General features: G+C 63.0%; 49 protein-coding genes (1 of these 49 running past the window's edge). 32 read left to right on the forward strand and 17 right to left on the reverse strand.

What is annotated here, in order from left to right; genetic code table 11:
• On the reverse strand, nucleotides 1–943 hold a 943-nt coding region (locus VII69_04330; protein ID HEY5094329.1), incomplete at its 3' end, for a hypothetical protein.
• 204 nt (nucleotides 944–1147) lie between these two features.
• Between VII69_04330 and VII69_04335 the strand changes: the two genes are divergently transcribed.
• From VII69_04335 to carB, 8 genes are read left to right on the forward strand one after another with little or no spacing between them, the layout of a single operon-like run.
• Nucleotides 1148–2119: a threo-3-hydroxy-L-aspartate ammonia-lyase gene (locus VII69_04335; GenBank protein HEY5094330.1), complete on the forward strand. Its 972-nt coding sequence runs from the start codon at nucleotides 1148–1150 to the stop codon at nucleotides 2117–2119.
• 42 nt (nucleotides 2120–2161) lie between these two features.
• Entirely contained in the window at nucleotides 2162–4783 is a 2622-nt protein-coding gene (locus VII69_04340) for a valine--tRNA ligase (GenBank protein HEY5094331.1), read from the forward strand.
• Nucleotides 4784–4793: 10 nt separating this feature from the next.
• On the forward strand, nucleotides 4794–5348 hold the full coding sequence (locus tag VII69_04345) for a GNAT family N-acetyltransferase (GenBank protein HEY5094332.1): 555 nt from the start codon (nucleotides 4794–4796) through the stop codon (nucleotides 5346–5348).
• A gap of 48 nt (nucleotides 5349–5396) precedes the next feature.
• Nucleotides 5397–5951 (forward strand): bifunctional pyr operon transcriptional regulator/uracil phosphoribosyltransferase PyrR, encoded by a 555-nt coding sequence (gene pyrR / locus VII69_04350; protein ID HEY5094333.1) that lies wholly within the window; start codon nucleotides 5397–5399, stop codon nucleotides 5949–5951.
• Entirely contained in the window at nucleotides 5948–6862 is a 915-nt protein-coding gene (locus tag VII69_04355; GenBank protein HEY5094334.1) for an aspartate carbamoyltransferase catalytic subunit, read from the forward strand. The genes pyrR and VII69_04355 overlap by 4 nt, the downstream gene beginning before the upstream one ends.
• Nucleotides 6841–8136, forward strand: coding sequence for a dihydroorotase (locus VII69_04360; GenBank protein HEY5094335.1), 1296 nt, complete (start codon nucleotides 6841–6843; stop codon nucleotides 8134–8136). Before VII69_04355 ends, VII69_04360 begins: the two co-directional genes overlap by 22 nt.
• Nucleotides 8133–9221, forward strand: a complete 1089-nt coding sequence (gene carA, locus VII69_04365) for a glutamine-hydrolyzing carbamoyl-phosphate synthase small subunit (protein ID HEY5094336.1) — start codon at nucleotides 8133–8135, stop codon at nucleotides 9219–9221. Before VII69_04360 ends, carA begins: the two co-directional genes overlap by 4 nt.
• Complete coding sequence (gene carB / locus VII69_04370) at nucleotides 9214–12420, forward strand: carbamoyl-phosphate synthase large subunit (GenBank protein HEY5094337.1); 3207 nt, start codon at nucleotides 9214–9216, stop codon at nucleotides 12418–12420. The genes carA and carB overlap by 8 nt, the downstream gene beginning before the upstream one ends.
• Before the next feature lie 425 nt (nucleotides 12421–12845).
• Here carB and VII69_04375 read toward each other — a convergent pair whose 3' ends face one another.
• The gene (locus VII69_04375) at nucleotides 12846–14258 is read right to left on the reverse strand and encodes an MATE family efflux transporter (protein ID HEY5094338.1); all 1413 of its coding nucleotides are present in this window, start codon (nucleotides 14256–14258) and stop codon (nucleotides 12846–12848) included.
• A gap of 102 nt (nucleotides 14259–14360) precedes the next feature.
• On the opposite strand from VII69_04375, the gene VII69_04380 reads away from it, so the two are divergent.
• From VII69_04380 to VII69_04400, 5 genes are all read left to right on the forward strand, one after another.
• Nucleotides 14361–15755, forward strand: coding sequence for a penicillin-binding protein 2 (locus VII69_04380; protein HEY5094339.1), 1395 nt, complete (start codon nucleotides 14361–14363; stop codon nucleotides 15753–15755).
• A 66-nt stretch (nucleotides 15756–15821) separates the two neighbouring features.
• Nucleotides 15822–17912: a Stk1 family PASTA domain-containing Ser/Thr kinase gene (pknB, locus tag VII69_04385; GenBank protein HEY5094340.1), complete on the forward strand. Its 2091-nt coding sequence runs from the start codon at nucleotides 15822–15824 to the stop codon at nucleotides 17910–17912.
• 3 nt (nucleotides 17913–17915) lie between these two features.
• Nucleotides 17916–18419 (forward strand): crossover junction endodeoxyribonuclease RuvC, encoded by a 504-nt coding sequence (gene ruvC, locus VII69_04390; GenBank protein ID HEY5094341.1) that lies wholly within the window; start codon nucleotides 17916–17918, stop codon nucleotides 18417–18419.
• Nucleotides 18416–19048, forward strand: coding sequence for a Holliday junction branch migration protein RuvA (ruvA, locus tag VII69_04395; protein ID HEY5094342.1), 633 nt, complete (start codon nucleotides 18416–18418; stop codon nucleotides 19046–19048). Before ruvC ends, ruvA begins: the two co-directional genes overlap by 4 nt.
• Entirely contained in the window at nucleotides 19045–20025 is a 981-nt protein-coding gene (locus VII69_04400) for an NAD-dependent epimerase/dehydratase family protein (protein HEY5094343.1), read from the forward strand. Before ruvA ends, VII69_04400 begins: the two co-directional genes overlap by 4 nt.
• A 17-nt stretch (nucleotides 20026–20042) precedes the next feature.
• On the opposite strand, the gene VII69_04405 is transcribed toward VII69_04400, so the two are convergent.
• Entirely contained in the window at nucleotides 20043–20177 is a 135-nt protein-coding gene (locus tag VII69_04405) for a hypothetical protein (GenBank protein HEY5094344.1), read from the reverse strand.
• A 171-nt stretch (nucleotides 20178–20348) separates the two neighbouring features.
• Here VII69_04405 and VII69_04410 point away from each other — a divergent pair, with 171 nt between their 5' ends.
• The 4 genes from VII69_04410 (at nucleotide 20349) to queA (ending at nucleotide 24031) form a co-directional block, all read left to right on the forward strand.
• The gene (locus VII69_04410; protein ID HEY5094345.1) at nucleotides 20349–20723 is read left to right on the forward strand and encodes a hypothetical protein; all 375 of its coding nucleotides are present in this window, start codon (nucleotides 20349–20351) and stop codon (nucleotides 20721–20723) included.
• Nucleotides 20692–21756: a Holliday junction branch migration DNA helicase RuvB gene (gene ruvB / locus VII69_04415; GenBank protein HEY5094346.1), complete on the forward strand. Its 1065-nt coding sequence runs from the start codon at nucleotides 20692–20694 to the stop codon at nucleotides 21754–21756. Before VII69_04410 ends, ruvB begins: the two co-directional genes overlap by 32 nt.
• A 68-nt stretch (nucleotides 21757–21824) precedes the next feature.
• The gene (locus VII69_04420; protein ID HEY5094347.1) at nucleotides 21825–22976 is read left to right on the forward strand and encodes a SpoIID/LytB domain-containing protein; all 1152 of its coding nucleotides are present in this window, start codon (nucleotides 21825–21827) and stop codon (nucleotides 22974–22976) included.
• Complete coding sequence (queA, locus tag VII69_04425) at nucleotides 22973–24031, forward strand: tRNA preQ1(34) S-adenosylmethionine ribosyltransferase-isomerase QueA (protein HEY5094348.1); 1059 nt, start codon at nucleotides 22973–22975, stop codon at nucleotides 24029–24031. Before VII69_04420 ends, queA begins: the two co-directional genes overlap by 4 nt.
• 87 nt (nucleotides 24032–24118) lie before the next feature.
• Here the strand turns inward: queA and VII69_04430 are convergent, their stop codons facing one another.
• Nucleotides 24119–25834, reverse strand: a complete 1716-nt coding sequence (locus tag VII69_04430) for an NFACT family protein (GenBank protein ID HEY5094349.1) — start codon at nucleotides 25832–25834, stop codon at nucleotides 24119–24121.
• Between the two features lie 50 nt (nucleotides 25835–25884).
• On the opposite strand from VII69_04430, the gene gmk reads away from it, so the two are divergent.
• The 8 genes from gmk to VII69_04470 are packed head-to-tail and all read left to right on the forward strand — an operon-like array spanning nucleotide 25885 to nucleotide 33624.
• Nucleotides 25885–26469 (forward strand): guanylate kinase, encoded by a 585-nt coding sequence (gene gmk, locus VII69_04435; protein HEY5094350.1) that lies wholly within the window; start codon nucleotides 25885–25887, stop codon nucleotides 26467–26469.
• A 1-nt stretch (nucleotide 26470) separates the two neighbouring features.
• Nucleotides 26471–28303 carry a glutamine--fructose-6-phosphate transaminase (isomerizing) gene (gene glmS / locus VII69_04440; GenBank protein HEY5094351.1) on the forward strand — a complete coding sequence of 611 codons (1833 nt, stop codon included), beginning with the start codon at nucleotides 26471–26473 and terminating at the stop codon, nucleotides 28301–28303.
• 10 nt (nucleotides 28304–28313) lie between these two features.
• On the forward strand, nucleotides 28314–29096 hold the full coding sequence (gene rph, locus VII69_04445) for a ribonuclease PH (protein ID HEY5094352.1): 783 nt from the start codon (nucleotides 28314–28316) through the stop codon (nucleotides 29094–29096).
• On the forward strand, nucleotides 29093–29428 hold the full coding sequence (locus tag VII69_04450) for a hypothetical protein (GenBank protein HEY5094353.1): 336 nt from the start codon (nucleotides 29093–29095) through the stop codon (nucleotides 29426–29428). Before rph ends, VII69_04450 begins: the two co-directional genes overlap by 4 nt.
• Complete coding sequence (locus VII69_04455; protein ID HEY5094354.1) at nucleotides 29425–30207, forward strand: ABC transporter permease; 783 nt, start codon at nucleotides 29425–29427, stop codon at nucleotides 30205–30207. Before VII69_04450 ends, VII69_04455 begins: the two co-directional genes overlap by 4 nt.
• Before the next feature lie 9 nt (nucleotides 30208–30216).
• Nucleotides 30217–31023, forward strand: coding sequence for an ATP-binding cassette domain-containing protein (locus tag VII69_04460; protein HEY5094355.1), 807 nt, complete (start codon nucleotides 30217–30219; stop codon nucleotides 31021–31023).
• Nucleotides 31024–31040: 17 nt separating this feature from the next.
• Nucleotides 31041–32546, forward strand: a complete 1506-nt coding sequence (locus VII69_04465) for an MlaD family protein (protein ID HEY5094356.1) — start codon at nucleotides 31041–31043, stop codon at nucleotides 32544–32546.
• A 7-nt stretch (nucleotides 32547–32553) separates the two neighbouring features.
• Nucleotides 32554–33624 carry a PLP-dependent transferase gene (locus tag VII69_04470; protein ID HEY5094357.1) on the forward strand — a complete coding sequence of 357 codons (1071 nt, stop codon included), beginning with the start codon at nucleotides 32554–32556 and terminating at the stop codon, nucleotides 33622–33624.
• A 72-nt stretch (nucleotides 33625–33696) separates the two neighbouring features.
• Here VII69_04470 and VII69_04475 read toward each other — a convergent pair whose 3' ends face one another.
• Nucleotides 33697–35868 carry a DUF5916 domain-containing protein gene (locus VII69_04475; protein ID HEY5094358.1) on the reverse strand — a complete coding sequence of 724 codons (2172 nt, stop codon included), beginning with the start codon at nucleotides 35866–35868 and terminating at the stop codon, nucleotides 33697–33699.
• An 83-nt stretch (nucleotides 35869–35951) separates the two neighbouring features.
• Between VII69_04475 and VII69_04480 the strand changes: the two genes are divergently transcribed.
• Nucleotides 35952–36911, forward strand: coding sequence for an aldo/keto reductase family protein (locus tag VII69_04480; protein HEY5094359.1), 960 nt, complete (start codon nucleotides 35952–35954; stop codon nucleotides 36909–36911).
• A 98-nt stretch (nucleotides 36912–37009) separates the two neighbouring features.
• Here the strand turns inward: VII69_04480 and VII69_04485 are convergent, their stop codons facing one another.
• Together VII69_04485 and VII69_04490 are read right to left on the reverse strand one after the other, a co-directional pair.
• Nucleotides 37010–39415 (reverse strand): TonB-dependent receptor, encoded by a 2406-nt coding sequence (locus VII69_04485; GenBank protein ID HEY5094360.1) that lies wholly within the window; start codon nucleotides 39413–39415, stop codon nucleotides 37010–37012.
• A gap of 112 nt (nucleotides 39416–39527) precedes the next feature.
• Nucleotides 39528–40223: a hypothetical protein gene (locus tag VII69_04490; GenBank protein HEY5094361.1), complete on the reverse strand. Its 696-nt coding sequence runs from the start codon at nucleotides 40221–40223 to the stop codon at nucleotides 39528–39530.
• Nucleotides 40224–40345: 122 nt separating this feature from the next.
• Here VII69_04490 and VII69_04495 point away from each other — a divergent pair, with 122 nt between their 5' ends.
• The gene (locus VII69_04495) at nucleotides 40346–40732 is read left to right on the forward strand and encodes a BlaI/MecI/CopY family transcriptional regulator (GenBank protein HEY5094362.1); all 387 of its coding nucleotides are present in this window, start codon (nucleotides 40346–40348) and stop codon (nucleotides 40730–40732) included.
• Entirely contained in the window at nucleotides 40732–43479 is a 2748-nt protein-coding gene (locus VII69_04500; protein HEY5094363.1) for a M56 family metallopeptidase, read from the forward strand. The genes VII69_04495 and VII69_04500 overlap by 1 nt, the downstream gene beginning before the upstream one ends.
• A gap of 142 nt (nucleotides 43480–43621) precedes the next feature.
• Here VII69_04500 and VII69_04505 read toward each other — a convergent pair whose 3' ends face one another.
• Complete coding sequence (locus VII69_04505) at nucleotides 43622–44302, reverse strand: hypothetical protein (GenBank protein HEY5094364.1); 681 nt, start codon at nucleotides 44300–44302, stop codon at nucleotides 43622–43624.
• Nucleotides 44299–46821, reverse strand: coding sequence for a M1 family aminopeptidase (locus VII69_04510; GenBank protein HEY5094365.1), 2523 nt, complete (start codon nucleotides 46819–46821; stop codon nucleotides 44299–44301). Before VII69_04510 ends, VII69_04505 begins: the two co-directional genes overlap by 4 nt.
• Before the next feature lie 84 nt (nucleotides 46822–46905).
• Between VII69_04510 and VII69_04515 the strand changes: the two genes are divergently transcribed.
• Nucleotides 46906–47343 (forward strand): hypothetical protein, encoded by a 438-nt coding sequence (locus VII69_04515; GenBank protein HEY5094366.1) that lies wholly within the window; start codon nucleotides 46906–46908, stop codon nucleotides 47341–47343.
• Nucleotides 47344–47353: 10 nt separating this feature from the next.
• On the opposite strand, the gene VII69_04520 is transcribed toward VII69_04515, so the two are convergent.
• Complete coding sequence (locus VII69_04520; GenBank protein HEY5094367.1) at nucleotides 47354–47806, reverse strand: tRNA-binding protein; 453 nt, start codon at nucleotides 47804–47806, stop codon at nucleotides 47354–47356.
• Nucleotides 47807–47857: 51 nt separating this feature from the next.
• Between VII69_04520 and VII69_04525 the strand changes: the two genes are divergently transcribed.
• Nucleotides 47858–48292, forward strand: coding sequence for a hypothetical protein (locus VII69_04525; GenBank protein ID HEY5094368.1), 435 nt, complete (start codon nucleotides 47858–47860; stop codon nucleotides 48290–48292).
• An 8-nt stretch (nucleotides 48293–48300) separates the two neighbouring features.
• Here the strand turns inward: VII69_04525 and VII69_04530 are convergent, their stop codons facing one another.
• Together VII69_04530 and xerA are read right to left on the reverse strand one after the other, a co-directional pair.
• Nucleotides 48301–49161, reverse strand: a complete 861-nt coding sequence (locus VII69_04530) for an alpha/beta fold hydrolase (protein ID HEY5094369.1) — start codon at nucleotides 49159–49161, stop codon at nucleotides 48301–48303.
• 9 nt (nucleotides 49162–49170) lie between these two features.
• A complete protein-coding gene (xerA, locus tag VII69_04535) occupies nucleotides 49171–50082 on the reverse strand; it encodes a site-specific tyrosine recombinase/integron integrase (protein HEY5094370.1) in 912 nt (303 codons plus the stop codon).
• 667 nt (nucleotides 50083–50749) lie between these two features.
• Here xerA and VII69_04540 point away from each other — a divergent pair.
• Nucleotides 50750–51196, forward strand: a complete 447-nt coding sequence (locus tag VII69_04540) for a hypothetical protein (GenBank protein HEY5094371.1) — start codon at nucleotides 50750–50752, stop codon at nucleotides 51194–51196.
• Here the strand turns inward: VII69_04540 and VII69_04545 are convergent.
• On the reverse strand, nucleotides 51193–51666 hold the full coding sequence (locus tag VII69_04545; GenBank protein ID HEY5094372.1) for a CoA-binding protein: 474 nt from the start codon (nucleotides 51664–51666) through the stop codon (nucleotides 51193–51195). The genes VII69_04540 and VII69_04545 overlap by 4 nt on opposite strands.
• A complete protein-coding gene (locus VII69_04550; protein ID HEY5094373.1) occupies nucleotides 51663–52973 on the reverse strand; it encodes an O-acetylhomoserine aminocarboxypropyltransferase/cysteine synthase family protein in 1311 nt (436 codons plus the stop codon). The genes VII69_04545 and VII69_04550 overlap by 4 nt, the downstream gene beginning before the upstream one ends.
• On the opposite strand from VII69_04550, the gene VII69_04555 reads away from it, so the two are divergent.
• Nucleotides 52967–54052 (forward strand): DUF2332 domain-containing protein, encoded by a 1086-nt coding sequence (locus VII69_04555; GenBank protein HEY5094374.1) that lies wholly within the window; start codon nucleotides 52967–52969, stop codon nucleotides 54050–54052. The genes VII69_04550 and VII69_04555 overlap by 7 nt on opposite strands.
• A gap of 9 nt (nucleotides 54053–54061) precedes the next feature.
• On the opposite strand, the gene VII69_04560 is transcribed toward VII69_04555, so the two are convergent.
• The 3 genes from VII69_04560 to VII69_04570 form a co-directional block, all read right to left on the reverse strand.
• Nucleotides 54062–56188 (reverse strand): ATPase, T2SS/T4P/T4SS family, encoded by a 2127-nt coding sequence (locus tag VII69_04560; GenBank protein ID HEY5094375.1) that lies wholly within the window; start codon nucleotides 56186–56188, stop codon nucleotides 54062–54064.
• 141 nt (nucleotides 56189–56329) lie between these two features.
• Nucleotides 56330–57265 carry a malate dehydrogenase gene (gene mdh, locus VII69_04565; GenBank protein ID HEY5094376.1) on the reverse strand — a complete coding sequence of 312 codons (936 nt, stop codon included), beginning with the start codon at nucleotides 57263–57265 and terminating at the stop codon, nucleotides 56330–56332.
• A gap of 161 nt (nucleotides 57266–57426) precedes the next feature.
• Nucleotides 57427–57671 carry the final stretch of an anti-sigma factor gene (locus tag VII69_04570; protein ID HEY5094377.1) on the reverse strand. The gene runs 595 nt beyond the window's last position, so the window shows 245 of its 840 coding nt (coding positions 596–840); its start codon lies off the right edge, out of view; its stop codon occupies nucleotides 57427–57429.

Genomic DNA, 57671 nt, shown 5'->3' on the forward strand with positions numbered 1-57671 from the left:
GGTTGGCATCTGCCGACACGTCGCCGATGGTGCGCATCGAGCAACCTGTGTCATGCTGCCATGCAGGTTTCGGGAAGACTTGGCTGCAGCCGCTGCCGGCGCCCGACCAAACCGTCTCCGTCCATCCGCGCGTGCCGCCGCCTCTTTGCAGAGTGGTGCCGCCAACAGCTGTCACGTATTGCGAACCGGCAGGGAACTGCGGGCCGTAGCCGCCGTCGCCGGTGCTCGCCGTGATCATATGCCCCGGATGGTGGTAGGCGTAGTTGTTTCCGCCTTGGCCGCCGGACTCGCCGCCGCCGTAGCTATTGCTGATCGCGTTTGCGCCCAGCCGAGCAGCTTCATCGACCGCCAGCGCGAGCGAGTGGAACGAATTATCGTCGCCTTCGACGAGCAGGATGTGGCAGTTCGGACATATCGCAGACACCATGTCCACGTCGAGCGAGATCTCTTGCGCCCATCCCGAGTTCGGCCCAGGATAGTGGCCGCGCACTCCGCGTTGATTCACTTTGCGGAAGCAGTGGTTTGCAGTGGAGCATACGCTCAATCCGAAGTTTGAACGGTAGATCGCAAGATCAGACTCTGCGGTGGGATCGTCAAACGCGTCGACGATGCCGACGGTCTGGTTGGCGCCCTTCGTCGCAGAAGGTAGATTGTAGGCGGATTGGAGATCCGTGGGGCCGTAGCCGCCGACGTCGGGCGTGATGTGGCCGCCGATGTCGGTTCGTACGTATGAGAAACAGCGCGCGTAGCCTTCTTGGACTGCGCCGCAGACTTGGCGGATGTTCGGGTCCATGCTGCGCGCGACGAGCTGGCCGAAGCTGCCGCCGAGTGGGGTGGTGCCTCCCGACATTTGCGGAATAGCGCTTGAAGCTCCATGACTGCCGCATGCCGCTAACAGCAAGGGCAACGCCAAAAGCGCGACCGGGCGAAGAAAACGGTGCATCCGTGGCCTCCTACATTAAAGTTGAACAAAGCAGAATTAGCGGACGAGAGTCCGGTAGCGGTGCTTGGCATTCAATTGTCACTTTTTACGGGGTAGGCCTGTCGCTGAGTGGTCCTAATTATATTGGGACCATCCGCCTCATTTGCTGCTGAAAAGTTCACAGCGAGTGGAGGGCGTCTAGCCTTCTTGAGGTAAGCCGCGACGATGCACGTGCAGTCCGTGGATGCATCCGATATCCGCTCCGCCGCAGATCGATTGAAGGGCGTGGCGCATCGCACGCCGGTCTTGACGAGCACTGCTCTAGACCACGTTGCCGGCGCCAGCGTCTTTGTCAAGTGCGAGAATTTCCAACGGGTAGGCGCGTTCAAGTTCCGTGGCGCCTACAACGCGCTCTCCAAACTCGACCAAGATGAACGGCGCCGCGGCGTCGTAGCATTTTCATCCGGAAATCACGCACAGGGCGTCGCGTTGGCGGCGCATCTGCTCAAGATCGACGCGACGATCGTCATGCCGGCCGACGCCTCGCGCATGAAGCTAGAAGCGACGGCGGGTTACGGCGCTAAGGTCGTGACCTACGACCAACGCACCGAAGACCGGGAAGCGATCGCCCGGAGATTGGTCGACGAAAGCGGTGCGACGCTGATACCGCCATATGACCACCCCGATATCATCGCGGGCCAGGGTACGGCGGGGCTCGAGCTTTGCGAGGACGTCGTTGATCTTGACGTCATCCTCGTGCCGCTTGGGGGCGGCGGATTACTGGCAGGCACTGCCACCGCGGTGAAAGACATGCAACCCAAGTGTGAAGTCTACGGCGTCGAGCCGGAAGCTGCAAACGATTGGTATCTGTCATGGGAACTCGGTGAGCGCGTCGCGATCGCTGCACCGGACACCATCGCCGAAGGCGTGCGCACGACCGAACCCGGCAAAGTGCCGTGGCCGATCGTGCGTGCTCGTGCCGCCGGCGTGCTGCTTGTGAGCGATGATGAGATCTGCGCCGCCATGCGCTTCGCGGCGCAGCGTTTGAAGATCGTCGTCGAACCGGCGGGCGCCACCGTGCTTGCGGCGGCGATGTCACGGCGCATTCCGTCGAAGCCTAAGAGAATCGGCGTCATCGTGAGCGGCGGCAACGTGGACCCCGAGACATTCGCCGCGCTGTGCGCGCGGGGCGCCTAGCGGAGGGCAGGGCCGCGGCCTACGCGACCGAACAAAGAGCGCATGACGCAAACATCGGGCGCGATGCTCGACAAATACGATCCGGCGGCGATCGAATCGTCATGGTACGAGCGGTGGGAAGCCGCCGGCTTGTTCCATGTCGAGCCCGATCCTTCCAAACCTCCATTCGTCATCGCGATGCCGCCCCCGAACATCACCGGCCGCGCGCACATGGGGCACGCTTCCACCTACACGCCGATGGACGTCCTCACGCGTTTTCACAAAATGCTCGGCGACAATGCGGTCTGGCTTCCCGGTCAAGACCACGCCGCCATCGCCACCCAAAACGTGTTGGAGAAGAAGCTCGCAGGCGAAGGACGCACGCGCTTCGACCTCGGACGTGACAAATTCGTCGAACTTTTCTGGGAGTGGCGAAAAGAGTACGGCGGCATTTTGTACCAGCAGTTCCGTGCGCTCGGATTCGGGCCCGATTGGGAACGCGATCGATTCACGATGGACGACGGCTTGAGCAAGGCGGTCATCCACGTCTTCGTCGCATTGTATGAAGAAGGTCTCGTCTATCGCGGCACGCGGCTGATCAACTGGTGTCCGCGATGCACGTCCACACTGTCCGACTCCGAAGTAGAGCGCGAAGACCGGCCCGGCGTGCTGTATCACGTGCGCTACCGCGATGCCGCGGGAGGCGAGGGCCTCGTCATCGCGACCACGAGACCCGAAACCATCTTCGCCGACGTGGCCGTGGCCGTGCACCCAGATGACGCGCGCTACAAACATCTCGTCGGCACGACAGTGCAACGGCCGCTCTTGCCAGCGCCCATTCCGGTCATCGCCGACGCTGCAGTCGAGCGCGAGTTCGGCACGGGCGCCCTCAAGATCACGCCGGCTCACGATCAAACCGATTTCGAGATCGGAGAGCGGCATTCGCTGCCGTCCCCGACGGTCATCGGCTTCGACGGCGATATGACGGGCGATGTCGAGCCCGAATTCGCCGGCATGGAACGTTTTGCGGCGCGAACGCTCGCGGTGAAGCGTCTGCGCGAGCGGGGAGCGCTCGTGGACGAACAGCCGCACGTGGTCAATGTGGGGCTTTGCTATCGCTGCGATACCGTCGTCGAGCCGCTCCTTTCTTTGCAGTGGTTCGTGAAGATGAAGCCGCTCGCAGCGCCCGCGCTCGAGTCGTCTCGGTCCGGTCGGCTTGGGTTCACGCCCGAGCGTTACCGGCGCATCTATGAAGAGTGGTTGGAGAAGATCCGTGACTGGAACATCTCACGCCAACTCTGGATCGGTCACCGCCTGCCTGTTTGGTATTGCGCGGACGACCATCCCACGGTGGCGAAAACACCGCCGCCGCAGTGCGCCGTTTGCGGAAAACAGGAGCTCCGCCAGGACGAAGACACGCTCGACACGTGGTTCTCAAGCGCGTTGTGGCCGTTCTCCATCCTCGGTTGGCCCGATGAGACGCCGGAGTTGAACGCGTGGTATCCCACGCAGGTGCTCGTCACGGCGCGCGAGATTCTATTCCTTTGGGTGGCACGAATGGTGATGATGGGACGCCACTTTGTAGGCCCCGAGCCGTTCCGAGACGTGTTCGTCACCCCGCTCATCATGGACGAGCAGGGCCGCAAGATGAGCAAGTCTTTGGGAAACTCGCTCGATCCGATCGAGCTCGTCCGCGACTACGGCGCCGACGCGACGCGCTTCGGCACGTTCTCTCAGATGCACGCCGGCCAAGACGTTCGCTACGCGGTCGCGCGTTGCGACGATGCGAAAAGATTTTGCAATAAGCTCTGGCAAGCGGTCCGGTTCGCGCTGCAGACATTTCCGGAGCTCGGCGAGCAGCACTCCCAGCCGGCGCTGCCGCCGGACAGCGAGCTCACGCTCGCCGATCGCGCGCTCCTGCACGGATTGGCCGAAACCACGGATCGCGTCACAGCGGCGTTGGAGTCGTACGACTTTTCCGAGGCGGCCGAGACGCTATACTCGTTTGTCTGGCATCAGGTGTGCGACGTCTATGTCGAAATCGCAAAGGACCGGGCACCCTCGCGCGTGCCGGTTTTGGCCACGCTGTTGACCACCGTGCTCAAGTTGTTGCATCCGTTGGTCCCGTTCGTCACCGAAGAATTGTGGCAACGATTGCCGCACGAAGGCGACTTCATCGGGCAAAGCCGGTGGCCAAGTCTTTCGCCCGCACGGCGCGACGCGCGCGCTGCAGCGGATATGGTTCGCCTCTTGGGTTTTGTGGAGACCGTTCGCGCGCTGCGCGCGGTTCCGAAACTTCCCTATCGCGAGCTGCGCGACGTGCACGTCAACGGCGCCGATGCGGAATTGTCCGCACTGCTCACAAGCGAACGAGGTACGCTCGAGCGGCTCGGCCGAGTCGCCGGAGTTCACTTCGACGGCCGTCCGCCGCACGCGCTTTCACGGCGGTTCGGCGCGGTGGAAGTTCTGCTGCCGGTCGACTCGGCGTTCATAGACCGCGAGAACGCGGCGCTGCGTTCCGTCATCGAAAAATCCGAAGCCGAGATCGCGACCATCGAGCGCAAACTCGGGTCGTCCGGATTCGTGGCGAAAGCGCCACCCGAGGTAGTGACAAAAGAACGCGAGCGCCTCGCGGAGCTGCACGCCGGCATCGCCGCATCGCGCGAGCGCCTCGCCGGCCTGTAGTGGTGCATCGATGATCGTCGCGCAGACACCCCGGCTCACGTTGCGCCCGTTTGCGCTCGCCGACGCGGCGCAGCTCGCCTGGATCTACTCGGATCCCGACGTGATGCGCTACATCCCGCCTGGTGCGCCGTGGGACCAAGCCAAGGTCGAGCGCTTTGTGGCGATATGCCAGGAGCGCTACGAGACGCCGGGCTTCGGCATGTGGGCGGTGGTTTTGCGCGACATCCCGGAGAAGATCGTGGGCCACTGCGGATTGCAGCACCTGGCCAAGACGGAGAACGTGGAGATCGCGTGGATTTTCGGAAAAGAGTATTGGAACCGGGGACTGGCGACCGAAGCGGCGCGCGCGGTCGTCGGTTACGGCTTTGGTGAACTCGGACTTCCACGCATCGTCGCCGTCGCAGAGCCGCCCAACGGCGCGAGCTTTCGGATCATGCAGAAATTGGCGATGACGTTGCAAGGTCCCGTGCGCTACTACGACCGCGACTTGACGATGTATGCGCTCGAAGCGCGAGATTATGCCGCAGCGCGGAAGGCCGCAACCGGTCCCGAAGCGAACAAATAAGCCCGGCTCCTCCAAGATTCATCTCGGTCGAAAGGGCTGGACTCCACCGTGAAGACGACCACCGCGTCCGCGCTCCGTGAGAAGCTCGTCGTATTCTCGTCTGCCGCCGTCCAGCGCACCATCGAACGGCTCGCACACCAGATTCTCGAACCGAACGGCGCGAGCGAGAACCTCATGCTCATCGGCATCCGCCGGGGCGGCGAGAACCTTAGCCGGCGCATTTCCGCCGAGATCAAGAAACGCACCGGGGTGGCCGTCCCCGTCGGCTTTCTCAACATCAACCTCTATCGCGACGACGACGCACGACGCGACCTTCCGGATAGCGACATCGCGGCAGACGTCACCGGCCTGGAGCTGGTCCTCGTGGATGACGTGCTCTTCACGGGCCGCACCGTGCGCGCCGCGCTGGACGCCTTGACCGATCGCGGCCGGCCATCGGCCGTCCGCCTGTGCGTGATGGTAGACCGGGGCATCCGCGACCTGCCCATCCAGGCCGACTACGTCGGACGGTTCGTGCCCACATCGCGCGCCGAACGCATCGTGGTCGATCTGCGGCCAGAACCGAGCGACAGCGACCGGGTCATCATCTGCGAGCGCGCATGACCAAAGCGCGCCACCTCCTCGATCTCGACGACGCGACCCGCGCCGATATCGAGAAGTTAGTGGCGCGTGCGCTCGAACACAAGCGAGGCGTCGAAGGCGCCGCCCGCCTGCTCCAAGGCCGGATGATTCTCGGGATGTTCTTCGAAGCCAGTACGCGGACCGCGCTGTCGTTCGCTGCCGCCGGCATGCGGCTCGGCGCGCATTGGCTCGATTTCAATGCGTCGTCGTCGTCCCTCGCCAAAGGCGAAAGCGTCGAAGACACGATGCGCACGGTGCGCGCGATCGGCGTCGATGCGATCGTGGTCCGGCACGCCGAGAGCGGCTTTCCCCACGAAATGGCTCGCCACTTCGACGGCAGCGTGATCAACGCCGGCGATGGCCGCCACGCGCATCCCACGCAAGGCATCCTCGACGCCGTGACGTTGATAGAAGAATTCGAGACGCTCGATGGCCGCCATCTGGTCGTCGCCGGAGACGTCGCCCATAGCCGCGTCGCGCGTTCTTCAGCGCGCGCGGCCTGGCTGCTCGGCGCGAAGGTCACACTCTGCGGCCCGCCGTTGCTCTTGCCGGCTATGGCGCCCGGGTGGGGATTCGCATCGCTCGCCACCGATCTCGATTCTGTTCTTCCGTCCGCCGATGCTGTGATGCTGCTGCGAATCCAAAAGGAGCGCAGCGACGGCACGGAGCTGCCGCCGTTCGCCGACTTGGCGGCCTGCTTCGGGCTGGACGAACGCCGGATGGCTACGCTCGCACCGCACGCGATCGTGATGCATCCGGGACCGGTGAACCGAGGCATCGAGATCGCGTCGCGACTGGTCACGCACGAGCGGAGCCGCATCGAGCGGCAAGTCAGCAACGGCGTGTTCGCCCGCATGGCTGTGCTCGAGTCGTGTCTGGCTGGGACCTCATGACTTCGCACGAGAATCGCGACTTCGTGGGCGCGCGCGTCGTCGATCCCACGCAGGGCTTGGATGCGATCCGCACGATCGTCGTGCGCAATGGCGTCATCGCGGCTCTGCGCGATGACGCGCCGATCTCTTCCGATCAAACCGTCGAACGCGTCGACTGTGCGGGCATGATCTTAAGCCCGGGATTTATCGATCCGCACGTGCATCTGCGCGAACCGGGTGACCAGCACAAGGAAACGCTCGCGTCTGGTCTGGCGGCTGCGGCTGCCGGCGGTTTCACCGCAGTCGCTGCCATGCCCAACACGAAGCCGCCGTGCGACAACGCGGACGCCGTCCGGCGGCTGCGCGCCGCTGCTGCGCTCGCGGGACTTGTGCGCTGTTATCCGGTCGGGTCCGTGACGTTAGGACTTGAAGGCCGCGCTATCGCGGGCTTGCGGGAAATGGCCGCGGCCGGCGCGGTCGCTTTTTCCGACGACGGGTCGGCCACCGCGTCGCTCAAGGCGCTGTATCACGCGGCGCGGCTCGTCGCGGACTTGCCGCAACCGTTCTTGTCGCATTGCGATGATCCGTCATTCGCGGGCTCGCTGATGCACGAGGGCGCGGTGGCCGACCTGCTCGGCGTCGCTGGGAATCCGTCGCTCGCCGAAGCCGCGATCGCCGCGCGGGATCTTCTCGTGGGGCAAGCGACGGGCAAATCGTGGCACCTCTGCCATGTGAGCGCCCGGGAGACCGTGGATGTCCTTCGCTGGGCGCGCTCGCGCGGAATAGTGGCAACGGGAGAGGCCACTCCCCATCATCTCCAATGCGACGAAAGCCTGCTGCGCGGATTCAATTCCCGGATGCGCGTCCATCCGCCGCTGCGGACCAAGCAGGATGTCGAGGCATTGCGCGACGCCGTCCGAGACGGAACGATCTCGATTTTCGCGTCCGATCATGCGCCACATACAGAAGAAGAGAAACAGCAGCCGTTCGCCCATGCCGCCGTCGGCTTCAGCGGTCTCGAGACGGCGGTCGCCGCGACGTTTGACGCGCTGCGCGACGTTCCGCTGAACACGATGATCGCAAATTTCTCGACCAATGTCGCCGCGCTGTTAGGTGTTGCAGGCGGCACGCTCAAAGTGGGTTCGCCTGCCGATATCACCGGACTGTACCTCGATCGACCGTGGAAGGTCGATCCACATGCGTTTCGATCGAAGGGCCGCGTGACGCCGTTTGAAGGGCGGACGTTCGCCGTCAGGCCGGCGCTCACGGTCGTCGCCGGCGTCGTGATCACTTGAGCCGCCCGGCGCTTCTTGTGCTCGCGGATGGCGCGGCGTATCGCGGAGATGGATTGGGCCCGGACGGCATGGCTGAGGGTGAGGCGGTGTTCTTCACCGGGATGACCGGCTACGAAGAAGCGCTCACCGATCCGTCGTACAATGGCCAGTTGCTGGTATTTTGTTATCCGCTGATCGGCAACTACGGCGTCGATCCGGCGGTTCGCCAACACCGTCGAATCGTCGCGGGCGGAGTAATCTGCAAACGGATGACGCGGCATCCAAGCCATTGGCGAAGCACCGGCTCGGTTCCGGATTGGCTGGATGACGCAGGCGTTCGCGGCATCGAGGGCATCGACACACGCGCGTTGGTGACGAGGCTCCGCGAGGAAGGAACGATGCGTTCGGTGCTCGCGGTCGGTGACGCGGCGGTCGCCGGGGCGCCGGCTGCTCTCGCGACGTACTTACGCAAACCGCTGGCGACCCCAGACCTTGTCGACGCGGTCTCCGCCAAAGGCGAACCCACGCGCGGAAGCGGCCCCGTTCGAGTGGCGCTGCTCGACTGCGGCGTCAAAGACAATATCGCCAACTATTTGGCGGCCGAAGGAGCGGTCGTGCTCGAAGTGCCGTACGACACCACGTTCGACGAGATCCTCGCACTTCGTGTCGACGGGCTTCTGGTGAGCAACGGCCCGGGCGATCCGTCGGAACTCGGTGTCGTCGTGGAGACGTTGCGGCGCGCGGTCGCGCACCGGACCATGCCCACGTTCGGCATATGTCTCGGTCACCAACTGTTGGCGCTCGCGCTTGGCGGCAAGACGTTCAAGATGAAGTACGGTCATCGCGGCGGGAATCAGCCGGTGCAGGATGTCCGCACCGGCAACGTCATCATCACCGCGCAAAACCACGGCTACGCGGTGGATGCGGCGTCGCTGCCGTCCGACGTCGAGCAGACCATGATCAATCTGAACGACGGCACGAACGAGGGATTGCGGCATAGGACGTTGCCGGTCGAATCGGTGCAATTCCACCCCGAGGCGTCCCCCGGGCCGGGCGATGCGCGCGGCGTCTTCAAAAGGTTTGTGGATGTGATGCGCCGTGGCTGAGACGCCTCGTTCGGTCTTGGTGGTGGGTTCCGGGCCGATCATCATCGGCCAAGCCGCGGAATTCGACTACGCGGGCGTGCAAGCGTGCCGGGCGCTGCGCGAAGAAGGCTGCCGGGTCGTGCTCGTCAACTCGAATCCGGCCACGATCATGACCGACCCGGAGATGGCAGATGCGGTGTACCTCGAACCGCTCACGCCCATCTACGTCGAGTCGATCATCGCGCGCGAGATGCCCGATGCGATGCTCGCCACGTTGGGCGGACAGACGGGCCTGAATCTCGCGGTCGCCTTGGCCGAGCGGGGCGTGCTCGAACGATACAATGTCCGCCTCCTCGGCACGCCGTTGCGGACGATTCGCATCGCCGAAGATCGCGATCTGTTCAAGAAGGCGATGATTGCGATCGGCGAGCCGGTGCCGGCGTCGGTCATCGTCACCGAGATAGCGCAAGGCATCGCGTTCGCGGAGGAGGCCGGCTACCCGCTCATCATCCGCCCCGCGTACACGCTCGGCGGAACGGGAGGCGGCATCGCCTACGATCGCACAGAGCTGATTGAGATACTCAAATCCGGCCTCAAGGCGAGCATCATCCATCAGGTGCTGCTCGAGACCTCGCTGTTGGGTTGGAAAGAAGTCGAATACGAAGTCCTGCGCGACGGAGCCGACAACTGCATCGTCGTCTGCAATATGGAAAACCTCGACCCTGTGGGCGTTCACACCGGCGATTCCATCGTCATCGCGCCGTCGCAGACGCTTTCGGACCGCGACTATCAGCGACTGCGAACCGCCGCGATCAACATCATCCGGCATCTCAACGTCGAGGGCGGCTGCAACATCCAGTTCGCGCTGGATCCGCACAGCGATGCCTACCAGATCATCGAGGTCAACCCGCGGGTCTCGCGTTCGTCCGCGCTCGCGAGCAAAGCGACGGGTTATCCAATCGCGAAGATCGCGGCGAAGATCGCTTTAGGAAAGCGTCTCACGGAGATACCCAATCCGGTGACCGGTGTGACGACGGCGGCGTTCGAGCCCACGCTCGACTACTGCGTCGTCAAGATCCCGCGCTGGCCGTTCGACAAGTTTCCGCTGGGCGACGCGCGCCTTTCAAGCCAGATGAAGTCCACCGGCGAAGTCATGGCAATCGGCCGGACGTTTTCGCAGGCGGTGATGAAAGCCGTCCGCGGGTGCGACATCGGCCGCGACGCGCTGACGGGCTGGAAGTTCGGCCAGTGGAGCGACGACGAGCTCGACGACGTGCTGCGCGCACCCACGCACGAGCGGCTTTTCGTCATCGCCGAAGCTTTGCGGCGCGGGCGCACCGTCGAGTCGATCGCGGAGCTCACCGCCATCGACCCGTTTTGGCTGTGGGAGTTACAGGAGCTGGTCGAGACCGAAGAGCGGTTGCGCGGCGAGACTGCAAGCGAAGCCGTCGTCGGCGCCAAGCTGCAAGGATTCGCCGATACCACGATCGCGCGGCTCTCCGGCCTTCTGCTCGTTGATGTGAAGGCTGCCGGCGCGGCTGCCTCGAGCAACGCGTATAAGATGGTCGACACCGGCGCGGCGGAATTTCCCGCACGATCGCCCTACTACTATGCGACGGCTGGTGAAGAAGACGAGATGAGACGTCCGGCAGGCCGAAGCGTCGTCGTCGTCGGCAGCGGGCCGATCCGGATCGGTCAAGGCATAGAGTTCGACTACTCGTGCGTCCACGCGGCGTGGGCGCTCAATGAGGCGGGCGTCGCGTCGATCGTCCTCAACAACAATCCGGAGACGGTCAGCACCGATTTCGACATTTCGGATGTGCTGATCTTCGAACCGCCGTGCGTCGACGAGGTCGAGGCTGCCGTTCGCGCGACCGGAGCCGAAGGCGTCTTGCTCGGCTTCGGCGGACAGACGCCGATCAATCTTGCGCGAGAATTGACCGCGCGCGGCATCCGCGTTCTCGGCTCGGATCAAACGGCGCTAGACTTGGCCGAGGACCGGCAGAAATTCGACGACGTATTGCACCGTCTTGGTGTGGCTCGGCCGGAGGGGCGGGCTGCGCTCTCTTTCCGCAAGGCGCGTGAGATCGCTCGAGAGCTCGGGTTCCCCGTTCTCGTCCGTCCTTCATACGTGCTCGGCGGTCGCGGGATGGAGATCGTCTTCAATGAGGCGCAACTTGCGGCATACGCCGAAAGCGCGCCGCCTATCGAGCCGCACGCGCCCTTGCTGGTGGACAAGTACATTTCCGGCATCGAGGTCGAAGTCGATGCCGTCTACGACGGCGAGTCGATCGTCATCCCGGGCATTTTCGAACACGTCGAGCGCGCCGGCATCCATTCAGGCGATTCGATGGCTGTGTATCCGACGCAGACCATCGGGTTTGAGATGGAGGCTCGCATTGCGCGGGTCACGGAAGCGCTCTGCGCGGAATTGGGTATCCGCGGGCTCATCAACATTCAATTCATCGTACGCGACGGCGACCTATACGTCATCGAAGCCAACCCACGGGCGAGCCGCACAGTGCCGATCATCGCAAAACTCACGGGGGTTCCGCTGGTCGCGGCCGCCGCTCGCGTCGCGCTCGGTGAGAAGCTCGCAGACATGGGCTTGCCACTCGGACTCGCTGCGCGGCCGGCGTTCGTCGCCGTAAAAGTACCGGTCTTCTCGTTCGCCAAGCTGCGTCGCGTCGAGACCATGCTCGGCCCTGAGATGAAGTCGACGGGCGAAGTGCTGGGGATAGACGATTCGTATGCGGGAGCGCTGCTTCGCGGCCTCATCGGCGCCGGCATCGCGCCGCCGCCGCCGGGAGGGCGGATATTGCTTTCGGTTTCGGATGCGGAGAAGTCGGAGGCGTTGCCGATCGCGCGCGCGTTCGTCGAGATGGACTATCACGTGTACGCCACGCCGGGCACTTGGCGGCTGTTGACCGATGCCGGCATCGCAGCCGAGCGGGTGAATAAAATACAAGAAGGATCGCCGCATGTCGTCGATCTCATCATGGACAACGGCGTCGACCTCGTCATCAACGACGCGGCGAGCACGTCTTCGTCGCAGAGCGACGGCTACCGGATCCGCCGCGCCGCCGTTGAAGTCGGTGTCGCGTGCCTCACGTCGCTCGACACCGTTCGCGCGCTGCTGCTCGCCCTCGCGGCCCGCACCGACGTCGCGCCGTCCGTCCGCCCCCTGCAAGAGTACGTCCACCCGCTGCTCGCGTTGTAGTTCAAGCTCGGTTCTTTAAGAGGACAGTAGAGTATTCAGAATAATGATTCGTCAGGGAGCCCACGCAAAAAGAACGATATAGCCGCATTTCATGCAGGCGTATAACGGTGGTCATGCCCGCTGTTTGGGCAGGGCTTTGCCGGTGGCCCTTGGAGTGGATCTCGCAGTATATTTGCCTCTCATGGAAATGGTGTGCGGGCGGTGGGATTCGATCCCGGAAGGCCTCCCGCCAAGGAAACCAAACGGACTCAAGCCGTTCGCGTCTAGAAATGTGACACGCCCGCATAAAGCAAAACGCCTCGTGGCGCTCAGCCTTGTACGTAAAATAAGCAAGCGATGATTGCCCTCCACATAAAGAACGGGGCAAGCGTTGCTTGCCCTAGTACGGTTGCCCGAGTACGGTTGCATTTGTACGGAATCGGTGACTATGGGTTTGCGGCGGTGGCGGCGAGCAGCATCTCGTGGCGCTGCCGTTTCCACACAAACGTGTAGTACAACGTCTGCAATGAAAGTGCGACGATGAATGCCGCCGGATATCCGTACCAGATTCCGGCAAGGCCGATATGCCTGGAAAGCATGTAGGCGACAGGCACCTCTACGAGCCAGATTGCAGCGATTCCGTTGATGGTGGGCCACAATACCGTGCCGCTGGCGCGCATGATGCCCGACAGCACGGCTGAGTTGCCGAAGATGAGGTAGCTCCACAAGGTGATCATCAGCAGTTGGTGCGCCACCGCGACCGTAGCCGGATTCGTGATGAACAGCGAGACGAGATCGGTCGCGAAGATATAGCATAGCCCTATGAGCACGGCGCCCACGGCATAGTTCAGTGCAACGCCCGCGTGTACGACGCGGCGCAAAAGGTCCTCGCGTTTCGCGCCGATGGCCTGGGCGCCGAAGATAGACGCCGCAATGCTGATGCTGACCGCGGGGAACTGCACGTAGCTCACGATCTGGTTCACCGCTCCGTACGCCGCGGTTGCGGTGGATCCAAAATGATTCACAAACGTGATGACGGCGACTTCGGACAGCGAGATCATCACCACTTGAATGCCCGTCGGGAAACCGATGCGGACGAGCTGCACGAAGATCGGCCACCGGATGCGCAAGTTGTGGATGGTCTCCGAATCCAGCGCGAGGGGATGTTTGATGGCGCGCAGATAGATGATGAGCGCGATCAAGCCGACGGTGTTCGCGATGTCAAACGCGAGGCCGGCACTCCCCACGCCGAGTTGCGGCAGACCAAACCAGCCGCGGATGAACGCCGGCGTGATCACAAGGCTGAGTATAGTCGTCAGGATCAAGAAATAGAGCGGCGTCGTTGCATCGGCGGTGCCGCGCATGAACGTGACGTAGCCGATGAAGACAAAGGCGAACGGCATGCCCAAAAAGATGAGCTTCGCGTAGCCTTCGGCGGCGTCGAGGATGTTCGCCGGTGTGCCGAGTGCGAGCATCGCCTGGTGCGCGAAGAGGGACCCGAACACAGCCACGCCGATTCCGAGCAACAGACAGACGGTCACGGTGGTGCCTGCGACCTGCTTGAGGCGGTGTTCGTCGCGCGCGCCGAATGCTTGACCGATGAGCACCGTGCTGCCGGTGGTCAACCCGATCAGGAACGAGATGAGGAAGAAGAGCACCGGGAAGAACGACGACGTCGCGGCGAGGCCGTCCACACCGATCATGCGGCCGATGTAGATGCTGATCACCGTGCCCGAGGCGGATTGCAAGAGATTGCTGATCGTGAGAGGCACGAGAAAGAGAGCCATCACCTGCCACAACGGCTTGGATTCGTCGAAGATCCCTCGCGGCGGACCAGACTGCGGTTGACGCGTTTGCATAGGCTGACATACTATCGACGCGGCTGGTCGGCGAGCCTTCCAGCATGACTCAAACTAGAAGCGGCAAGGTCGAGTGCCGGCACTCTTGGAAGTCCGGTTTTTGTGCGCCGTCGTCTCCTCAATATCGCTGCCGCGTTCGTCGTGCTCTTCGCCTTGCTCGCTGCGCAAGAAGCGCGCGTGCAACTGGTGGATCGCGCCGCCATCGACGAACGGAGTGGAAACCCGAGATACGCGCAGGGCAATGCCGCTCGCGGCGAACTCCTCGACGCGACCGGCGTTCCGCTCGCGTACAGCAAAGGCGGGAAGCGGATCTATCCGGCGGGCCCGGCGCTCGCGCAGATCGTCGGCTACTCCTCGCCTGTCTACGGCGAGTCGGGGCTTGAAGCGGCGTTCGACACGGTGATCTCGCCGGTGTCGAGCGGCGCGGACGCGGCGGGTATCGATGGATTGCTCCGACATCAGGACAAGCAAACCGTTCGAGCCGGTTCGGTCGTGCTCACGTTGCGGCGCGATATCGCCGCCGTCGTCGACGCGGCCATGCCGGCGGGCGTGCGCGGCGCGGCCGTCGTGCTGGATCCGCGCACGGGCGCCGTTCTGGCCGTCGTGAACCGGCCGACGTTCGATCCGAACGATGTTGAGAAATCGTTTTCCGGCCTCCGAACCCGACCCGACTCGCCATTGCTCGATCGCGCGCTCGACGGCTTGTATCCGCCCGGCTCCACTTTCAAGATATTCACGGCCAGCGCCGCACTCGACCGCGGCGCGATCGATGTCTCCGACACGTTCAGCGATCCCGGCTACTTCCAGATCGGTCAGTACAGCGTGCACAACGACCAAAACGAAGTGACCGGTACGCAAGATGTCACCGGCGCGTTCGCACTGTCGAGCAACGTCGACTTCGCGCAGATCGGCGTCAAATTGGGCACTGACGATTTCTACGCATACCTGCAGCGGTTTGGAGTCGGCGGCGACATCGGATTGCCCGTTCCGGTCTCGCGCGACGACGTGCCCCCGGTGACGTCGATCTCCCCATCGGAGCTGGCCCAGATGGCGTTTGGCCAAGGCGGGTTGACGGTCACGCCGATGCGGATGGCCCTCATCGCGTCGGCGATCGCGAATCGCGGTACCATGATGAGGCCAATGCTGCTCAAGGAGATCCGCATTCCCGGCAGACCTCCTCTGCGCATACCCGCTTCGGTCTGGGGCCGGCCGGTCTCAAGCGACACCGCCGACGAGGTGCGATCCATGATGGAGGCCGTCGTCCGATACGGTACCGGCACCGCAGCCGCGTTGCCGTCGGTCACCGTCGCGGGCAAGACGGGCACGGGCACGCACAACGGGGCGCCGCCGGACGCGTGGTTCGTCTGTTTCGCGCCGGCTGAAGCACCCCGGCTCGCCGTCGCTGTGTTGGTGGAAGACGCGGGATACGGCGGCGCGGTGTCCGCTCCCATCGCACGCGCAATTCTCCAAGGATCGCTGCCGCTTTATCCGCGTTGACGAATTGTCTTTGCCGCGTCTGCCAAGGCAGCAGCGTGCAAACCGTCGAAACGGCAATCCCGGGGCATGATATACAACAATCGATACCGGGTGGACGCGAAGATCGGCGAGGGCGGGATGGCCTTCGTCTATCGCGGCTATGACCTTTTGCTTCATCGGCAAGTCGCGATAAAAGTGCTCAGGCCGCAATTCGCGGCAGATGAAGACTTCGTGCAACGCTTCTATCAAGAGGCGCAGGCCGCCGCCCGGCTCAGCCATCCCAAGATCGTCAATACGTACGATGTGGGCGAGAACGACGGCATCAATTACATCGTGCAGGAGTACGTCGGCGGCGAAACCCTTGCGGCGCTGATCGAACGCGAAGGCAAATTGCCCGAAGCCGCCGCCATTCGCTACACGCAGCAGATCTGTCGCGCGCTCTCGGCGTCGCACCGCGCCGACCTTCTCCATCGCGACATCAAGCCGTCGAACATCCTCGTGACGCCCGATGACGACGTTCGCGTCGCCGACTTCGGGATAGCCGGCGCCGCCGAGACGCAAGGCACGGCGAGCGACGCGATCATGGGCTCCGTGCCATACTGCGCGCCGGAGGTGTTGGCGGGCGACGCCCTCAGCGAAGCCACCGATTTGTACAGCGTCGGCGTCGTGATGTATGAAATGGTCACCGGCAAGCGGCCATATCCCGGCGAGTCGGCGCAAGAAGTCGCGGCGGGGCAGGCGAGCGGTGCGGATGCGGAAGCGCTCGCGGTGAGCGTCTCGCCGGCATTGGGCGCGATCATTCTGAAGCTCATCGATCCGGCGCCGAAAAATCGTTATCAAACCGCTGGAGAATTGCTCGGCGCGCTGCGCCGCGTCGCGCGCGGCGAGTCCAACGCCGACGAGGACGAACCGGGCCTAGACAGTCCGACGGCGGTCATACGCCGTCGCTCCGCCGCCCGGCGCGCTTCAGTGGCCGCCGACGACGCAGCGCCGGCCACATGGAGCGGCCGCCGGCTGGCGATCTTCGCTGCAGCCGCCTTCGCAATCGTACTCATCGTCGCGGGCGTCTTCACGGCCATGCAAAGTTCTGCGCGCGGCCTTCGCATGCCCGATGTAGGAGGTAAGGCCGTCTCCGATGCTGTCGATCTGCTTCATCAATCCGGCATCGATGACGTGTCGATCAAACAGCATCCGGATCCCAAAACCCAGGCCGGGTTGATCGACGGCACCGAGCCGCCGGCGGGTTCGGCGATGCGGCCGACCGACCGGGTCACGTTGATGGTGAGCGCCGGGCCGCAAAGCACAGCCGTTCCAAACGTTGTCGGAAAGAATCTGAAAACCGCCACGGCGACGCTTGCGGCCGCGGGATTTTCCGTGCAAGTCGGCACCACCATCCATTCGTACAGCGTGCCGGTAGGTGCGGTCGCAAAAACAAATCCGGGCGCCGGGTCGCCGGCCGAAAAATCGGGCACCGTCGTATTGTTTCCGAGCAGCGGTCCGCAAGCCGTCTCGGTGCCGAACGTCGTGTCCTTGACCGATGGCGACGCGCGAGCCGCACTGACGAAGCTGGGTTTGACGATGCAAGTCGCTCAGGTTGTCGCAAGCGACAACATTCCTGCGCACACGATCATCGATCAGGATCCGACCGGCGGCACGCCGGCAGAGCCGCACTCGGCAGTGATGGTCACGGTCAGCGGCGGGCCAAACGCGGTCGCGGTGCCGAGCGTGGTCGGCGGAACGGTTGACGACGCGCGCCGCGTGCTCAGCCAGGCCGGACTCGCGGTCGGGAATATCGCGCAGGCGATGGATTCGGGCACGACGCCGGGAACCGTGGTCAGCCAAAATCCGCAGGCAAACGCGCAAACGGCGCAAGGCGGCACGGTGGATCTCGTGATCGCTGCGAATTCGGTCGCAAGTCCACTACCCGAACCGGCGACCAGCGCTTCACCGGCCGATCAAGGCAAGTCTCCCATGGTGATTCCCAACGTCCTCGGCATGACTGTCGACGCTGCACGGGCGGTGCTCGAAAAGGCAGGCTTCACCGTCGCCAAAGTGATTCTCGCGCCAGGTAGTCCGCCGGACGCCAAAGTCGTCGCCACCGATCCGCCGATGGGCGGCGTTCCGCCGTCGGGCGTGACGGTCGTCAATCTGGTGCTTGGCCCGCAGCCGGGCCACTGACGCGTGCGTATCCTGGGCATCGATCCGAGCTTGTACTCGACCGGCTACGGCATGATCGACACGAGCGGTCGCGAGCTGCGGCTCATCGAAGGCGGCGTGCTCGCGCCAGGCAGATCGGCGGCGTTGCCGGAGCGGCTCGCTGAATTGCAGCGCGGACTGCTGGACGTGATCCGGTCGTTGAGGCCGGATGCCATGGTTGTAGAAGAGATATTCTCGCGCCCCGCTTTTCCGCGCACCGCGATCCTCATGGCACACGCGCGCGGCGCGCTCGTGTGCGCGGCGGCATTGCGCGGTTTGCCCGTGTACGACTATGCGGCCACGCGCGTCAAGCGCGCGCTCGTGGGCAGAGGGGCCGCTTCGAAAGCCCAGGTGGCGGCGATGGTGGTGCAGACGCTGCGGCTTCGCAAAGCGCCGGACCAGACGGACGTGACCGACGCTCTGGCGCTAGCCATCACGCACGCACGGCGCAGTGCGCCGGGAGCCGTGTCTCGCGGGTCGCAGCGATGACCTTTTCGCGAATCGACGGTACGCTGCGCGAACGAGGCGAGAACACGGTACTGATCGAGACCGCCGGGCTCTCCTATTCGATACTGCTGCCCGGGTGTGTCGCAGACAAGCTCAGCGCAGTCGCGATCGGCGACCCGCTGCGGCTTGAGATATTTTCATACCTACAGATCGACGGCAACCGCGGCACCGCCAACTACGTCGGATTCACGAACACCGTTGAGCGAGATTTTTTCGAAGCTCTGCTCACGGTCGCGAGCATCGGACCGAAAACGGCGGCTCGCGCGTTTTCCAGGCCGATGGCGGAGATCGCGCGGCGCATCGATGAAGGCGACCACGCGAGCTTGCGCGGCCTTCCGGGTATCGGCGCCCAAAAAGCCAAGGATATCATCGCCAAATTGCAAGGCAAGGTATCGCGCTTCGGCCTCATCCGCGGCGAAGAGGACGGCAAGCGTCCGGCCGCACATCCGGATTTCGTCGCCGAAGCGATCGACGTACTGCTGCAATTGCAATACCGGCGCGGCGAAGCCGAGCGCATGGCTACCGAGGCGATGGCCGCCAACAAGGGGATCGCGAACGCTGAAGACCTTCTCGCGGAAATCTACAAGCAACAGCGGCCGGCCGCGCCGTGAATATCCTCGTCATCGGAGGGACTCGGTTTCTCGGCCCTCATTTTGTCAGAGCGGCATTGGCGAGAGAGCACCAAGTGACGGTGTTCAACCGCGGGTCGCGGCGGCTACCGGAAATGCCCGCTCTGCGCCAAGTGCACGGCCACCGGCGCCGCGACCTCGATTCGCTGAACGGAGGCTGGTACGACGTCGTCGTCGACACGTGCGCTTTTCATCCGAACGAAATCGCGGCGTCTGCATCGGTGCTCGAAAAGAGATGTGCGCGCTATTGTCTCATCTCATCCGTGAGCGTCTATTCAGGCGAGTCGGGCGATCTCGACGAGTCCGCAGCAGTCGCCGACCCGCCCGTACCCGTGCCCGATGCGATGACGCTCGAGCACTACGGCGCGCTTAAAGCGCTCTGTGAGAGCCGCGCACGAGACGCATTCGCGGCCAAGCTGCTTGTCGTGCGCCCCGGCCTCATAGCCGGTCCGGACGACACAACCCATCGTTTTGCCTACTGGGTTCGTAGGATCGCGCGCGGCGGCGACGTCGTCGCGCCGAGTCCGCCGGACGCGCCCGTTGAGTTCGTCGACGTGCGCGATCTCGCCGCGTGGCTTCTGCTCGCGCTCGAGCAACGATTGTCGGGCACGTATAACGCAGACGGACCCGCGCGCCGGACGACGATGTCGGAATTGATGGACGAATGCATCGCCGTACTTGGTTCCGATGCTCGCCTGCATTGGATCGACCCACAGCGGCTTTTGGATTTCGGCGTCGAGCCGTGGGTGGAGCTGCCGTTGTGGATACCACAGGCGGCCGGCGGGTTTCTGACGTTCGATTCCTCGAAGGCACGGCGCGACGGTCTTGCGTGCCGGCCGATCGGCGCCACGATCGCCGCGGTGCGTGCGTGGGACCGCGAGCACGGACGGCCCGACGATGCGGTCGCAACGCTGACCGCCGAAAAGGAAGCGGCCGTGCTGCGCTCGTGCGAACTTTGAATAGACGAATCCGCTAGTCAGGAGCCGTCTGGAAACCCGCCGCGGATTTCTCCCGGGTCTCCAAGCGTGCATCGCTCTGCGATGCCTTGATTGTAGATGCGGCGGATCGCCGGACGGTCGCCAAGCGCAGACGGACGGACGAGCGTAGTCATTGTGTGGCATTTTTTGACACGACAACTATGCACCGCCGTACCGAAGTCGGAAGAAAGCCGCATCACGTTGGCCTTTTGGCGGTATCGCGCAGCATAACCAGCAAAGATATGTGACAGGTTACTGACGGCCGACATACAAATAGCACCGGAGCACACCGGGGAGATGCGAACATGATCGCGCGCGTTTGGAAGGGCACGACCACGGCGGAAGACGCGCAAGCGTATGCCGACTGCATGACCGCGACCGGCGTCACCGAGATCGAGTCGCTACAAGGCAATCGAGGCGTCATTGTCACGCGCCGCATCGTCGAAGGCGTCGCGGAATTCACGTTCGTCAGTTTATGGGATTCCATGGATTCGATTAAACGATTCGCCGGACCAGCGCCGGAACGGGCGGTTTTCTATCCGGAGGACGACCGGTTCTTAGTGACGCGTTGGCGCAGCGTGGAGCATCACGAAGTCGTCGGCGGACACGTGGCAGGCCACCGCTCCGGTGCGCCCAATACCATAGACCATGCCGCCGCGCAAACCCACGATCCACGGTGATCAGACGGGCGACGCGTCCACGCGCCGCGCGATCGTCAGCCCGGAGGAAACCGTTGAAGAACAGATCATCGCCGTCACGCTTCGTCCGGCAGGCTTCGATCGTTACGTAGGACAGACCGCAGTCGTCGAAAATCTGAAGATCTCGATCGAAGCGGCCAGACGGCGCGCCGAACCCCTCGATCACGTACTGCTCCACGGTCCTCCTGGTCTAGGGAAGACCACGCTGGCGAACATCATCGCGCGCGACCTCGGCGCGACGTTTCATCAGGTATCCGGGCCGACGCTAGAACGGCCCGGCGATCTCGTCGGCATTCTGACGAACTTGCAGCGCGGCGACGTGCTGTTCATCGACGAGATCCACCGTCTCCCGCGTGTGGTCGAAGAATTTCTGTATCCGGCGATGGAAGATTTCGCCATCGATTTCATGGTCGATAAGGGCGCATACGCGAAGACGATCAAGATCAGCCTTCAGCAGTTCACGTTGATCGGCGCCACCACGCGCGTCGGCATGCTGTCGGCGCCGCTGCGCGACCGATTCGGTATCGTCCATCACCTGGAATACTACAGTGCGGACGAGCTGCACACAATCGTCACCCACTCCGCAGACGTCCTCGGCGTCGCGCTCGGTCGCGACGGCGGCCGCGAGATCGCCGGGCGTGCACGTGGCACGCCGCGCATCGCCAACCGGTTGCTGCGCCGCGTCCGCGACTTCGCTGAAGTCAAAGCCGGCGGTGCGATCGACCGCGAAGTGGCCCAGGCGGCGCTCCAACTCGAACGCATCGACCTGCTCGGGCTTGATCCGCTCGACCGCGCGTTTCTCCACGCGCTCATCGGACAATACAATGGCGGACCGGTTGGCATCGGCGCACTTGCCGCAAGCCTCAGCGAAGAAGAAGCGACGTTGGTGGACGTCGTGGAGCCCTATTTGATGCAGATCGGCTTCTTGCAGCGCACCGCCGGGGGCCGGCGCGCGACGCCCGCCGCAAAGGCGCATATCGGAGCGCCCGCAAACGACCCGCCGCGATTGCTTTGAGATTGCGCGAACGCGCCGCCGCTTGCCAAAGCGATGGCTGGAGATACCTTGCGTGGGGCCAAGTAGCCGTGATCGCGCTATGCGCGCTTGTTCCCACGCCCGCACGAGCCGATGAGCCCGTTCGCATCGCTGTCGCGAGGCACGTGCACGCCACCGTCATCGCATCGGAGTCGGCGCTGCTGGTCCGGCCGCTCGACCAAAGCGTCCTCGGGCTACCGTTCGTCGCGCCGGACCTCGCGACCGTACTGGATCTGCGAGCGGTCGCCGGCCGCCTCATCATCGCGGGATCGATCCCCGCCGGTCAAAAGATCGCCATCGTCTCCCCGCTTGGTTTGCCGATCGCCGTCGACGGAATGCCCTACCGCGGCAGCTTCATCGTGCAAGTCGATCCCGACGGCGAGATCACGGTCGTCAACGTCATCGATCTGGAGCAATATCTGTACGGCGTCGTCGGCAGCGAAATGCCTGCGTCGTGGCCCGCCGCGGCGTTGAAGGCCCAGGCCGTCGTCGCGCGCACGTATGCGATCGGGCGGCTCGGCATCCGCGACGATGTCGGCTACGACTTGGTGGCTGGTGAAGCGGATCAGGCGTATCGCGGCATCGATGGCGAGTCCCCTGCGGTGATCGCCGCGGTGGACTCGACGCGCGGCGCAATCCTGGTCTACGACGGGCAGATCGTGCACGCGTACTACTCCGCCGATGATGGCGGATATACCGCGGACGGAGCGGCGCTATCGGATCCGCAACCATATCTCGTTCCGCTTCGCGACCCTTATGCTGCGGGTTCACCAGACCGCTATTGGTCGGCGTCGGTCAACGCCGCCGAGTTTGCGCAATCGGTCAACGCGCTCATCGCTCCCGTCGGCTCGCTGACTGGGGTCGCAATGGGTGCCACCGATAGCTCGGGCCGGCTGCGATCTGTTCTGCTGACGGGTTCGGTTGGAAGCGCGGCACTATCCGGTTTTGATTTCCGGCGGCTGGCGGGCCGCCATCTCGTTCGCAGCACGCGAATCTCATCCGTCGCGCTGAACGGTCGCGTGATCCGCGTGATGGGGACCGGCTTCGGTCATGGCGTCGGCATGTCGCAATGGGGCGCACGGACTATGGCGGCGGATCGCTTCGATTATCCGGGCATTCTGCGCTTTTATTTCAGAGGAACGGCGCTCACCACGATCGCCGATGCGCCGAGCAATGCGCCGCTGACGAGCAACGGTCCGTGACCGCACCGTCCGCCGCGAGCGTGGACGAACATCGCACGGCCGCATACGAATACGCGCTGCCGCGCGAGCTGATCGCACAGAGGCCAACCGAGAAACGCGACGGGTCGCGGCTGCTGGTCGTGCCGCGAGACGACGCCGTTCGTCACCGCCACTTCTCCGAAATCCGCCGAGAGTTGCGGCCGGGCGACCTTCTCATCGCAAACGATGCGCGCGTGTTGCGTGCACGTCTTCGCGCCACCCGCGCCGGCGGAGGCGCGGCCGAAGTGTTGCTCTTGCACCCGGCGGACACGGCCGAATCGTGGGAAGCGCTCGTGCGCCCGGGCCGGCGCATCAGGCCGGGCGAACTTCTAAAGCTCGCGGAGGGCGCGACGATTGAGATCGGCGATCGGACGCCTGGAGGCGGCCGGGTCGTACGGTTCGCTGGGATCAGCGCGGACGATGCGATGAGCCGCTTCGGAACCATTCCACTTCCGCCGTATATAACCGAGCCGCCGGCAGATGCCGGCGAACGTTATCAAACGGTTTATGCGCGCAAGGCCGCGGCCGCGGCCGCGCCCACGGCGGGTCTTCACTTCACCGAGGAACTGTTAGACCAGCTACGCGCCGATGGCGTGGAGTGGGCGACGCTGACGCTGGACGTCGGAGCCGGAACGTTCGCGCCGGTCACGGCCGACGACATCCGCATGCATGTCATGCACCGCGAGCGCTACGAAATTCCGGCGTCCACTGCTAACGCGGTCAACGCAGCGCGCACGCAGGGAAGACGCATCGTCGCCGTCGGCACGACTTCGTTGCGCGCGTTGGAATCGGCGGTGAACGAAGATGGCCGTATAACGGAAGGCGCAGGTACAACGGGGATCTTCATCTATCCGCCGTTCGCTTTTCGCGCCGTCGACGCGTTGATCACCAATTTCCATCTGCCGCGTTCCACGCTCCTCATGCTGGTCTGCGCGTTCGCGGGCCGCGAACGGATGCTTGCGGCATATCAAACCGCCGTCACCGAACGTTACCGGTTCTTTTCCTTCGGCGACGCCATGTTCGTCGAACGCGCCTAGCTCTGCAGGAGGGTGAGCAACCCGTACTAGGGTGAGCAACGCTCACCCAATTGGGCAAGCGATGCTTGCCCTAATACGGGCGCCCTGTCATATCTTGCGCGGTGCGACGAGCACCGTCTTGAAATCCGTGTACCAGACAAGTCCGGGCCGGCCTTTACCCTGCTTGCGCACGTGTTTGCGCTGGGTGAAGTCCACTTCCACCTTTCCCGCGGCGGCGCCGCGGCTCTGGCCCGCAGCCAGCGCGGCCGCAGCGAGTATGTCGTCGTCGGTCGCCGTCGAACGGCCGTCCGGCGCTCGAATCACCACGTGAGCGCCCGGAATGCCGCGCGCGTGGAACCAGAGATCGTTTGGCCCGGCCACGGAAAACGTGACGCGCTCGTTGTCTTTGGGTGATCTTCCGACATGCGCGATGGCACCGCTCGGAAGCGCCACGGTGCGGTCCTTGCGTGCGGGAGAGCGGGCGCCCGCGGCAGTGCGTTGCGATCGCCGCAGATTGATGGCCTCGGCGACCTCGTCGAACGCGCCGGGATCGCCGGTCTCTTCCGCGCGTTCTACTTCCCAGAGCATCTGCTCCCACAAAGCGCGGTTGGCTTCGAGCGCGAGCAGGCGCTCGGCGATCCGCGGAAGACCGCTGCGCGCTTTGCGGAAGCGCTTGAAATACGCTTGCGCATTCTCTTTGGGATCGAGAAGCGGGTCGAGGACGATCGTCGTTCCATCGCGGGTCGTGAAGAAGTCTTGGCCGGACGTCAGCTCCGACAGATGGGCGTAGATCGCGTCTCCCGAGATGCGCAGCGAATCGGCTTCGGCCGCCGCCACCTGCGCGGCGCGCAATCGCGCAGATTCGTCGGCGCACCGGGAAAGCATGACCCCCAACCGCTTGCGTAGCGCTGCCGCAAGCGGCGCATTGCGGCGGCGGCGCGCGAAGGAAAGCTCCTGTGCGCACACTTCGTTCAGCGACGCGTGCGATTCAGCGGCCCCCGGCGCCCAGCTGAGGGGGACGCAATGACAGGCAACCGCGGTTCCGCCGCGCATGTACGCGAAGACCGGCGCGTGAATGTCGGCCGCGCATCGAGCGACGTCCGTCCGCAATGCCGACCATTCTTCCAGTGTGCGGGCGAGCGACGGCGCGGCGTCGCCGTCGCGCAATACACGTTGGATGACCTCGCGCGCAAGCGGCGGAGAACACGACGGTTCGGCGATGCTCAGCCTGCGGGCAAGCTCGCGCGGTTCGCCGCCTGCCGCTCGTTCGGCGTCGAGTGCCGGGATTCGAGCAGCAGAGTCGGCGGAAGTATTACGCGCCGGCGGCGGTTCGTACGGCTTGCCGGCTGCGACGTCGCGCGCACCTTCTGCACCTTCGATCGTTTTTGCCACAGCCAATACCGTGAATCCGCCGCCATCGATCGGGCGAAGGACGAGCGCGTTCGCTTTGCGCGGTTCCAACTCGAACACGAGTCGATGCCGGGAAGGCACGCCAAACGCCGAACGAGAAGTCAAATCCACGTTGATTATGCGGTCGTGCGGAACGGCGTGGACGGCCTCGACCGTGGCATTGCGCAAGAGCGCGGCCACAGCGCCCGTCCAACCAGCGGGGCCGCTTTCGTATTCTTCGGCATCGCCCTCGACAGCGGCTAGCAGCGGACCTTCGGGCGCCAGCGAGGCGATGAGCGCCACTTGCGTACCGCGCCGGTGACACGCCATTGCAAGTCCCAGCGGCTCACTTCGCAACGACTGGACGCGGGCGCCACGCAGGCGCTCGTCCAATTCAAGTGCCAGCCGGCCGACGAGCCAGACGTCGAGTGTCATAGACGAGAGGACGAAGCATTCTGAATCCCGCTGCCATCGGTCGAGAATCGGTGCTTCTGGTTGTATCCGGGCCTTCCGGCGTCGGCAAGGACAGTCTGATCGAAGAATTGCGGCGTCAGGAACCAACGCTCGCGTATTCGACGTCGGCCACGACCCGCGCAGCGCGCCCCGGCGAAATCGACGCGATCCATTACTTCTTCATTTCGCGAGCGACATTCGAGCGGATGATGGCTGAGGATGCGTTTATCGAGACGCGCGAATACGCCAACAATCTTTACGGCACGCCGAAGCAGTTCGTCCTGGACGCGCTGGCGGCCGGCCGCGATGTGATTATGAAGCCGGAAGTCAACGGCGCTCTCGCGATCAAACGCGCTTTTCCGCAAGCGGTGCTTGTATTCTTGACCGCGCCGTCGGACGACGCGCTGGCGCAGCGCTTGGAGCGGCGCAGCACCGAGACGCCCGCCGACATCGCGCGACGGCTCGAGATCGCGAAATTGGAAGAGCGTTTCGTGATCGATTACGACTACCTCATCGTGAATGACGCGCTTGAAACCGCTCTCGGCCAATTGCGCGCCGTATTGACGGCCGAGCGATTGAGAGTCGCCCGGCTTCGGGCTAAGGACAGGAGCGCCTGAGATGTGCGGCATCGTTGGGTATATCGGCAAACGCGACGTGGTCGGGGTTCTGCTCGACGGCCTGCGACGCCTGGAATACCGTGGTTACGACTCGGCGGGTGTGGCCCTCGTCGATGGCAACGACATCGTCGGCTGCAAGCGCGTCGGCAAGCTCGGCAATCTCGAGGAGGCGCTGACGCGCCACCCGCTGCACGGCACGATCGGCATCGGGCATACGCGTTGGGCTACCCACGGCCGGCCGTCCGACGAAAATGCGCACCCGCATATGGATTGCAGCGGCCGGATCGCCGTCATCCACAACGGCATCATAGAGAATTTCGCCGCGTTGCGAGCGGACCTCATCGGCGAGGGTCATAAATTTGTGAGCGAGACCGACACCGAAGTGCTCGCCCATCTCCTTGAGGAAGAATTTAGAGACGGGGACTTGGTGGCGGCCGTTCGGCGCACGCTCGCGGTCGTCAAAGGCGCGTACGCGCTCGGCGTGCTCTCGGCCGACGATCCCGAGCGCATCGTCTTCGCGCGCAACGGCGCCTCGCCGCTCATCGTCGGCTTGGGCGACGACGAGATCTTCGTGGCCTCCGACATCCCCGCGATCCTCCACTACACGCGCAAGCAGCTCATCATCCAAGAGGGAGAGGTCGTCGTCGTCACGCGCGGGGGCGCGGAGATCACCACATTTGACGGCGAGAAAGTGACCCGCGAGATCACCCACGTCTCATGGGATGTGCGCGCGGCGGAAAAGGGCGGCTTCAAGCATTTCATGCTGAAGGAGATCTACGAGCAGCCAAAAGTGGTCCGGGATACGCTCGCCGGCCGGATCGACGAAACAGGTCTCGTCCATCTTCCCGATATCGGCATCTCCGATTCCGACCTTCTGAAGATAAAGAAGATCACTATGTTCGCCTGCGGCACGGCGTATCACGCCGCAGTGTACGGCATGTATCTCATCCGGCAACTGGCCAAACTTCCCGTCGAGCTCGAGCTGGCCTCCGAATTCCGCTACGCCGATGCGGTGGTCGAACCCGACAGCCTCGCTATCGCGGTCTCGCAAAGCGGCGAGACGGCCGACACGCTCGAGGCGGTGCGCATCGCGCGAACCGGCGGCGCAACGGTGCTCGGCGTGTGCAACCGCGTCGGGTCTTCGCTTTCGCGCAGCGCGCACGGCGTGCTCTACACGCATGCCGGACCGGAGATCGGCGTCGCCGCCACCAAGACGTTCACCGCGCAATGCGTCGCCATGGCGCTCCTCGCGCTCCATCTCGCGCGCCTTCGCGGCACCGTCGACCGGGCAACGCTTGAGGAGATCGGCAACGCGTTGCAAGACCTTCCGGCGCTTGTCGATCAGGCGCTGAACGTCAATGAGGAGGTCATCCCCGTCGCGAGGCGCTACGCGAAGGCGCAGAGCGTGCTGTTCCTCGGCCGACACGTGAATTTTCCCATCGCGCTTGAGGGCGCGCTGAAGCTCAAAGAGATCTCGTACATCCATGCCGAGGGCTACGCCGCGGGCGAGATGAAGCACGGGCCGATCGCGCTGCTCGACGAAAACGTTCCGTGCGTCGTCATCGCCACGCGCGGCCCCGTGCAGGAGAAGGTCCTGAGCAACATGTCCGAGGCCAAAGCGCGGGAGAGCCGCATCATCGCGATCGCCAACGCCGACGATTCCGGCGTCCTCGAGACCGCAGACGTGGTGCTCACGGTGCCCCAGACGCATCATCTCGTCGCGCCGATCGTCAACGTCGTGCCGCTGCAGTTGCTCGCCTACCACATCGCCGATCGTAAGGGGTGCGATGTCGATCAGCCGCGCAACCTCGCCAAGACGGTAACTGTGGAATAGCGGTGCTTCGATGATTTCCTCCGGACGCGAAGGCGGCCGCGCCGACGACGAATTGCGGCCGGTCGTGATTCAGACGGGCTATCTCCGGTTTGCCAGCGGATCTGCGTTGGTCTCTTTCGGCGAGACCAAGGTGTTGTGCGCGGCGGCGATCGAGGATCGCGTGCCTCCGTTTCTCAAGGGCCAAGGCGTCGGCTGGGTGACGGCCGAGTACTCCTTGTTACCGCAAAGCACTGCGGACCGGACGCCGCGCGAATCGTCGAAAGGCCGCGTCGGCGGACGCACGCACGAGATCCAAAGATTGATCGGGCGCTGCCTGCGGTCCGTCGTCGACACGCGGGCGCTTGGCGAACGGACGGTGACGCTCGATTGCGATGTGATCCAAGCAGACGGCGGCACGCGGACCGCGTCGGTCACCGGCGCATTCGTCGCTCTCTGCCTCGCGCTTTCGAAAGTGCGAGCTGCGGGTACGCTGCGAGGATGGCCGGTCGTCGACTGGCTGGCGGCGGTATCCGTGGGCGTCGTCGGCGGGCGCCCCTTGCTCGACCTCGACTATCAGGAGGATTCGCGAGCGCAAACGGATATGAACGTCGTCATGACCGGCGATGGACGCTACGTCGAAGTGCAAGGCACGGCAGAAGATGAGCCGTTCAGCAAGAACGAGCTCGATCGGATGCTCGCGCTTGCCGGCCGCGGCATCAGCGCTTTGATCGACGCGCAGCGCGGCGCGCTGGCGGAATTCGGATTGCCCAACTTCGGCGGCAAAGCGGTTGCGGCAAAGGTTGGCAAGCCGTGAGTACGGCTCATTCGGCGGGACCGGCCCTCACCGATCTGGTCGACGCCTTTCGCATCACCGACCGCAGCCTGCAGCGAGCGCGCGAACGCCTCCGTGTCGAAGCGTCGCCGGATTCCGACGCGGAGTTCAGGCGTCACGCCCAGCGCTATTTCGCCTCGCTCGAGCGCGAGGCCCGAAACCATTTGGCCGATATCGATCGCAAGCTCGACGAACTCTATCAGCGGCAGTACAATCTGCAGGCGGAACGTGGAGTCGCGGAACGGCGCCTGGCCGGCGCGCGCGGCGTGCTCTCGGCGCTGCGCGAAACCGCCGGCGGGGAGGCCATCCTATGAGCGTCGCGGCTCACAATCCGGAGATCCCCGGCATCGACAATATCCGGCGCTTCTTCGCATACGCGGGCGGCATGTCGATGCTCTTGGCCGACTCGTGCCGCTACATCTTCACGCTGCGATTCCGATTCAGCGAGGTGATGCACCAGGTCTATTTCCTGGGCGTGCAATCGTGGCCGATCATCATCTTGACGTCGCTGTTCACCGGCATGGTCATTTCGCTTGAGGCGGCGGCTCAAGCCGTCGCGTACGGCTTCGCCACGTTCATCGGCGGCACCGTGGCATCGGGCGAGATCCGCGAGCTCGGTCCCATGCTCACCGGCATCGTGTTCGCCGGACGCGCAGGAGCCGCCGTCACCGCTCAGCTAGGATCTATGGTGGTGACCGAGCAAGTCGAAGCGCTGCAATCCATGGGCGTGAGTCCGGCAAAGGTACTGGTCGCACCGCGCCTTCTGGCTTGCATCATCACCGTGCCCATGTTGACGATATTCGCGGATATCGTCGGCGTGCTCGGCGGGTTGTACATGGCGGAGTGGCAGGTGCATCTCGCACCTACGATCTACTGGCGGTCGGTCCAACAGATGGTCATCATGGACGACTTCTACAAGGGGCTGTTCAAAGCTGCCGTATTTGGTTTGATCGTCGCGTTGGTCGCCTGCTTCGAGGGGCTCCGGGCGCGCGGCGGCGCCGAAGGCGTCGGCAAGGTCACGACGAGTGCGGTCGTCACGGCGATCATCCTCATCTTCGGATTCAACTTCGTGCTGTCGTTCCTATTCTTCTGATGGCCGGCCATGATCGATCGTAGCGATCCGAGCCATCTCGAAAAGCCCGCCCAGCTGCCGCCGGACGACGTCGCCGTCAGCCTGCAGTGCGTGGAGATGCGCTACGGACCGAAGATCGTGCTCTCGGATTGCTCGATGGACTGCAAACGTGGCGAGATCACGTGCGTCATCGGGTTGTCGGGGGCCGGCAAGTCTTCCATCTTGCGGGTCATCAACGGACTTCGGCGGGCGCACCGGGGCCATGTGTTCATCAACAAAGTCGAAACCACGCACTTGAGCGAACGCGCGATGATCGACATCCGCAAGAAGATGGGCTTTGCGTTTCAATACTCGGCGCTGTTCGACTCGCTGACCGTCGGCGAAAACGTGGGCTATCCCTTATACGAGCACACGACGCTTTCGAACGACGAGATCCGGGCACGCGTCGATCAGACGCTGGAGGCGCTCGGCCTCGAAGGCGTCGATAAGAAGATGCCTGGCGAGATGTCGGGCGGTATGCAAAAACGCATCGGGTTCGCGCGCGCGGTCGTGAACGATCCCGAGATCATCCTCTTCGACGAACCCACAACCGGACTCGACCCGATCATGACGCACGTGATCACCGACACGATCAAGCGGATGCAGACGAAGCTCAAGGCGACGTGCGTCGTCGTCTCGCACGATATGCCGTCGGTCTATGCGATCGCCGATAATATCGCGATGCTCTTCGAAGGCACGATCATCGAGTACGGCCCAGTAAGCCGCATCAAGGCTTCGAAGAACCCGATCGTACAACAATTTCTTGAGGGCAGCGAAGTTGGCCCGATCCCGATATAGCCGCGGAGGGCGTTGACGTGGGCAGCCAAATACGCGTGGGAATCTTCACCATCCTCGCCCTGGCGGGCGCGGTGGCGGTTTACTACGTTCTCGAACACTCCAAGCACGCGGGTTACGACATCGGGGTGCATTTCAAGAACACCGCCGGACTCCAGTCCGGCTCGGCGGTGCAGCTGGCCGGCGTGGACGTCGGCGTCGTGAGCGACGTCCGGCTGCTGCCCGACCAGACCGCGGTCGTTATCTGCAACATCAATCCTGCGAACGATATCTATCGCGAGTCGACGTTCATCATCACCACCACGTTGACCGGCCAATCTTCCGTTCAGATCTATCCGCCGAAAGTTCTGGCAAAGGCCACGAAACTGCCGCACGAGATTGGAAACGAGGCGGAAATGCCCGAGGGTGAGCTGCCGCCCTCGCTCGCCGACCTGGCCACCGAGGGCGAATCGCGGCTGCATTCGCTCGACGCCACCATCGCGACGGTTAACCGCGAATTGCCGCGGATAACGCGGGCCTTTTACGGCCTGGCAAATCATAGCGACCAGCTTGTCGTTCATGCAGACAGCACGCTCGTCCGGTTATCGGCCGATCTAGACGCGACCGTGTCCGACCTCAACCGTGTGGTCGTCACGAGCGGGGCAAACCTGCAGCAGGTCACGGCCAGCACGAATGGGATGATCGGCGACAACCGCAAGCGCATAAATCTGCTGCTGGAAAATCTGGCAGCGACGTCGACGAGCGCTCGACGGTCTATGGAAAATATCGCTGCGATCACATCGGACCCGTCGCTGAAGAAAAATCTATTGTCCACCGCGGATAGCATCTCGGCAGCGGCTGCCCAAATAAAAGCCATCGCAACCGATGTGCACAGCATCACGGGCGACCCAGACGTCCAATCCAATCTGAAAGGGGCAGTCGGCAATCTAAGCGCCGCCATCGCTCGAGCGAATTTGCTGTTGGGAAATTTCGCAAACGACTCCGGGAACGGCGCTCCGCAGAACGGGCGAGGGCAGCCGCCGTCGTCACCGGGGCCACAGCCAAAACCGGGTGCTAACGGCGGAACGCCGGGCCCACTTGTCTCACAACCTGCGGCGGTCCGGAAAGCCCGCCAAGGCTTAGCGTTGCTTTCGACAAGCATCAGGGAGACATGGAGCAACGCAGGCGGGGGTCCCGCAAGCGACATCAACCTGACGTTGCTGCCGAGCCTTGGCTCGCACGTGACGCTCGGTGCGAACGATCTCGGCTACCACACGACCTACAACGCCCTGTTCGAGACATCGCGTTCGCCAGGACTCACGCTTTCCGGCGGCATCCTTTACTCTACGCTTGGTTTGAAGGCCGTGCTCAACCCCAGAGGCATCATCGCTCTCGACGCTCGGCTCTACGACGCCAAGCATCCGAAGTTCGACATTTACGGAAACCTGCGCCTGAGCGAGCGGCTCCGTCTATTCTACGGAGAACGCAACGCGCTGCTGAACAACGGTCCACGCCTCCCGTCCTTTGGCATCGAGCTGAAGAATTAGGTTTTCGATGCGACTGGAAACCATCGCGGTGCATGCAGGCACGGAACCGAGCCCCGGCGTGGGCGCGGTGACGCCGTCCATCAATCTCTCAACGATCTACGAACGTGGCGCGGATGGCGGTTACCCACACGGCCATTCGTATGCTCGTCGCAGCAACCCGAATCGGTCGGCGCTGGAGCGCACGTTGGCGTCGCTCGAGGGCGGTGTGGACGCGGCCGCCTTCGCATCGGGTTCGGCGGCGACCCATGCTGTTTTCTCCGCGCTCGGCCGCGGCGCGCACGTCGTCGCGCCGGCCAACGCCTACTACGGCACGCGCGTCATCCTCACCGACCTCTTGGAACCCTGGGGCCTTCGCGCCACGTTCGTCGACATGAGCCACGCCGCAGCGGTGCGAGACGCACTGACGTCCGAGACGAAACTCGTTTGGATCGAATCGCCGGGCAATCCGATGCTCGACGTCGCGCCCATCGAGGCGATCGCGGCGTTCGCAAAAGCTGCAGGCGTCGCGACCGCGTGTGACAACACGCTCGCCACGCCGGTTTTCCAGCGGCCGTTCGAGTGCGGCGTCGATCTTGCGGTCCATGCCACCACAAAATATCTAGGCGGCCACAGCGACGTCATTGGGGGCGCCGTCGTGACGCGGCAATCGTCAGCGCTGTTCGATCGGATCCGCCACATCCAGCATGCGGCCGGCGCCGTGCCGTCACCATTCGAATGTTGGCTCGTGCAACGGGGAATCAGGACGTTGCCGTACCGGATGCGCGCGCACTCCGCCAATGCCGGTGTCGTGGCGGCCTTCTTGCGCGCCCATGCAAATGTCGAGGCCGTGCATTATCCGGGATTTGGCGGAGTGCTCTCGTTTCAGGTACGAGGCGGCGAAAAGGAAGCGATGGGCGTGGCCGCGCGCGTCCGGCTGTTCACACGCGCGACTAGTTTCGGAGGGCCCGAGAGCCTCGTAGAACATCGTGCATCGGTGGAAGGGCCCGATACGAAGACACCGCGCAATCTGCTGCGCCTGTCGATCGGGCTGGAGCATCCCGACGACCTGATCGAGGACCTCGCCGCCGCACTGTACTAGGGCAAGCATCGCTTGCCCATTTTTTCCGGGCAAGCGATGCTTGCCCTAGTACGCTTGCCCTCGACGACCGGATCACGTGCCGGCGCCGCCGCCGATGCGCAAGACGTACTTGACGATGAGCCGGTCCAGGGTGGCGCTTGCGGCCGGGGTCCCGAAGTTGATGAACAGCTCGTCGCTGTTGTGAAACCGCTCGTGAAGGCCGACCGCGAGGTTGATGCCCGGTGCGGCGAATCCGCCGTTTCCGTTGACTGAGCGAAGCGCGATCGACACGTTCGTATCCGGACCGAACGACTCGCCGATGCCTATGCGTCGCAGCAATTGTCCGTCGTTAGAGCCGTTGTCAAATCGCTCGTGCGTGCCGTCATACTCGAGCGTGAGGTTGAAGCGCGTTCCAAGTGCCCGCGACGTAGACGACGCGAACTGCTGCAGGTAGAAATTCGAAAACCGGCCGGCGCCGTACGACGCGTCCACCGGTGACGGGGTGCCATCGCGATACCCCAAAGCAAGCGTGGTCGCATTGAACGGAAGCGCGACGCCGCCCGTGAAGATCGGATCGTCGAACTCGCTTGTAGCTTGAGAGAGGCTGACCTGCACCAGGTCCGGGAACACGAAATCGACGTTGCCGAAGAAATCGGCGGAATGCACCGTTCCATCGCGCGCGAGTAGCCGGTCGCCGGCGAGGAACGAGGTGAACGACTTCACGCCCGCCCACGTGGTGTTCGAATCGAACGTGTAGATGGGCCCCCGGGCGTCGTTGAATGGCGTGATGCCGTCGAGCGGCGAGTAGCCCGGGCTGATGTCTTCGTAGCCGTACAGCCATTCGTAGTTCGGCTTGTGCACGTCGACGAATCCGTTGCGTTCGTAGCCGAATGCCTGAGGGGCAAGCGACAGATTGCTGGTTTCGAGCGCCTGATTGTAGCCGTAGACGAATCCGCTGGCGAGATCGCGGCCTTTGAAGCCCGACTCGACGGTGGAATCGTCGCCGATATCGTGGTGCGCCAAGACGCCGTCCACCCAGTACGCAAAAGTGCCGTCAGACAATTGGTGATTGAAGCCGAACGCGCTGTCGTCGATGGCGGAACCATCCGGTGCGAGGCCGCGCACGTTGAGCAATCCGATCGATTGCAGGCCGTACGTGCCTTCCAGTTTGAGACCGCGGTCGAACGTGCCGATGCCGGGCGTGTAGAACACCTGATAGGCAGGCCCTGAAAGCCCACCCTCCGGCGCTTGAGATGGCGAGAAGTATTGCGCGCCTTGTGCGAAAAACGGCCGGTACTCGTTGAGATTCCGGCGGAATTCCTGCGGCGCGATGGTCTGCTGGTCCACTTCGACGTTGGAAAAATCCGGGTTCAGCGTTCCGACGACTGAGATGGTGTTGGTTGTGGGATACGTGAAATCGAGCCCGTAATTTCTGACCGGTTGATCGGTAAACGCTCCGTTAGCCTGCTGGAACTGCTTGCGGTCGCTTCCGGCGCTTTCCAAACCGTAGAGTTCCGCGCGCGGCTGAGGTCTCGCTGCCCGCGTTTTGATATCGACGCCGGTGAGCGACGGCCAGAAACGAGCATCGGTGAAGAGCGGATATGCAGGCGGCTGGGCGTCTTGCATCACGCCGTTATACGCCCAGGTGTAATGCTCGCCGACCGCCGCGACGCCGCGTATGAAACTAAAGCGCCAATCGTGGCCGCCGCTTGCGCGCAGCACTTTCAGCGGAATGACCAAGACGGCGTTCCATGCGGTGCCATTGACGCTTGCATATGCTCGCCACGGCGGGTCGTATCGCGTCGATTCGCTGGCTTGCTGATAACGGACGCCGCGCGGCGTCGTCTCGAAATAGTAGACCTGGGTGCCGTTGCCGGACGGGTCCAGTCCGACGCCGACGAAATCGTCCTGGCCGAAGCCCACGTTGTTCGTGGTTTGCGCGGCGTGGATCTGAGCGCCCGATTGCTCGCTGCGAAACGCGACATAGATGTTGTCGGCGTCGTACAGCACCGACGCGGTGGTGGCGAGCGGCGCGACGACGTGGGTGGTGATGTCGTAGAAGCCGGTCACCGAAAGCGCTTTTTGCCAAACCGGATCCGCTAAAGACGCGTCGCTCTCACTTGCAGGCGTGCCGCGCACCGCGGCAAACGAGGCCGTGCGAGCCACCGAAGCCTGCGCGTGCGCCGGCAGCATCGCGACCATAGCCATCCCGACGATGACTGCATAGAGCGGCCGTCCCATCAACTCCTTACGAATTAGTTGCACGCGCCTTCGTTCGGAGCACAAGCGGACTTCATCCTGCTTCCATTCAAAGAGCGACAGCCTTTGTGAAGACCCGGAGGACGACCATGCAATATCGCAATCTCGGCCGGTCTGGCGTTAAAGTGTCAGCCGTTGGCCTTGGCTCGTGGCTGACCTATGGCGGCAGCGTCGAGGCAGACACGGCCGCCGCTTGCATCGCGCGCGCCTATGACAAGGGTGTGACGTTCTTCGACACCGCCAACGTGTACGGGCGCGGCCGCGCAGAAGAAGTCGTTGGCGGCGCATTACGGACCTATCCTCGCGATTCGTACGTCCTTGCGACAAAGGTGTTCTTCCCCATGGGCGAGGGACCGAACGACCACGGTCTATCGCGAAAGCATGTATTCGAACAATGCAGCCGGTCGCTCAAGCGGCTCGGCGTCGAATACGTCGATCTTTACCAGTGTCATCGCTATGACGTCAACACGCCGCTCGAGGAGACGTGCCAAGTCATGGACGACCTCATACGGCAGGGCAAGGTGCTATATTGGGGCACCTCCGAGTGGACGGCCGATCAGATATTGCGCGCCGTGTCGATCTGCAAAGAACGCGGTTGGTCACGGCCCGTCAGCAATCAGCCGCAATACAGCGCGCTTTGGCGCCACATCGAAGCGGCAGTGCTCCCGATGTGCGAGAGTCTCGGCATCGGAAACGTGGTATGGTCGCCGCTCGCCATGGGCGTGCTCACCGGCAAGTATCAGTCGGTCAAGAACGCTCCCGCCGGTACGCGTGCGGCCGGCGCATCGGCCGACATGATGGATAGCTTCTTCAAGCAAGACGTGCTCGACGCCGTGCAGCGGCTCAAGCCGATCGCACAGGAACACAAAGCGTCGCTCGGACAGCTATCGCTTGCATGGTGCCTGCGGCAACATGCGGCGTCGAGCGTCATCGTCGGCGCGACGAAGGCCGACCAAGTCGATGAGAACGTGGCGGCAGCCGATCTGCATATCCGACCGGAGACATTTGCGGAGATGGACCGGATCCTTATCCCCGTCGCAAACGCGTGATTGCCGGTCGTTCCGTAGTAGGGTGAGCAACGCTCACCCAAATACGGGGCAAGCGATGCTTGCCCTAGTACATTCACCCTCCTACAGGGCGACAAGCTTCAATACCGGCGGGTCAGCACTAAGGTGACCGCCCTGCCTTGTAGCGAGAAAGCATCGGTGGGCAGGGGACCGTCCGCACCTCCGTACGGTCGCCCCTGATCCGCAAGCGTGAAGCGGTCATCGTATGCGTTCGTGAGATTCGTTCCGTATAATCCGATGTCGAACACCCTCCCGCGCAAGGCGACGCCGGCATGTATGGTGGCATATGCGGGCCGGTTGAGTTCGTTGAACGCATCCTCGTACGAGGCGCCGATCTCGTACGCGAACCCCAGTCCAGGGTCACGTTGCAGCGAGAGCACTGCCCGATGCAGGGGCACGCCGGCCGACTGTTCGCCCGGAACGATGGTGCCGTCTTGGAAGTCCGGACTCACGGACGTCACGAACGAACTGTCAACGCTGTAGGCAAAGCGCACAACCGTCGACGCGGCGACGGCGCGTTCGGCGCGGAACTCGATGCCGCGATAGACCGCGCCACCGGCGTTGATCGGAAAGCTTTCGCATTCTTGCGGCGGCGGGTTGTTGGGTGGAAGACACTGAACGGGCGGAAAGAAGCGCACGGCCGGAGTTCGCACGTTCGTCTGGTAGACGTCGAAGTCGAAACGCGTATTGTGCTCGGCGCTGAGCACATGTGCGATGCCAAGGTCGTAGTCGGTCGCGTGGTCCGCTTTCAAATTCGGATTGCCCACGTTGATGAAACCGTCGGCATCCGGAGGCGGCAGTTCCGATGGAAGAAATAGCTCCGGAAGTTGAGGCGATTGAAATGTGATGCCCGCCGAGACGCGGACCGCGGTTTGCGCGGTCGGCGTCCACACGAGACCCAAACGAGGATCCGTGCTCGATCCAAAGCTGGAGAAGTTGCTGAAGTACAGGGCCGCGCTGTAGTGGAGTTTCGGCGTCGTGTCAAACGCGTAGCGAACGACGGCCGATCGCTGCGTCTGCGTGAGTTCGGGGAGCGGCTGCGGTCCGGAGCCATCGTCGAGCAGCCCGATCCGGCGGCCGCGCGATTGGTCCGGCGTTCCGCCGATCAACGTCTGCGTGTCAAGGCGCTCCGAACGCAGATCGAATTTGATTGAAAATGTTCCCTGTGCAAGCGTGCGGTCGAATTGCAACGTGTCGTCAGCCGAAAGATCGTGCGTGTTGAAAAGATACGGCGTGGTGCTCGATGCCGGACCTTCGACAGATTGATCGGCCAGCGAGGTGAGGTGACGGAACACTGCGGTCGTCGGATACTGACCATCGGTGTCGGGTTGTCCGAGCGGCATCTGGACGTCAAGCCCGTACGCGCTGTCGTGCGCTTGCAGCGATGACCCGGCGAAGCTGTTGAAGACCGGCGGCTCCTCATCGGCAGGACCGGCACCGTCGTCACCGCCCCCTTCGTCGGATGCGACAACCGACGACATTGCGGCCGAGAGATCGCGGTACTCGCTCTGATCGCGAACAGTGAATCCGACGTAGCTGCCGCGGAGTCCAAGGTCGTACCGGAGTTTGAGCAAGCCCGTGCTGCCGTCGACGGCGCTCCCGACGGTATCCGTGTCGCCGTCGGTGTTCAAAATCGACTGCCCGTTGACTTCGCCTTGGCTCGTCGTGCGATGAACCGAGAACGCGTACCCGAGGCGAGCGGCGGATCCCGTTGCCTGCAACGTTTCGCCAAAAGCTCCGTACGAACCAACGGACAGGCGGATGAGACCCGCCCCTTGAGCCGTAGGATCGAGCGTGCGCACGTTGATCGCGCCATCGATGGTGTTCGGCCCCACGAGCGACGACGGACCGATTCCGTAGACAAGCTGCACGCCGGCGAGTTCCGCCGGATCGACGAGCGACAGATCAAATGAGCCTGTGCCGCCGCTGTTGACGGAGTGGCCGTCGATGTCGACAAGCGTTTCTGTTGGGTCCGGCCCTCGAAGCGCGACCACAGCCGGCGCGGCGGGATTACCACCTGCGGGCCTGATGACGGTGACGGAAATAGCATCTTGCGATATCAGATCGGCGACGCTGGTGCCTCCGCTTGCCGCATACTGTTGCGACGCCAGCTCCTGACTCGGCACCGACGACGTCGAGAGCGCCTCGCCGGCCCGCGTCGTCACGTGTCCGAGTACGACAAGCGAAGACGTCGAGCGGACGAGCTCGATTCGGACATCGGTTTCCTGGCCGCCGCGGATCTCAATGGTGCGGCCTCCGACCGGGGCGTATCCGGCCGCAGTCACCGACACGTCGTAGATCCCAGGTGCGAGGCCTGTAAGTCTGGTTACTCCGCCGGGATATGTGAGAAACGACCGGACGACTTTGTTTCCGCGCAGCGTGACAAATGCACCGGAAATTGTCCGGTTGTCGGCGCTCAGGACCACGACGGTGATCTCGCCGGTGGCCGGCTCGGAAATTGCCGCAAGTGGGGCGACGAGAATCACGCACAGCATTGCTGCAATTGCGGCTGTGTGCGTGCGCGCGCAAGCTCGAAGTATCTCGAGAAAGACCATAGCAGAACCAGCTCCTTCGATGCGTGTTCGAGGGGGTTACGCCTTAGACGAAGAGGAGCGGGGGTGCGCGCTTTCCGGCGCGGGTCGAGAGAATCGAGATGGGCGCGGCGAACGATTCGAGTGAAAGCGCGGTTCGAATGCCGCGCGGCGAGCCGCCCGGATGCCGGGCGCCGATAAGGATAGCGCAGACGATCTCGATGATGGCTTCGTGCGCTGCGGCAAGAGCCCGCAATAGTTGTGAGACCGCAGCGCCGATGCAGGCCGATATCGCGAGCGTGACGCCGCTGCCGAGTGGAATAGATCCCCCAAGCACGTCGGCGAAGTCGTCGATGCGGACGCCGTCGAGCAGAGCATCCATGGATTCCATCGCCATCAGCGCGATCAGTGCTAGTACCATGACAGTGGCCGCGAAGCGCCACACGGGCAACGCGAGCACCGGCTGCGCGAGCGCGCGAAACGCGGTTGCCGATGCATGCGAGCCGTCGAGCGCCGACCACAAGAAGCGAAGGACGCCGGCGATGGCGATGACCAAGACCAAGACAAAGGCGAGGGCACGCGATTCGTGGGCCATGCCGTCATACGAGTCACGAGGGAGGGCAAAGTCACCGATCAGGTCGATTGCGGAATGGGTCGCTGCCGCCGCGGCAAGAGAGGCAAGCACGACGACTGCGACGAGAAAAGCTGCCGGCGCGATCCGCGACAGGGATTTGTTGGATTGCGCTCCGGCGGGGACTGGCATAGCGCGCGTTTCGGCACCTTAAAGCGCATCGCTTTCAGTTGACCCTAGGAATTTCGACCCGCAGGAAACGGTGGCCCGGCAGCAAACACCTAATTCGTTAGTTAGGTTGACGGGAGACCCAAATGGCAAGAAAAAAATCTGCAACCCTCACGGAAGCGGAGCTTCGGCTCATGGATATCGTGTGGGAGAAAGGTAAGGCCACGGTCGGCGACGTCGTCGAAGCTTTACCCGGTAGAACACCGCTCGCGTACAACACGGTACTCACCACCATGCGAATTCTCGAACAGAAGGGCTACGTCCGGCATCACGAGTCGGGGCGCGCTTTTGTCTATGCTCCGATCGTCGATCGCGAGCAGGCACAACGCAGTGCGGTCAAACAGCTCGTCACCCGGTTCTTCGACAATTCGCCGGGTTTGCTCGCGCTCAACGTCTTGGAGAACGAGAAACTCGATGCAAGTGAAATCGACCGCCTGAAGCGGATCATCAAAGCTAGCGAAAGCGCCGACTAGTGGATTCTGCGCTGGCGGCGTTCGAGGCTATCGCAAGCCACGCCGCAGGCGCGCTATTGGCCGGTGTCGCTTACGCATTGCCGGTCGCGATCGTCGCGTGGGCCACAGTCCGGTTGCTGCCTCAATGCAACGCCGCCACGCGTTACGGAATCTGGCTTGCCGCTCTCGTGGCCACGCTTGCGCTCGATCCGCTTCCCGGACACCCGTTCATCGCCGGCGACGCTTCGATTTCCGGCGGCCGGGTTTCAAGCGTCCATCGCCCGGCGCTTACGCCGAGTACGGCAGATGCCTCCACAAATGTTCTCAGCGGCGGCCTGGGCGCAAGAGCCATTTCCGCGCTCAGCGGCCCAAACGCGGCACCACTGCCTTCCAACAAACCAATCGTCACCTTGAACGGCGATTGGGCGGTCGCGATATTCTTGGCATGGTATCTGGTCGCCACGGCGCTTATCATCCGGCTGATCGTGGGGCACATCCGCCTGCAACGCATCAAGGACCGCGCGGTTCCATTGGGCGCATCGTATCAGATGCGTCTCGCTGAATGGCTGCGTGCCTCGAGGGGTTCTCGCGTTCCGAGATTGCTCGTCTCCGGCGCAGTTGAAATCCCGGTAGCGATCGGACTCTTCCATCCCGCGATCGTCTTGCCGGCCGACCTCGTCGAACATCTCACCGAAAGCGAATTCGACCAGATCGGCATGCACGAGCTCGCGCACGTGCGGCGGTATGACGATTGGACGAACCTTCTCCAAAAGATCGCCGAGACGTTGCTGTTTTTCAGCCCGGCGATTTTCGTGATCGGCCGCCAGCTCAGCATCGAGCGGGAAGTCGCGTGCGACGATTGGGTGGTCTCGGCTACCGGCGGAGCCCGGCCATATGCCAACTGTTTGACGCGTCTCGCGGAGCTCGCGGCGGCGCGTCCAGTCACCGCACTCCCCACACTTGGCGCCGTCTTCACCCAAAAGCAGATTTTCACTCGTATCGAGCGGCTGCTGGATCGTACCCGCGATACCCGGCCGCAAGTGGCGGCGAGCGTCGCTTGGGCCGCGGTCGGCGGTCTCATGGCCGTCTTGATCTTCGCGTCGCAACTGACGCCGCTCGTCGCGGTGTCGGCAACCCGTATCGGGCTTCCGGTCGCGGCTTCACAAAAGCCGCCCGGCGGCACGCACGCAGCGCTCCTCGCGATGCGCTCCGGCAACGACGATTCGAATGTCCGCGTCCGCGCGGGAAGCACAGCCGCATGTCCGTGCGTGGTGCAGCCGCGACGACGGCCGGCAATCGCGCGCAGGGGAGCCGTGCGAAGCGACATCGTGGTCGTGCCCTTGGCTTCTCGGGTTCAACAAGTCGCCGCGATCGCGTTCACCGACGCGACGCCCGTCACGCCGGTCGACACCGTCAAGTCCGAGCTCGCCGTGCTTGCAAATGCTCCGGGAGAAGAAGAGCGGCTGGCGGCCGTCAGCGCGCTCGCTCCGCACACCGGTGACGTGAAGGTGCGCGAGGCTCTGCTTCGTGCGCTCAGCTCCATCAACGACGAGTCAGTGCGCCTGAACATCGTCGCCGCGTTGGCGCCGTACGCCGACAGTTCCGATGTCTTGCGCGTTTTTGGAAAGATCCTGCGCGAAGGCGATGACGAGCCGGTCGCGCTGAACATCATCTCGGCTATGACGCCGGCCGCGTCTCGCGCCGCCGCGATGGAATCGCTTGCCGACGTGCTCAATTCGACGCAAGATGAGGCGGTCGGATTGAATGCCCTGGCGGCGGTCGCACCCTATGCCGGACACCGTCCGGTGCAAGTCGCGCTCATCGGTTTGATGCGCAACGGCCGGTCGGAAGCGTTGCGCCTCAACGCCGTCGCCGCGCTTGCACCGCACGCCAATCTAACTCTCGTGCACCGGGCTTTTGTTGACGCGCTCGATCTGGATCTCGCGGGCGCAGAACGGGCGAACATCAAAGCGGCATTGGGCATCGCTCCGGCGGCGACCCAGGTCGCGAACAGCGATTCCACGTGGCTGACACCGGAACCAAGCGCTGACAAAGCGGCGGTTCCCGGCAAGGAGCTTTTGGTCGGCGACGTCTCGGCAACGGGAACGGTGCGCATCGATAACGTCCATGGCGATATCGAAGTCATCGGTTGGGGCCGCGCGTCAGGCGAAGTGGACGCCTCGGTCCAGGGCGATCCGAACGCGATCCGTGTGTACGGCACTTTCGAACACGGCGATCTCCGGGTCACCTCAACGCAAGTCGACGACAAAGCGAGCGTCTCCGTGAATTACGTCGTCCATGTGCCGGCCGGCGCACACGTCATCGTCACCACGGTGAGCGGCAACATCATCGTGCGCGGCGTGACCGGCGCGGTGGACGCGACTTCAACAGAGGGAAACGTTGATGTCAACGGTGCTCACGGTCCCGTCAGCGCGTCGACGATGAGCGGCAACGTGCACGCCACCGGCCTGCGCGGAGATTCAAAGCTCAAGACTATATCCGGCGACGTGCAGGCCGAATTCGACGAGCTCGACGGCGCGCAAGCGGTTGAAGCGGAATCCACGGCCGGCACCGTAACGATCGTGATGCCCGCCAACTCGTCCGCCCACATCACCGCCGAGACTCTGACCGGTGCCATTCATTCGTGCGCCGGCGACCATGTCAACAACGATTCGCCAGGTTCCAGCGTTGACAAGACCACTGGAGCCGGGACTGCCAGAGTCGATCTCCACGCGGTCAGCGGCGACATCACCATCTCGTCGCATTAGCTAGTCTGTAGGAGGGCAAGCATCGCTTGCCCGATCCAAATATGTAGGAGGGCGAGCATCGCTCGCCCAAAAAAAAGGGGCAAGCGATGCTTGCCCTAGTACAATGGCCCTCAAAGGTCCTCAGATATATATCGCTGGCGCCTTATTCCATAGGCTTTTTGGCGGTTGCCGACGGCTTCACGTTGGGATTCTTTTCGGCGAATACGCCGGTGGGGTTCGGCACGACCCAGAATTCGAGGTCCCACAAGTCGGGGAAAGAAAAGACCGTCTTGACATCGCTTGCCGACTTGGCCTTGCCGGCCTTTACGACGTCGGCTGCGGTGGGATGTGCGGCCGACCCTCCATCCTTTGTGATCGTACCGTTGAGGATGTAGCCGTACTGCGTCGCCCCAAGGGCCTTTGCGGCGACTAAGTAGTGGACGTGCGATTCGAACTCGAACCAGCGGGCCGGAAGAATCCCCCACTTGCTCGGATGCGTGCTGCTTGTCTTTAGCCACGAATAGTCGACGCCTATGAGATTTCCTTTCACGTCGTACCAAACTTGGCTCGGGTGCGTCTCATCGCTGTTCCAATTTTTAGGGTTGACCCAACTGATTGCGCCGGTCGAATCCTCGTCTGTGTACCGGAAGTAGCCGGCCTTCGCTGCGAGTGTGGTTGTGCCGTACAGTTTTTGAAGCTCCGCTGTCGAGCGCGTGACGAACGGGAGCTCGGCCGCGGTCGGCGTGTTCGGAGGGGACGCAGGTTTTGCCACCGCGTTATTTGTCGCGGCGAATAGGATGATGGCCGCGCTCAGTGCGAGCGCCGCCGCTATTTTATTTTTCATGGGGCGCGGTTCGTCGGGCCGCGCCGCGATTCCGCCCGCAGTGAAGCGATCGAGCTTTGGACGATCGTGCGGTAGAACGGGTAGTCGGGACTCGTCAGCAGCTCGCGCTGGAGCGCGACGACAGCCGACGGAACGCCCATCCGGCCGAGCGCGCCGGCCGCGGCAAATTTAATCGCAAGGTCCCGTTCTTGCAAGAGACCCGCAACGAAGGACGCCGCCTCTCGATCCTTCCTGCCCGCTCGCGCGAGCGCACGGACCGCTGCAGGGCGCGAGTCGTCGGGCGCGCCGTAGCGCGCGTAACGTTCGAGCAGCGGAATCGCTGCCCGCCCATCAATACGTGCGAGGGCGCCGAGGGCAGCGCTCGCAATCTCGCCAGTTGCCTCGTCGTTCGCTGCCGCACTTAGCATCATCGCGTGTGCGCTCTTTATTTGAAGCTTGCCGAGCGACGTAATCGCGGCAGCCATCGTCGCGTACGACGGATCGTACGCCGCGTGCCGAACGAGCGCGGCGATTGTCGCGGCGTCCGCAGGTGCCTCGCTCAGCGCCTGGGCGGCAGCGGTTCGCATCTGCGGCGGGCCGGCATCGAAATAGTGGAGCAGCAGCGGGCGCGCGCCGGCTTTTGAAGGGTTCAGTGTGCCGAGAACTTCGGCGCGTTCGTCCACGTTGCGCTCGCGCACAATGAATGCCGCAAGTGAAGGCAGATTCGCCGGCGTCTGCGGCAACTCTTCGGATGCATCCAAGCGGTCGATCATCGCTGCCGCATGATCCATTCGGAAACGCAGTTCGGTGGGGCTCGCGTGATCGATCACGGCTGCGAAGACTGCGCCGTTCGCGTCGAAAATGACCGATGCCGCCCGCGAGGCGGGATCGCTTGCAGATGCCGGGTGAGCTGGTATCGTGAAATCCTGGCTTCGCGCGCTGTCGGAAACCGTCGTCTCAAAGCGACGGCCGTCGCCGTACAGCACTTCGACAGGCACGGGCATGCTGAAGACTGTCGGCGTGTTCCAGGCCGCGCTTTGCGTCTGGTCGACGTGGATATGAATATATCCGGTGTTGTGGTCCGCGCGCCAACGCACATCGTACTCAGGATAGCCGGCGCGATAGAGCCATTCGTTGACGAACCACGAAAGGTCGCGGCCGGTCGCGTGCTCGAACGCGGATTCCCATTCGCTCGTATCGGCAGGCTTTGTCGCGTACGTTTTGAGAAACGCCGTCTGGCCCTTGCGATACATCGCGTCGCCGAGCATCACGTTCAACATGTGGAGGACGACCGCGCCTTTTTCATAGGTCGTGCCGTCGAACATGTCCATGGGCGAGCCATAGGATTCGGTGACGATCGGCCGGCGATACGCGACATCTTGACCGAGCGCTCCGGCGGCGATCCGGTGCATGTCCATGGCGAACGCGTCGTCGCCGAGCGCATGCCGGCGATAAAGCGCTTCATAGTATGTGGCGTAGCCCTCGTTCAGCCAAAGCTGGCCCCAGTCGGCGCACGTCTCGTCATCGCCCCACCACTGGTGAGATAGTTCGTGCGCCACGCCGCCGCCGGCGAAACCATCGAGTTCGGCGCGGCGGTCGTGCCGCTTGCCTCCGAGCATCGTCGCGCTGACGTTTTCAAGGCTCCCGAACGAGTCGCTCTCAATGCCGACCTCCGCATATTTCTCCCACGGATACGGCACGCCGTTGAAGCGCTCGAAGAATTCCACCGCATCGGGCGTCATGCGCCAGTTGTCCGCGGCGGCGAGGCCGGAGCCTCTCGCGGCGTAGTACGAAATCGGCACGTCGCCCGCGTGCGTCGAGATGTGGTCGAAATAGCCGGCATAGATCGCGGTCAGGTATGTCGAGTGCGGCACGTTTTCGGTCCACGTGAACGTGGCGCTGTGATGCGCGCGATCGTGCGTCACCGATACGAGCCGGCCATTGCTCACGACGGTCTGCCCTTCCGGCACCGTCGTGATCGTTTCCGTCGTGGCCTTTTCATCGGGCCAGTCATACGTCGGAAACCAGTGGCGATTGGAATCTGGTTCGCCCGCCGTCCATATCTCGGTTGGCCTGTTCGGATAGACTTTGTCCGGCAGAAAGAAGTAGATCCCGAGTTTTGGCGATGCGGAATAGCGCGCTTCGACCGCATAGCGGCTGAGGGCCGGGGCGGCCGTCGGCAACAAGACGCGCAGCGTCTGGCCAAACGTTTGATATTTCAATTTTGAGCCGCCGGCGATGCCGACCCAAGAATACAGCAACCCATCGGAATCGAAGTCGATCCACGAAGTGAGATCGTGTAGAACTGTGACGACGTTGGTGACGTCGCCGGTGAGCGACCCGTGCGTTTCGTCGAGGTTGACGCGAATCTTGACGTGCTCGAGCCGGTACGCGTGGTAGCGCGGATGGTGCAGCACGGCCGCGCCGGCGCCGAATGGAACTCTGCCGTCGCCCGTGCCGGCTTGTGCCGTCTGGAGCGTGGCCACCACGAGCCACGCGCCGAAGATCGGCGCCCAGGCACGCAAATGCGCGGTCGGCATGGTACGCCTCCGAAAAGTCGTGTTGATCCGACAATTCCTTCGTGTGAACTAGGACGCCTTGCGAAGTTGGATGAAGCCCAAGAAATGCGCGAGCAGCTAGGAGTGGTCGAAAGCGACGGTCAGGCTAGCAAGCTCAGAGACGTAAAATCGTGGCCCGTGACGATCGTGGCCTCGTTCTTCTTGCTGCAAGGCCTTTTGCAGGGGTATTCTGCACTGGGCTACAGCCGGTTGATCGGAGAACCGATGATGTCAGGCGCTGCTCTTGGATCCGCCGTCCTTTGTGGAATCGCGAGTGTCCTATTGGTCGTCGCGGGCGTTGGGCTTTTCGCGCGAATCAAAGCATGTCTTATGCTCGCTGTTGTCTTGGCCGGTTTGAACCTGCTGAATGCGGGTAACCTTGCGGCCGAAGCGTTTTTCAGACCGACGCCTTCAGCCGTCGCGGTCGCACTCGGATTCGTTGCGGCCGGTTTTCTTCAGTACATGATCCTGCGAAGCAAGGCGACGACCGCGCTCTTCGAATAGACCGAGCGGATCAGTAGACGCTGCCGCCGATCGGCACCGCGAAATCTGGCGACAAGAGCACGACGTTGCCGCTTTCGTCGGCGACGCCCAAGACCAATGCTTCACTGGTGAAATCGGCGATGCGTTTGGGCGCGAAATTGACGACCGCGAGAACGACCTTGCCAACCAGGGACTCCGGCGTATAGAGGCTCGTGATTTGCGCGCTCGATCGCTTCATTCCAACGTCTGGACCGAAGTCGATCGTCATCTGATACGCGGGTTTACGCGCTGCGGGAAACGGCTCGACGGCAACGATCCGGCCCGCGCGCATATCCAGTTTTTCAAATTCGGCATACGTGATTATTGGCTTAGACGCGCTCATCGACGCCGGGTTTGCGGTAGCGGCTCCGTATTCATTCAGGTTGCTAAACCCGCCGACGATGATGATCTTTTCGGCGATCGCGTCAGCGGCCAGGTCTGTCACGACCGAGGCTAACGGTCTCAAGGCCGGGCGGCGAGCCCGTCGAAGGCGCAAATGGTGGGAATCTTTACCGTTCAGCGGCTAACGGCCGAGATCAAGCTATCGGCCGCCAAGTCCGTGGCGATCGTGGCGGGTCTCGTCTTTTGCGAAGGTCTTTGGGCGCTGTGGAGTTTGTCGTCCGGATTTGGACTATATCGATTCGTCGTCAACGCGAGCGTCCTCGGACTCATCGCCGCTCCCCTGCTGCTTGCCGGAAGCCGGATCGGATACTGGTACGCGCTCGTCGATATGACGTTCAATGCCATTTGGAGCGCTGCCTCGCTGACAATACTCGTTTGGGTTGAGTTCTACAAATTGTCCACCGGTGGTCCTGTGGGGGATGGTCTTGAATCGGGTCTGATGATCGTCGTCATATTCGGCCTTCCAATATCATGGTTGGCTGTGCGGCTGCTTCGAAGCGAGGACGTTCGCATTAAATTCAACGTGTGAAGCGCTCGCTAGATGTGCGAGTCCAGCGCTTCCATCGCGATCGAGTACACTAACTTCGCGGCGTTCGGATACGTGGTCGGGTCCATGATGTCGTGGCACCAACCCAAGTTGCGCAGCTCTCGCCAGTTGCAATTGGCGCCGCTTGCAGTCCACAATTTCGCGAGATCATGCGAGACCGAGTTGTTCTGACTGGGATCGTCGCAGTTCACGATAACGGAGATGTGCGCAGCGCGCGGGCGTTTGCCCACCGCACGTCTCATGACATCCTGACCCAAGCGTAGCAATTCGGCGACCGCATGGGTAGGATAGCGCGGATAGGCATGCATGGGCAGCTGGGCCGCGCGTTCCCAGATGTTCCACCACAACCATGCGTTGGGCACGGCAGCCAGGGTCTCACCGATCAAACTGCTCAACCGGTGCGGCGTGAGCTTAAGGCCCATAAACGGCGCGATTGCCGTGACGCTATGCAGATCGTGTGTCTGGCCGAGCCACGCTGCCATGACGCCGCCCATCGAAAAGCCGAGCACATCGACCCGTTCGCCCAGTGAGCTTGCCGCCACTAGACCGTCCGATGCGGCGGTCTTCAGATCCGCTTCGCGCAAGCCGGCGAGCGCGTTCGTCATGCGGTCGCGTAGGCCATGGTGCGGCAGGCGAGGGATAAAGACGTTCCAACCCCGCGCGAATGCGAGCTCGCCCAGGTCGCTCATCTGGCGCGGTGAGCTTGTGAATCCGTGCAGAAGAAGAAGAGCACGATCAGTCCGGCGGCCATGTGTGAGGACGCGCGTCGCCGACTGCGGGTTCGCTGCCGGATCGGCTGCGTCGGCAGCAGCCATTCGCTCGAGCGCGCGCACGGACTCTTCAAACGTCATCCGCGGTGCTTATGAGTCTTTGTCGCGCGGGTGCGAATCTTCGTACGTCTGGCGCACGTGTTCCATCGAGACATTGGTGTAGATCTGAGTGGTGGACAAGTTTTCGTGCCCGAGAAGTTCTTTGATGACCATCAAATCGGCGCCGCGCTCGAGCATGTGGGTGGCAAAAGAATGGCGCAACGTATGCGGTGATGCAGCGCGTTCGATGCCGGCGGCCTGTTTGAACGCCGCGAACTGATACCGGACGGCGCGCGCGGTCAGGCGCCCGCCGCGCTTGCTGACGAACAACGCTTCGGTCTGACAGTGCGGCCGGACATTTAGATATCGGTTCAGCGCGCGCAGCGCGGTCTTGTTCATCAAGACCATACGCTGCTTGTTGCCTTTGCCCGTGACCCGCATGACCCGACGTTCCCTATCCACGTCACCCATGCTCAATCCGACAAGCTCCGCGATTCGGACTCCCGCCGCATACATGAGTTCGAAAATCGCATGATCGCGGGAGAAGAGGAACTCGTCATCCACGTGCACTTTCGCACTCAGAAGCCTGCCGACTTCGCGCTCCGACAGGATCTTCGGAAGTTTGCGCGGCTCCTTGGGCGGCTGCAGCTCCATGATCGGATTGTCCGGGCGCCGGCCCGAGCGCTGCACGAACTTGTAAAACGAGCGCAGCGAAGCGATTCGGCGCCGGACCGCCGAAGCGGTGTACTTGCGCTGACCCATCAGCGTCATCACGTACTTGCGCGCGTCGATCAGCCCGGCTTTCAGCAACTTGGCCTGCGAGCGGTCTTTGTCTAAGAACCGCGCAAAATCGTCAAGATCGCGTGAATATTCCTCCGCCGTACGCGCCGACAAGCCGCGCTCGAGGCGTATATACGCCGAGAACTCCTCGATGATCGCCACGGATTGCGTGCTTTTGGCCACGGCCGCCCCCTTTCCTGACGTCGTCTTCCACTTCCCCAAATGATTGTTTGGGGAAGTCGGGGTTTCCTGCGAAGCCTACCGAATATAAGGGTATGCTCGATGAGTCTGCCCCCTTCTCTCGATCCCTGAAGACGCTGGTCCGTACAATCAGGCTAACTGATCGGCGGATGGTTGTCGCGGCTGTCGTACTATTTTGGAGTTCGCCTCTGGGCTCGCTCCCTGCCAGCGCTGTTCAGGCATCGGCGTCAATTCACGGGATTGTCAGAGATGTTCAAGGCAGTCCGATTGGTGGCGTTAGGATTTATGTGGAGACCGGCCCTAACAACGGGTCGATCGCGACAACTTCTCGCGACGGAACGTATCGATTCCTTGGATTTGAGCCAGGAGCATACGAGTTGTATTTCTCGAAGGACGGATATGACTCTCGAGTTGCGCTTTTCGAACTCTGCCCTACTGAAAATGCTGTTGTCGATCCAATGTTGCTTTCAAGACAGACCATTCTGGACGAGCGCGTATATGGTAAGGTAACGAGCCTTTCGAACGCGGTCAGCGGAGTTTATTCGATCAACGATAGTGATCCAACCGAGCCCGCCCGGGCATTGTGCCTCTAATGGCGTCTGGGCATCAACCCAACATCGGCGATGCGGAGCATGAACTTCGCCGAGCGATGCGCGGAGCACTCGCGGGCGGCACGGCCGTCGTATTGGCGACGGTTTCCAAAGACGGCATCCCGGCGACCGCGTTGTGCACGTGGGTCGTGGCGGTCGATACGGGCAGCATTGCCGTCGCACTCGATCATCGCAGTTCCGCGTATGTCAACATAGCAGCGGACAGCACGTGCGTGGCAATGGAGATTCTCGCCGAGGATCTAGTGATCGCAGCGCGCGGTGACGCAAAGGTCGCGCGGCAGACGATGCGCAGCACGCCGTTTCCGTGCGCTGCTGTGGTCGTGGCCATCAGCGAGATCCGGGACCACTCCGTCCGCGGCATTCGCTTCTACGCCCCGACGTACGCTTTCGGCGACGACAAGCAGCACCGGGGAGACGTCGAGCGCGCCGTGTTTGCGGAGTTGGCCGGCGTCCTGGACGAACCGGAGACCTTAGGGTCTATTTAAGCGCGCCACCGCGAACTGATCACGCCTGAGTTCATCCCTGCGGTACTCAAGCCGCCGTGGAAGCGCGCGTGTTCCACTTTCATGCAACGATCGACGACGACGGTCAACCCGGCGTCATCTGCGATCTTGATCGCCTCGTCATTGATCACGCCGTACTGGAACCAAATAGCTTTTGCGCCTGCCGCGATGGCGTCGCGCGCGACGGCCGGCGTCTCCGACGGCTTGCGGAAAACATCGACGATGTCTGGCGGCCCCAGAGCGGTCGTAAATGCTGCCAGCGTTGGATAACACGGCACGCCGTCGATATTCGCGTAAGCCGGATTGACGCCATATGCCTGGACACCGTGAGCGCGCAAGTACTTATACACGAAATAGCTGGCCCGCAACGGATTGGCGCTCGCCCCGATCACGGCGACGTTTCGGGCGGAGGCGAGCAGATCGCGGCGCTGGCCGGCTGTCGTCAGAATCACGAGACCGGTGCCGCTGCGAAGCGACGGACGGCCGCGAATCCCTGCTCGAGATCCCAGATGAGATCGTCGGCGTCTTCGAGCCCGACTGAGAGCCTGATCATATCAGGCGTGATGCCGGCGCCCGCCGCTTCTTCTTCTGTCAATTGTTGATGCGTGGTGGACATAGGGTGGATCACCAGACTCTTCGCGTCTCCGACATTTGCGAGATGACTCCAGATCTCCAACGCCTCGATGAAGCGCACGGCCGCCTCGCGGCCGCCGCGTGGCGCAAACGTGAATATAGACCCAGCCCCACGAGGCAGGTACCGCAGGGCAAGCGCATGACTTGGGTTATCTTTTAGGCCCGCGTACTTCACCCAGGCGACATCTTGATGACCGGCGAGAAAGTCTGCCACTCGTCGTGCGTTGGCGACGTGCGCCTCCATGCGGATCGCGAGCGTCTCAAGACCTTGCACGAGGAGCCATGCATTCATGGGCGAGAGACAAGCGCCGACGTCGCGCAACACTTCAGCCCGTGCGCGCATGAGGTAGGCGTACTCACCAAACGTCTCCGAGAAATTGAGGCCGTGATAGCCCGGGCTCGGCGACGAGATGAGCGGATGGCCTCCCGCGGCCCAATCGAACTTACCCGACTCCACCAATACGCCGGCGATGACCGTGCCGTGTCCGCCGATGAACTTGGTGGCCGAGTGCACTACGACGTCGGCGCCGTGCTCGATCGGCCGGCACAGGTACGGCGAAGCGAACGTGTTGTCGATGATCAACGGCACGCCGCCGTCGTGCGCCGCATCCGAAAGCGCGCGCAAGTCGGCGACCGTGCCGATCGGGTTGCCGATCGTCTCGGCGTACATCGCCTTCGTGTTGGGTTTGACCTTAGCTCGCATCGCTGCCGGATCGCCGCCCGGAACAAAAGTGGTCTCGATGCCCAATCGCTTCAACGTCACCGAAAATTGCGTGATCGTTCCGCCGTAGAGGTTCGCCGACGCGACGATATGGTCGCCGGCTTGCGCGACTGTGAGTATCGCCACGATCTGCGCAGCTTGTCCGGAAGCGGCGGCAACCGCGCCAAGGCCGCCCTCGAGGCTGGCCATCTTCTCCTCGAACGCGGCGACGGTCGGGTTCGAGATCCGCGAATAAACATCGCCGTAGGTCCGCAGCGCATACAGATCGGCGGCTCTTTCTGCCGATTCGAAGACGTAGCTCGACGTCATCGTAATGGGCAGCGCACGCGAACCGCTCGTGCGGTCCGGCGGCGTGCCTGCGTGCAGCGCGCGGGTTCGAAATCCGAAAGTTCGATCGTGTGACATATCTCACCAGGGTTACCGCTTCGGCGCGCACGAACCTCCGGTTAGTGAACGGGGCGACACCAGAAGCGGAAGCATACGAGCACTTTGCGCGGACTGCCCGCGATTCGAGCCCGCTCTACGAGCATCTTGCCCAGCGGGTTGCGATCGACACCCAGCTCTTGGCGCTGACCGGGAATGTTCGCCCGCGGCATCTTCAGCCAAACCTGCTCTTCGCAGCCGTCCATTATCTCTTGCTCGAAGGGGCGCAGTCCGATCTCTCGCGTTCGTACACGACGATAAGCGGCGCGACGTCATTCGAACCCGACGTCTTCCGGCATTTCCGGATCTTCTGCATTGCGCATGCGGACGAAATCCGCGCCCTCACATCGACGCGCCGCGTGCAGACCAACGAAGTACGGCGTTGTGCTTCGCTCGTGCCGGCGTTCGCCAGCGCCGCGAACGTCCTCGGCACACAACGTGCCGCGTTTGTCGAGATCGGCGCCAGTGCGGGTCTCAATCTTCAATGGGACCGCTACCGTTGCGACTACGACCGCGATCTCGCGTGGGGCGATCCTTCGGCGCTCGTGCGCTTCGAATGCGAGTTGCGCGGCGGCAAGTACCCGGCCGTGCGCCCTTTGCCTGCGATCGTGCAGCGCTACGGCATCGACATCGACCCATTGGACGTCCGCAACGCCGAAGATGTCTTGTGGCTTAGGGCGTTGACGTGGCCTGAATGCACGGACCGGCTGGAGTTGCTGGAGCGCGCGATCGACGTGGCGAGAGCCGAGCCGCCCACCCTCATCGCGGGCGACGCCGCGGAGGTCTTTCCGGTGGTCGTCGAAAGCATCGCGCCCGATCTGGCCGTCATCGTCTACCACAGTTTCACGATGAACCAATTTGGAACCGAGCAACGCGAGATGCTCGAAGACGCGCTCTGCGAGCTCGGCGCGCGGCGCCCTCTAGCGCGTGTGGGATTCGAATGGCCGGTCGGCGCCGAATTCCCGGTCCTGTCGTTGACGAACTACTCTGCGGTTCAGATCGACCGCTCCATGCTCGCCATGTGTCATCCGCACAGCACGTGGATGCGTTGGGTGGCTTAGATCTTTGGACTAGACCGTGACGCGCATGACTTCGCGGAGCGTGGTCTCACCATCGATGAGGCGCTGCATGGCATCATCGCGCAGGTCGGTGAACCCTTGCGCATTGCAGTGATCGAGCAGTTGATTGGAATCCGCGCCCTTGGCGATGAGGCGGCGCAGGCCCTCATCCACCGGGAGTATTTCATGCACGGCCAGCCGGCCTTTGTAACCGGTGTCGTGGCAGTTGTCGCAACCGCGCCCGCGCCACAAGCTTGCCGGTGTGACGAGCGGCATCATCTCCGACAAGATGAGCGACTCTTCGGGCGGCAGCGCGTACTGCTCTTTGCATTCCTTGCAGATGCGGCGCACTAGCCGCTGTCCGACGATGCCGATGATCGACGACCCGATCATCGCAGGGTCGACGCCGATATCCACAAGCCGCGCGATGGCCTGGATCGCAGAGTTTGTGTGCAGCGTCGACAGGAGCAAGTGGCCCGTCAGCGCGGCCCGGATCGAGAGATCGGCGGTCTCGCGGTCGCGGATCTCGCCGACGTAGATGACGTCCGGGTCCTGGCGCAAGAGCGACCGCAGCACGCCGGCAAAGGTGAGCCCGCGTTTGACGTTGACCTCGACTTGGTTGACGCCCTGAACCCGGTATTCGACCGGATCTTCGACGGTCGTGATGTTGGTAGTTCCGTTGTTTATCTCTTGCAGGCACGCGAACAGGGTGGTGGACTTGCCGCTGCCGGTGGGTCCGCACGCTAAAATCATGCCGTACGGACGTTTGATCAACGGCGCGAACAGCGCGTAGTTGGAGTCGCTGAATCCGACCGATTTCAGATCCTTGACTTGCGGGCTCTTCTCCAGCAGCCGGATAACGATTTTTTCGCCGAATACCGTGGGCAGCGATGAGATCCGGAGATCGAACTCCTTGCGTTGAAAGCGGATGGACGCGCGGCCGTCTTGCGGCACGTGACGGACCGTGATATCCATGCGGCCCATGATCTTGATGCGCGACACGACCGCGGCGTACGCGTTCTTCGGCAATTGCCGCATTTCGTGAAGGACGCCGTCGAGCCTGAATCTGACGACGATGGCGTCGCCGAACGGTTCCAGGTGGATGTCGCTAGAACCGTCGTCGACCGCGCTGCGCAGCACCGAATCCACGAGGGTGACGATCGGCGTCGCATCGGAGAGCCGGCGCAGGGTTTCGAGGTCTTCGACATCTGCCCCATCGACGAATCCGCTCGATGCGGATTTGACCGAGGCAACGGTGTCGATGAGCTTATCGGCAGAGTGCAGCGTCGCCCCATGGTAGACGTTGTTGATCGCCGCTTCGATATCTTCGACCAATGCGAAGCGGACGTCGATGTCTTTTTTTGCGCGCAGCTGGATCAGATCGAGCGTGGGCAGATCGGCTGGATCGGCCATGGCCACGATTAGGGTGTCGCCCTTGCGCGAGATCGGGATGATATACTGACTCGTCGCGATGCCGACCGGAACTGCGTCGGCGGCGTTAGGGTCTGGGCGCGTGCGGCTGAGATCGATGTACGGCACGCCGTAGATCCCGGAAAGGAATTCATCGAGGTTGGCCTGCGCCACGATGCCGAAATCGACGAGAATCTCGCGCAGGCTTCTTGCAAGGTAGAGCCGGGCGTATAAGATGCGGTCGGTGTCGGCGGGGTTGAGCTTATGGGCTTGCTCGATGCGGCGGAGCAGTCGCAAATAATATGCGTGGTGCGCCGGACTGAGCGGTTGCGTACCGAGCGGTCCATCGTCGCCGGTGAGCGATGTGAGATTAGGCCGTTCGCCCGCGCCCGGCGCGTAGATCGCCTCGAGGAGCGCAAAGCGTTCGGTAGCTCCTAGATTGTTGAAGCGGATGCCGTAGACGTAGCCGCTGCCCGGGATCGCATCTTCCCAGACGGTCTCGACCGCCGCACGCACCACTTGACCGCCGGGAAGCGCGAGCTGCGCGTACCCCTTGATACCTGCGCCGAGTTTGTCATGCGTCGTCAGCTTCATGCCGCCCGCGCTGACGTCGCGTGCTTCGCCAGTGGCCACCTTGCCGTCGTCGCTGCGCAACACAACGGCAACGCGAACGCTCCCGCGCTGGAATTTGCGCTTGACGCGAACGGCTTCCGTGGTGGCGCGTTTCAAGAAACTTCTACTCCTCGCGAAGGCGCTGACTCTCTATTAATATCATCGGTTGGCGTTCGAGCAAAGGAAAGTCGCAGCCCTTCGGGAGCCCGGCCGAGGCCTAACCCGTCCCGTAAAACGCACTCCTGCGCTTGGAATTCGTTAGGCTGAGAGAGACCCCAACGCGTCCACAAGCTCCTTCACCGCGCTCGCGCTCTTCTGCAGCGCTGCCGACTCGTCTTGAGTGAGCTTCAGCTCGATGACCGCCTCGAGGCCCTTCGCGCCCAATTTGCACGGCACGCCGATGAATAGGTCGCGCAGGCCGTATTCGCCGTTCAAGTTCACGGCGCAGGGCAAGATCTTATGCTTGTCGCGCAAGATGGCATCGACCATCTCCGTGATGGCTCGCGCCGGCGCATAGTACGCGCTGCCCGTCTTGAGCAGGGCGACGATTTCTCCGCCGCCTTTTGCCGTGCGGTCCACGATACGCTCGATCGTCTTCGCGTCGAGGAGCTCCGTGATGGGCACACCCGCGACCGTGGAGTACCGCGGCAGGGGGACCATTTGGTCGCCATGCCCGCCGAGCACGGCACCGTATACATTGTCGACGCTGACGTTGAGCTCCATGGCGATGAACGTGGCAAAGCGCGCGGCATCCAGCACGCCGGCCATCCCGAGGATGCGCTCGCGTGGGAAGCCGCTCTTCTGGCGCGCCACTTCGCACATGGCATCGAGCGGATTCGTGACGATGATCAAAATGCAATTGGGCGAGAGCTTGATCGCGCTTTGCGTGGCGCTGCCGACGATCGCCGAATTCACCTTGAGCAGATCGTCGCGCGACATCCCTGGTTTGCGCGGAAGGCCTGCGGTGATGACGACGATGTCGGAATCCGCAGTCGCTTCGTAATCGTTGCTCCCGGTGATCCGCACGTCGGCGCCTTCGACGGGCAGCGACTCTTGGAGATCGAGCGCCTTGCCTTGCGGCACGCCTTCGACGACGTCGACCAGGACCACGTCCGCGAGCTCCTTCGCAGCTATCCAGTGTGCGGTGGTCGCTCCGACGTTTCCGGCGCCGACAATGGTCACTTTCTTGCGCATATCGCTCCTCTGAGTGCAGTTGCAATTTCACGTGTTTTACCGCAGACGCGCGAATGTGTCCTTGATTCCGGCCGTCAGCGATGCGGTGAATGTCGTACGCTAGTAGGGGCCGACTTTTATGGTCGGCCCCGCTTGCCCCGTCTTTTGGCGCTAGCCCACCTTCACAACAGTGTCTTCTTCATCATGAAGCCGCTGGTGGGATGCGCGCTGCCCTGCGGCGGCTCCATGGAAAATGCCACCACATCGCCTGCTTCTAACGGCATCGGCATTTCTAACATCGCGACTCCGGTCGGTAAGACGGGCGCACGATGGAATGTTCCCTTACGGATGATCCATACCTGATACTTCATGCCATGCGGTGCGGACGGAATGTTCGCGATGAGCGTGGCATTTTTCTTGTTCGGCG

The sequence above is a fragment of the Candidatus Eremiobacteraceae bacterium genome (assembly GCA_036511855.1).
Lineage (GTDB): Bacteria > Vulcanimicrobiota > Vulcanimicrobiia > Eremiobacterales > Eremiobacteraceae > JABCYQ01.

Excerpts from the sequence above, each read along its gene's own strand:
- VII69_04355 (HEY5094334.1), top strand. The coding sequence starts at position 5,948 with ATGACCAAAGCGCGCCACCTCCTCGATCTCGACGACGCGACCCGCGCC.
- VII69_04405 (HEY5094344.1), bottom strand. The coding sequence starts at position 20,177 with ATGACTACGCTCGTCCGTCCGTCTGCGCTTGGCGACCGTCCGGCGATC.
- glmS (HEY5094351.1), top strand. The coding sequence starts at position 26,471 with ATGTGCGGCATCGTTGGGTATATCGGCAAACGCGACGTGGTCGGGGTT.
- VII69_04430 (HEY5094349.1), bottom strand. The coding sequence starts at position 25,834 with ATGACACTCGACGTCTGGCTCGTCGGCCGGCTGGCACTTGAATTGGAC.
- VII69_04460 (HEY5094355.1), top strand. The coding sequence starts at position 30,217 with ATGATCGATCGTAGCGATCCGAGCCATCTCGAAAAGCCCGCCCAGCTG.
- VII69_04505 (HEY5094364.1), bottom strand. The coding sequence starts at position 44,302 with ATGAAAAATAAAATAGCGGCGGCGCTCGCACTGAGCGCGGCCATCATC.
- VII69_04495 (HEY5094362.1), top strand. The coding sequence starts at position 40,346 with ATGGCAAGAAAAAAATCTGCAACCCTCACGGAAGCGGAGCTTCGGCTC.
- VII69_04470 (HEY5094357.1), top strand. The coding sequence starts at position 32,554 with ATGCGACTGGAAACCATCGCGGTGCATGCAGGCACGGAACCGAGCCCC.
- VII69_04530 (HEY5094369.1), bottom strand. The coding sequence starts at position 49,161 with ATGACGTTTGAAGAGTCCGTGCGCGCGCTCGAGCGAATGGCTGCTGCC.
- rph (HEY5094352.1), top strand. The coding sequence starts at position 28,314 with ATGATTTCCTCCGGACGCGAAGGCGGCCGCGCCGACGACGAATTGCGG.
- VII69_04550 (HEY5094373.1), bottom strand. The coding sequence starts at position 52,973 with ATGTCACACGATCGAACTTTCGGATTTCGAACCCGCGCGCTGCACGCA.
- VII69_04525 (HEY5094368.1), top strand. The coding sequence starts at position 47,858 with ATGGTGGGAATCTTTACCGTTCAGCGGCTAACGGCCGAGATCAAGCTA.
- VII69_04335 (HEY5094330.1), top strand. The coding sequence starts at position 1,148 with ATGCACGTGCAGTCCGTGGATGCATCCGATATCCGCTCCGCCGCAGAT.
- VII69_04375 (HEY5094338.1), bottom strand. The coding sequence starts at position 14,258 with ATGCAAACGCGTCAACCGCAGTCTGGTCCGCCGCGAGGGATCTTCGAC.
- ruvA (HEY5094342.1), top strand. The coding sequence starts at position 18,416 with ATGACCTTTTCGCGAATCGACGGTACGCTGCGCGAACGAGGCGAGAAC.
- VII69_04455 (HEY5094354.1), top strand. The coding sequence starts at position 29,425 with ATGAGCGTCGCGGCTCACAATCCGGAGATCCCCGGCATCGACAATATC.
- pknB (HEY5094340.1), top strand. The coding sequence starts at position 15,822 with ATGATATACAACAATCGATACCGGGTGGACGCGAAGATCGGCGAGGGC.
- VII69_04490 (HEY5094361.1), bottom strand. The coding sequence starts at position 40,223 with ATGCCAGTCCCCGCCGGAGCGCAATCCAACAAATCCCTGTCGCGGATC.
- VII69_04515 (HEY5094366.1), top strand. The coding sequence starts at position 46,906 with ATGCGCGAGCAGCTAGGAGTGGTCGAAAGCGACGGTCAGGCTAGCAAG.
- VII69_04340 (HEY5094331.1), top strand. The coding sequence starts at position 2,162 with ATGACGCAAACATCGGGCGCGATGCTCGACAAATACGATCCGGCGGCG.
- mdh (HEY5094376.1), bottom strand. The coding sequence starts at position 57,265 with ATGCGCAAGAAAGTGACCATTGTCGGCGCCGGAAACGTCGGAGCGACC.
- VII69_04410 (HEY5094345.1), top strand. The coding sequence starts at position 20,349 with ATGATCGCGCGCGTTTGGAAGGGCACGACCACGGCGGAAGACGCGCAA.
- VII69_04480 (HEY5094359.1), top strand. The coding sequence starts at position 35,952 with ATGCAATATCGCAATCTCGGCCGGTCTGGCGTTAAAGTGTCAGCCGTT.
- ruvB (HEY5094346.1), top strand. The coding sequence starts at position 20,692 with ATGCCGCCGCGCAAACCCACGATCCACGGTGATCAGACGGGCGACGCG.
- VII69_04540 (HEY5094371.1), top strand. The coding sequence starts at position 50,750 with ATGCGCGGAGCACTCGCGGGCGGCACGGCCGTCGTATTGGCGACGGTT.
- VII69_04345 (HEY5094332.1), top strand. The coding sequence starts at position 4,794 with ATGATCGTCGCGCAGACACCCCGGCTCACGTTGCGCCCGTTTGCGCTC.
- VII69_04510 (HEY5094365.1), bottom strand. The coding sequence starts at position 46,821 with ATGCCGACCGCGCATTTGCGTGCCTGGGCGCCGATCTTCGGCGCGTGG.